The following is a 48,954-nucleotide window of genomic DNA, read 5'->3' as shown; positions in this document are numbered from 1 at the left end:
ACAAAAATAAATCTGCTTGTGGAACAGGCCAGAAAGCCTGTTATTCAAAATAGTCAAGCCTGCTGCTTAATATTACTAATTAGCCATCGTGCGACTGGTGTAAGCATCCATGCTGTAGGCGGGAACGCGAACAGTGTAATCAATTTCTGTTCCAGTCATCGATTTTGCCAGTTGTTCAAAAGATTCATTGCTCCAATTGCGATCGTGAATGGGCTTGGACTGTTCGCCCAGGAAATATGCTTGAGTGCCAATTAAAGATGCTGCGACCCAACCGACGACCAAAAGAGCGATTACAATAGTCATTTTTGCTATTTCCTTAAACTTTTGTTGCTTTATGTAAACAAATGTAACAAAAATTTACAAACAGCGTCAAGGCAGTGTAGTGTCGTGCAAACCGTCCGGTAGGTAGTAAAAACCGTCACTCCGACGGCCGCCGGAGAGGGTTCGAGGGGGAGAGGGGACACGGGGAAAGGATTTATATATAAGTATGTAGGGCGTGCACCGCCAAGCACGGGTCTGTAATACGGCGATCGAGATCCGAATCATGAACTGTATCCGCAATAACAAATAAGATTGTTTAATTTTTTTAGTTAAGAACTTATAAGTTTTGCGTTCATAAATTACGATTAAAACTCTACCACTGGCATGACGAATCGCGATAGAATTATGCGTTATGATTTATCAGTTTGGATTTTTCACTAACAAATCCAAATTACCAAATCCAAATTACCAAATCCAAATTACCATTCTCCCATAAAAATTATGCCAAACTCAATGTTAAATAACGATCCCTTGTGGTTCAAAGACGCCATCATTTACGAAGTACCAATTCGCGCTTTTGCAGACAGCAATGCAGACGGCATCGGCGACTTTCGGGGACTCACAGAAAAACTAGATTACCTGCAAAACTTGGGAGTAACAGCAATTTGGGTACTGCCATTTTTTCCCTCGCCACTCCGAGACGACGGCTACGATACATCTCACTATACCACCGTCAACCCGATTTACGGCACGTTAGACGACTTTAAAGAGCTTTTAGAAGCAGCGCACCAGCGCGGAATTCGAGTTATTATTGAGTTAATTGTCAACCACACTTCCGACCAGCACGCATGGTTTCAGCGAGCGCGGCGCGCCCCGAAAGGCAGTAACGAAAGAGATTTTTATGTGTGGAGCGATACGCCGGAAAAATATCAAGATGCTCGGATTATTTTTCAAGATTTTGAAACTTCTAATTGGGCTTGGGATGCGGTAGCAAAAGCTTATTACTGGCACCGTTTTTATTCTCACCAACCAGATTTAAATTACGACAATCCCGCCGTCCGCCAAGCCATCTTAGATGTGGTAGACTTTTGGTTGGAACTGGGAGTAGATGGACTGCGAATGGATGCCGTGCCTTATCTGTACGAGCGGGAAGGTACTAACTGCGAAAACCTGCCAGAAACTCACGTATTTCTCAAGCATTTGCGGCAGCACGTAGATGAGAAATTCCCGAACCGGATGCTGCTTGCTGAGGCGAATCAGTGGCCGGAGGATGCGGTTGAATATTACTCGGGTGGCGATGAATGTCACATGAATTTTCATTTCCCGCTGATGCCGCGTTTATTTATGGCTTTGCACATGGAAGATAGCTTCCCAATTAGCGATATTCTCCAGCAAACTCCGCAGATTCCTAATAATTGTCAGTGGGCATTGTTTTTGCGGAATCATGATGAATTGACGCTGGAAATGGTGAGCGATGAAGACCGAGATTATATGTATCGGGTTTACGCTCAAGATACTCAGGCGAGAATTAATTTGGGTATCCGCCGCCGCTTGGCTCCGCTGATGGGAAATAACCGCCGCCGCATTGAGTTGATGAATGCTTTGCTGCTGTCTCTTCCTGGTACGCCGGTGCTTTACTACGGCGATGAGATTGGGATGGGTGATAATATCTATTTGGGCGATCGCAACGGGGTGAGAACTCCGATGCAGTGGAGTAGCGATCGCAATGCCGGTTTCAGCCGCGCTAACCCGCAGCGGCTGTACGCGCCACCAATCGTTGACCCTGAATATCACTACGAATCTGTGAACGTGGAAGCGCAGCGGGCGAATCCAAGTTCACTCTGGTGGTGGATGAAACGCTTGATTGCTGTGCGCCAGCGCTTCCAAGCATTCGGCCGCGGCACTTGCGAGTTTCTGTACCCAGAAAACCGCAAAGTTTTAGCTTTTGTTCGCACTTATCAAGACGAACACATCCTCGTAGTCGCTAATTTGTCGCGCTTCGTGCAGACGGCAGAATTAGACCTTTCTCCGTTTAAAGGTGCTGTGCCGGTGGAGATTTTCGGTCGCGCTGAGTTTCCACCTGTTGGCGAATCACCTTACTTTTTGAGTTTGAGTCCTCACACATTTTACTGGTTTACTCTTACTCCTAAACCCGAAGAATTTTCGCTGCACGGTTTTAAGACAAACTTGCCTAGTTTGGCGGTAATCGGCAATTGGAAAACCGCTTTTGTAACAAGTCAATTAAGCGAGATGCTACTCTCTCTTTTGCCAAACTATTTACGCAGCAATCGCTGGTTCATCGGTGCAGATAGGACGATTCAATCGTTGGAAATTAGTGAAATTATTCCTGTAGAATGTCACAATGGTGCGGGAGAAGAATCTACAGTTTACATTCTGTTTGTGCTGTTGAATTATACAGAAGGTATGCCGGAAACTTACGTTTTGCCCGTAGGTTGGGAAGAGATGAAAGGCGATGCGGACGATCGCGCGATCGCACGCCTGCACTTCCCTGAAAGCAACGAAGCCGGGGTGCTATTTGATGCTGCTGGGGACAAAGGCCTGCTGAGCGCGCTGCTGGGGGCGATCGGCAATTCTCGCAGTTACAAAGGTACAGCAGGTCAACTGGTGGGAATTGCCGACATTGCATTCAACTCAGACCAAGATTTATCGCAGCTCGAACCTCACCTGTTCAAAAAAGAACAAAGCAATACATCCGCAGCTTACGGCGATCGCTACGTCCTAAAAATATTGCGAAAAGTCGAAGAAGGAATCAACCCCGAATTAGAAATCGGGCGGTTTTTAACCGATCGCAACCCGATCCAACACTACGCTCCAATTGCCGGAGCCTTGGAATATCACACAGCCGAAAAACAAGTAATTACAGTCGGAATACTGCAAAAACTAATCCCCGACAGCAGGGACGCTTGGTCTTATACATTAGACACGCTGCGCGACTATTTCGAGCAAGTAATGACAGTAGAAGCCAAGCATTTAGGCGATAATTTATCGACAGATCCCGAAAACTATTTACCCAGCGCTTTGACCGCACAAATGCGGCAACCAAACTCTCTAGTAGCCGATTTATCCCTAGAAATTCCGGCCTTAGCTCGCGAACTAATCGGCTCTTACTTAGCATCAGCCGAACTTTTAGGTCAGCGGACAGCGGAACTTCACCTCGCTTTAGCTTCAGACACCGAAAATCCCGCTTTTGCTCCAGAAAACTTCACCTCATTTTACCAGCGTTCCATCTACCAACACATGAGAAATATGGCAGGAAGAACTTTGCTGCTGCTGAAAAAGCGGCTGTCAAAACTGCCGCCAGAAGCGCATAAACTAGCACAAAATCTCCTAAACCGGGAAGAGTTGCTGATGGAACGTTTCAAGTCTATTTTGAACTTGAGAATCACGGCGGATCGAATTCGCTGTCACGGGGACTTCCATTTCGGACAAGTTCTTTATACAGGTAAAGACTTCGTAATTATTGATTTCGGAGGAGAACGGAATCGACCGTTAAGCGAGCGGCGGATGAAAAGATCGCCCCTGCGAGATGTGGCGGGAATGCTACAATCTTTCAATTATGCTGTTACTTTGGCACTGCGAAATGAAGTTGAAAGCGGTATGATCCGCCCTGAAAATCTTCCGGAGATGCAGCAGTGGGCGAATGTTTGGCACCGCTGGGTCAGCCTCACTTTTCTTAACAGCTATTTGGTAACAGCAGCCGATGCCAGTTTCTTGCCAAAATCTATACCAGAACTACAAGTTTTGCTGGATGCTTACATTTTGGAAAAAGGGGTTGCTGAGCTGGCCTACGAACTCAATTACCGCTTGGATTGGGCGGAAATTCCGCTGAAGCGGATTCTGGAATTGTTGAAATTTAATGGCAAGCCGTAGTTGATTTTTAAGTAGTGAGTAGGGTGCTTGTGGCGCACCTGGCATTAACTCGTTTCTGCTGGTATACGAATAATAATTCTCTGAATTTAGTGCTGTCTCGCTCGCGAGCTGTCATCGCGAGCGAGACAGCACTATAATATAATTATGATGTCACGGAATTTGACAGCTCGCGATCGGGACAGCACTATAATATGCACACCTTTGTGGAATCGCTAGCGAGACTCTGACAATATATAATACGCATCTGGCATTACTTAAAATAGAGAGCTGCTTCATATAAAACTTTTTCTTGATGAGTTAACAAAGTGCAGTCAGAAAGCGGGTAAGCGACACAGGTAACAGCGTAGCCAGCTTGCAATTCTGAGGGCTTCAAAAACTTTTGTTCGCTTTGGTCGATTTCACCGCTAAGCAGTTTGGCAACGCAAGCAGAACACTCTCCTTGCTTGCATCCATTCGGCAAGCGGATGCCGGCATCTTCTGCCATATCTAGGATATACTGGTCGTCCGGTACTGCGATCGTGCGATCGAGCGATCGCTCCTCATTCACCAGCCGAACTTGATAAACTGCCATTTTCACCTCTGATATTATTTCCGACTATTAGTGCGGTTGAAACCGATTTTTGTCAAATACAATCGAGACTCGGCGGTTGAAACCGCGTCTACACAAACGAAGTCCGCCTCCGCGGACTAAAGAATAATTGATGTTAGCTTCTTGATATCGGCGATTGAAACCTCTTCTTGTCAAACAAAGTCCGCAGCAGAGGGGGACTGAAGAATAATTGATATTAGCGGAATTATCGACTGCTAGACAAGTGCTTCTTGATAATCGAGATTTTCATCCAGATAAATAGCGCGAATATCCTGCGGCAAATTTGACTCTAAAGTTTGATATCCTTTTTGCAGCAAAGCCCTAACTTGAGCGGGCGAAATAGCTTCACCTTCTGCTTGCAAATAAGCTGCAATTCGAGTTTCGCTCCAGCGGAAAGTCTGGGCCATCAACACGACTAAACGGGGGAGTGGCGCCAACAATTCTAAGGCTTGTCTGACGTAACACCAGAGGGGAGGCGAAGCGGATTGCAAAGAGTAGTGAATAGACTCAACTGGGGGTAATTCGGCTTGATTGATGCAGACAGCGGTGACATTAATCAGCCAATTTTGGAGACTGAGATTGTCGCTATCGGGATCTTGGGTTTCGCGGCGCAAATCGAGGCCTCGGAGCTCGTGATAGATGTGCTGCCAGGTGTGGGCGAACAGGTAATCGCCTTGTACGGGCGATCGCACGGAATGACGGATCAGGGAGTGTACAATTTGAGCGTAGCGGCAAAAAATCGCCGTAAAGAAGCGGCCCTGATCGGGATGGTTTTGAAACAAAGTCAATAATTCCTGATCGCTGTGATGGAACAGGGATTTGACCACAGGGTGGTTGAGTTCGGAAAAAACAGGTGCTTGCACAATTGTTCTGTAAAGGTTTTGGGAATCAATGCTATTGCAGCCTGATTCTACACTACGATCTACATTTGATGCAACTGCTGAAAAACTGTTTATATTTAAGTCAATTTAATTATATAATGGAGTTGTAGGTGATGCTGCATTAATCTAAATTGATACATATAAACTCTATGTATCCAGCGCACCTAAAAAGATAATTAGTTATTTCAAGGATCGAGTGTTTGTATGTCTAGCATTAATACTGGTATAGAATGGTGCGATCGCACATGGAATCCAACAACTGGCTGCGATAAAGTCAGTCCCGGCTGCACCCATTGTTATGCAGAAGCATTAACAAAAAGGTTTCACACTAATTTTCCTAACGGGTTTACTTTAACGGAATACCCAAAACGTTTGAACGAACCTAAGACTTGGCGAAAGCCTAGTCGCATTTTTGTTAACTCAATGAGCGATTTGTTCCACGAAGATGTTTCTATTGAGTTTCTGAAACAAGTTTTTGAGGTAATGCGTGAAACTCCTCACCACATTTATCAAATTCTTACGAAACGACACAAACGTTTACTAGAGTTAGCGCCTGAACTTGATTGGTCTGATAATATTTGGATGGGGGTGTCTGTTGAAAATCAAAACTATGTTAACAGGATTGATTGTTTGCGACAAGTACCTGCAAAGGTCAGATTTCTATCATGCGAACCACTTTTAGGGCCTTTGCAACTCGATCTAAGGGATATTCACTGGGTAATAGTTGGGGGAGAGTCGGGGCAAAAATACCGTCCAATGCAGGAAGAATGGGCGCAAAGTATTCGGGATCAATGTCAGGATGCTGGAGTCGCGTTTTTCTTTAAGCAATGGGGAGGTAGAACACCTAAAGCTGCTGGGAGATTATTGGATGAGAAAATTTGGGATGAGATGCCAGAAGCATGGAAGAAACATCAAAAAAGATGGCTCAAATAACTACCCTTAATCCCTGTTGAGTAAAAAAAATAAATTTTCTTACAGATACTGTTGGATATTCGTATCATTTTTTAAGCCTAAAGTGGCTTTTTAATGTGTAAGGCTTTTTCTGCTTAGAAGGATTTTTGATTTCTATCAGTTGTTCTGTGTACAACCAATCTAAAACATCATTGTTGTAATGAGTTCGCTTTAAACGTCCTATGTCATTCATTTCTAATATTAGATGAGTAATTGCATCCTCAAAAGATATCCAATCATTAAGCTTGCCCAAACTTTTGATAGCTTGAGTTTTTATTTCAGCTAATCTTTTCTGCTGATCTGAATTCCATTCTTTTTCTAAGAATTTTTTAATTCCTGTGTGACTGTCCTTGAAAAATAGCAATCTTTCCTCCTCCCAAACGAAATCGTTCAAGAAACTTCCAAAAGCTTTTTTGGGGTGATTGCTACCTACTACAATACTATATTTTGGTCTGGGATCACTGTAGCTTTCTTTAATTTCAAAACTGGTTGCTCCTCTAAACCCTGCTTCTCTTTTCATTCTTTCCTTAAAATATTCCAGTGCCCATTTTTCAAATTGTTGAGGTTGATCTTTAAGTTCTAGCCACTTTGGTTTCCAATCTTGGTCTGAATTGACACCTAGGAGTTTAGTCAAGTTTTTGATATAAGTTTCAGCAGTTTTTTGCTCTTTTATGCTATCATATGCGGTTTTATGATGCCCCGCATGGCGAGCTACTGCACTGTTGTGAAATAGTATAAATAGCTCTCCTTTATTCTGACGGACATAATTTCCTATTTCATATATATGCTCAAAAGTAACTCCTTTGACAGCAAAAGTGTCAAGAAAAAATAAAGTAGGATAGCTGTTCAAATCATTCATCACCTCTGGAAAAGCCACCTCAAATTTTTGATTTTCATAAACTTTATAAAACAAATCTTTGCCGATATCTCGACAGTTTTCTTGAAGCTGTTGATTAGACGCCGCTTCAGCCTCTACAAAAAAGCATCTTAAGTTTACTCGTTTTTCTTGACCAAAAAGGTTAGCACATTTTAGAGCTATTAAGGGTGAACCATCTGTATTTTCAAAGTTATGTTGATACTTTGTCCAAAAATTAGAATTATTTACAAAATCTTCAATTCCAATTCCTTCTTTATATTTCCCGGTACCGGCAAAACCATCAACATAGTTGATATGATCGGATTGATAGTTTCCATCACCTCCAAGATTATAGCAAAATGCTTGTAGGTATTTAAGCAGTATCCGATGTTTAGATGCTGACCAGTCTCGTTTGCGTTCAAAAAAGTTTTCTGAATTTTCTGGTTCTTCTGAAAATAGAGATAATTGCTTTCCTTCCATTTTTTATATCCCTAGGTAAAATGCTATAATGAACATTAATGTAGCATAAAAGTTACGATATGAAAAGAGTTAGAGCAAAGTTATGTTTTACTCGGACACTCCAAACCCCCCACCTCCGGGGGTTTCGATCGCAAAAACATCACCGCGATCCATCTCAACACTCGCCGTACTTCCCAATTCCTCAACATTTCCATCAAATCTTTCAACATAACTCCGGCCAACTTTCCCCGCTTCACCTCCATGCAAACCACACGGAGAAATCACTCGCCTCCCCGATAAAATTCCCGCCGTCATCGCCTCCAGAAACCGCACTCGCCGCACCACTCCATTACCGCCGCGATGACATCCATTCCCCCCGCTATTAGCCCGGATTGCAAAACTTTCTAACAACACCGGAAACCGCCATTCCAACACCTCTGGATCGGTTAAACGCGAATTAGTCATGTGAGTTTGTACCGCATCTGTGCCGTCGAAATTTGCACCAGCACCCGAACCGCCGCAAATTGTTTCATAATATTGATAGCGTCGATCGCCAAATGTGAAATTATTCATGGTGCCCTGAGAAGATGCGATCGCACCCAGCGCACAATACAAAGCATCCGTAATATTCTGCGATGTCTCCACATTTCCCGCAACCACAGCCGCCGGATAACGCGGATTCAGCATACAGCCAGCGGGATTGATGATTTCGAGAGGCTTCAAACAGCCAGCATTCAGAGGGATATCGTCATCTACCAAGGTGCGGAAAACGTACAACACAGCCGCTTTACACACCGCAGCGGGAGCATTAAAATTGTTGAATTGTTGGGAAGAAGTGCCAGTAAAATCTATTTTTGCACTGCGCGCAGACTTGTTAATTGTAATAGCTACTTTAATTTGTCCGCCGCTATCCATCGGATAAGTAAACTCGCCATCAGTCAAAACCTCAATTACGCGCCGCACAGATTCTTCAGCATTGTCTTGCACAAAACCCATATAAGCTTGTACTGTTTCCAAGCCGTAATGTTCTACCATCTTGACAAGTTCTGCTAAACCGCGATTGTTGGCGGCAATTTGGGCTTGCAAATCTGCGATATTTTGTGCGACATTGCGAACCGGAAAATCCCCGGCTGTCAGAATTTGTAGTAATTCTGTTTCTCGGAATTTACCCTCGCTGACTAGCTGAAAATTGTCAAACAATACGCCTTCTTCAGTGACTATTTTACTATTGGGAGGCATGGAACCGGGAGTGATGCCGCCGATGTCGGCGTGGTGTCCCCGCGACGCAACATAAAATAAAGGAAGCGAGGAATCACGATTAAATACTGGACTAATAACGGTGATATCTGGTAAATGCGTGCCGCCATTGTAGGGATTGTTAGAAACATAAACATCGCCCGGTTTAATAGTATGACTTTGTGCTAGGATTAAAGCTGCAACACTTTCGCTCATGGAACCGAGATGCACGGGAATGTGCGGCGCGTTGGCAACTAATTGCCCGTTTGCATCGAAGATTGCACAGGAAAAGTCCAGGCGTTCTTTGATGTTGACTGAGGAACTTGTATTTTGTAAAGTCACGCCCATTTGTTCGGCGATGGCGCGAAATAAGTTATTAAAAATTTCTAGCAAAACTGGATCTGATTTAACCGCCGATGAATGGGTTTTAACTGCATTCATCGGCGCGGATCTGCGGTTCAAAATTAAGTCATTGTTTTCGGTGATTTCGCCTTCCCAACCCGGTTCTATGATATTAGTTCCAGTTGCTTCGACAATCATCGCCGGGCCCGTAATGCAGTCGCCCGATCGCAAATCGTCTCTCTGATAAACAGGTGTTTCTCGCCACCCGCCAGCAACATACATTTGTACAGGCAAGATGCCTGTGCCACAAGATGGGGAAGTTGTTGATGCTTCAGCCACAGGCAAGATGCCTGTGCCACAAGATGGGGGATTTGTTGATGCTTCAGCCACAGGCAAGATGCCTGTGCCACAAGATGGGGAAGTTGTATAATTATCAGCCACAGGCAAGATGCCTGTGCCACAAGATGGGGGATTTGTATAATTATCAGCCACAGGCAAGATGCCTGTGCCACAAGATGGGGAAGTTGTATAATTATCAGCCACAGGCAAGATGCCTGTGCCACAAGATGGGGAAGTTGTAGAATTATCCAGTACATCCATTGTTTCTACAACTTCTACAGAAACTGCTTCTACAATTAGCGATTTTTCCGGCATAATAAAACTGTAACGCTGTCGGTGTGCTGCTTCAAAATCAGCCTGCATCTCCTCAACACTCCCAGCAAAATTCACCATCAAAACCGAATCGCTTCCCTGATATTTAAGATGCAGCTTCCTCACAACCAAAACCTCTTTCTCTCCCTCTGCGCCCTCTGCGCCTCTGCGGTTCAATTCCCCTTTTCCCTCCGCCTCCAATTGCGCTAAAATATCATGCAAATCCGCAATTAATTCAGCAGTTAATAATTGCTCGATCGCCCTTTCGCGCATAGCCCGCACATCAGCCAAACCCATACCGTAGGCGGATAACACCCCCGCGTAGGGATGAATAAACACCCGTTTCATGCCCAAACAATCGGCGATCGCACAAGCGTGTTGGCCGCCCGCACCGCCAAAACAGCACAACGTATACTCGGAAACGTCGTAACCGCGCTGAAGCGAGATTTTTTTCACCGCATTAGCCATCTTTTCCACCGCGATCGCCAAAAACCCCTCCGCCACCTGTTCCGGTGTCCTCTCGCCCCCAATTTCCCCCGCTAACTGCACGAATTTTTGCTTAACTACGTCAGAGGCGATCGGCAAATCTCCCGTCAATCCAAACACTTTCGGGAAAAAATCAGGCTGAATTTTCCCCAACATCACATTACAATCAGTCACCGTCAAAGGGCCGCCCTTCCGATAGCAAGCAGGGCCTGGATTTGCGCCCGCAGACTCCGGCCCGACACGGTAGCGCGCGCCGTCAAAAAACACGATCGAACCGCCACCGGCTGCTACAGTGTGAATTGCCATCACGGGCGATCGCAATCTCACCCCTGCAATTTCAGTCTCAAATTCGCGTTCGTATTCGCCGTTAAAATGGGCAACATCTGTCGAAGTTCCGCCCATATCAAAGGTGATGATTTTGTCAAAACCAGCCTTTTTACTCGTTTGAACTGCACCGACAATTCCCCCAGCCGGGCCTGATAAAATACTGTTTTTTCCTTGAAATTGGGCGGCATCAACTAAGCCGCCGTTTGATTGCATAAACATTAATTGGGGGAATTGGGCATTGGGAATTGGGCATTGGGAATTGGGCATTAATAATCCCTCATTCCGAGAACCTACCTCAATTAACTCACTGGTTATTTGTTCGACATATCGGCGTAAAATCGGAGATAAATAAGCATCGACAACCGCAGTATCTCCCCGCGAAACTAATTTCATTAAAGGGCTGACTTCGTGAGATACTGATATTTGACTAAAACCAATTTCTCTGGCTATTTGAGCAACTTGTTTTTCGTGTTCCGAATAGCGGTAGCCGTGCATAAAGACGATCGCACAACTGCGAATTCCGTCATCGTAGGCTTGCTGCAAAGCCGGGATAAACTCAGGATTGACAGCAATTAACTCTTCACCTCGGGCGCTGTAACGTTCTGCAACCTCAATAACGCGATCGTACAACATCTCGGGCAGCACAATGTGGCGGGCGAAAATATTCGGGCGATTTTGATAGCCAATTCTCAGCGCATCGCCGAAACCTTTGGTAATTAACAGAATAGTGCGATCGCCCTTACGTTCCAGTAAAGCATTTGTCGCCACCGTCGTCCCCATTTTAATCGCTGCAATCTTGTTCGCCGGTATCGATTCCCCCGCCTCAATCCCCAAAATATCGCGAATTCCTTGCACTGCTGCATCGGTGTAGCGATCGGGATTTTCCGACAGCAGCTTGTGAATAACTAACCTACCATCAGGACTTTGGGCGACAATATCGGTAAAAGTACCACCGCGATCGATCCAAAATTGCCAGCAAGTGCGATCGGGAAAATCAACATTCATATCTTTTTCTATCATCTTCTTTCTTTATTCCTTCGCGTTTTTCGCGTCTTCGCAGTTCATTAAAATAAAATTATAGATATCGAATAGCCTCAACCAAGCCCCCACAAACACCAGCCAAAAAATCCAAATCCAAAGTCTCAATCTTATCACTCGGTTGATGATAGTGCGGATTCCGCATATTAGCCGTATCCGTCACCATAATCGCCGGATAACCATTATCCCAAAAAGGAACATGATCGCTGCGGCGAGTATCCGGCACAATCAAACCTCGATTCGGCACCGGCAACCACTCGCAATCCTGACCGACTTTGCGGATATTTCTGCTCAAAGTAATCATATCGCGCACAGTCCGCAAGTTCCCAATTAAAGCAATAAAATTGCCAATATTCGGATAAAAATATTTTAGTCCCGCCGGATAGCTTTGGGAGTTCGGAGTGCGATCGCAATAACCCAACATTTCCAAAGAAATCATCAACCGAATTGACTGTTGCTGTTGCTTGCATTTAGCTGCATAATGCCTACTTCCCCAACAACCAGCTTCTTCCATATCGAACGCAACTAACTGTACTGGATATTTTAGCGGTTGAAGTGCGATCGCCCTTGCGAGTTCCAGCAACACAGCAACACCCGTAGCATTATCATCAGCCCCAGGCGTCCCCGGCACAGTATCGTAATGCGCGCCTATAATAATCGGCAAATTTTCTTGCTTCCCCCCCTTAGCAAGGGGGGGATTGAGGGGGGGTAAATCCAAGATAAAATTGTGATGAATTCGCCCGCGCACCGCAAAATCGTCAATTTCTACAGTGCCCCACTGTCCCAACTGTTCGCGAATGTATTGCTGCACATAGAAGTGCCCTGCGGATGCCAAGTAAGGATTGCGATCGCGTACAATTTGAATTAGGTGGCTGTGCAGGCGTTCTTTTAGATCCATGCGATCGGAGATACAATGAGTACATTCAGATTATAGGGGATTTAATTATGATTAAAGAAGTCAGAATCAAAAATTACAAGTCTATTCAAAAGCTGAAGCTGGAATTAGGACGAGTCACCGTACTGATTGGCGAAAATGGCTGCGGTAAGAGCAATATCTTGGAGGCGATCGCCCTGGCTTCGGCGGCTGCTAATGATAAACTGGATAACGAGTTTCTTGCTGCACGGGGGATTCGGGTGACAGAACCTCGATTTATGCGATCGGCTTTTGAAAAAGATAATCTTACTAAAGATATCAGCATTGAATTAAGACAGAATGATAAAGAACAATTTAGTTGTATTTTACAAAATGATAATTCTCCCTATTCTCAGTGGATTAGTAAAAAATTTTTTGGTAATTCTGAAATATCTACAGAGAATGCTCTTAAACTTTTTGTTGAGCAATACGGGGGACAAGACAAACTTTTATCAATTTTAAAAGGAGCAACTCAACTAACGGAACAAGAATTATCAATATTCAACAAGGATGTAGACTCATTTATTGAATTATATTATCTAAATAAGTTTATTGTTTACTCCCCTGAAAACCCAGCTTTACGAACCTTTGAAAAAGAAGGGCAAATTCAACCATTAGGCATTAATGGTCAAGGTTTGTTTAAACTTATAAATATCTTGAATGCAGATAACCCAGATAAACTTAATCAAATCAAAGACAAGCTGCAATTGATAGATTGGTTTAAAGATTTTGAAATTCCTCACAATCTATCAGCGATGCAAACTTCTCTCCAAATTACAGATAGGTACTTAGATACAGATTTAAGTTACTTTGACCAAAGAAGCTCGAATGAAGGCTTTTTGTTTTTACTCTTTTACTTTACCTTGTTCATAAGCGAACTCACACCTAAATTTTTTGCAATAGATAACATTGACGCTTCCTTAAATCCTCGATTATGTCGCAGATTAATCGAAGAATTAGTCGAACTAGCAAAAAATAACGATAAACAAGTCATCTTGACAACTCATAACCCCGCTGTTTTGGACGGCTTAGATTTAGATGATGATGAACAGCGGTTGTTTGTGATTTCCCGCAACCAATTAGGTTATACTAAAGCTAGACGTATTCTCAACCCGGAACCTTTGGATGGACAAGAACCTGTAGATTTATCAGAGGCATTTTTGAGGGGCTATATCGGCGGACTTCCTGAAAATTTTTAATATGATTAAGTTTGGATTGATTACAAAGGGACTTACCGAATTTTTATGTCCTATAATAGAGACAAAGCTTAGGAGATTAGTATGCAAGCATACAAACTTAGAGGTAAAATAGATGAGGCTGGGAATTTGGTAGTTTTGGAATCCCTGGATATGCCAGCCGGAGATGTGGAAATCATCGTTTGGCCGGTGGCTGATGCGGTTGTCAGTTCCCCACAGCTAGTAATCCAGTCAGAAGAAGCTAACCTTAAAAGAAAAGTGAAAACTAAAATCAAGGCTTTGCAAGCCTGGTTTGAGAATACTCAGCCTGTCCCGCCTGACTTCGATGCAGAGGAAGCTAGATGGGAAGCTTTGAAGGAGAAACACAAGCTATGAAAATCTTGCTAGATACCAATATCATCTTAGATATCGCCCTTGAACGACAGCAATTTTTTGGTGAAAGCGAACAAGTTTTGTCCTTTGTTGAACAGGCACAAGTAGAAGGTTATATTTCAGCCTCTACTTTTGGCGATATTTACTACATCATACGTAAAGTTAAAGGTCGAGATTCAACGCTTGAGTTTTTGAAATATATAGCCACATTTTGTCAAGTGGCGACTGTGGATAGCTCTGCTATTTCAATGGCATTAATTTCCAACTTCAAGGATTTTGAAGATGCGATTCAGTATAGCACTGCCGTAGTCAATCAAATTGATGCCATTGTCACCCGCAACCCGCGAGATTTTCCGGTGACAACTCCTCGAATTGTCACTCCCAATCAGTTAATTGAAGAGTTAACCAATTCTGTCTAAACCTCCGGCTCCAATTCTGTAGCCCGCACTTGCACGGGAAATTCAACTGCATTCAACTCCGACGACTCTAATAACTGCACTTCCTCCTCAGAATTCGCTGCACCATTCCGGCCTTTCCCCAATTTCTCAGCCAAAGTATCCCGCTGATTAATCAAATAAATACTTACCAAAGTCAGCCCGACTCCCATCGATTGCAGCGGATTCAATACTTCGCCCAACAACAAATTCCCGAACAGCAAAGCAAAAATCGGAGTCAGAAACGTTAGAGAACTTAAACTCGTCAAACTGCCGCTTGAAGCAAAGTAAAAGAATAAACCGTAGGCGATCGCACTTCCGAACACAGTAGAATACCCTAAAGCCATCCAACCCGACAAATCGATATTCACAAACTGCCCCGACTCAGTAGCCGCCGAAATCGCCAACAACGGCAAACCCCCTAAAATCATGTGCCAGCCCGTCGCCACCACCGGGTCAACATAGCGGCACACCCACCGCACCAAAACCGTACCTACAGCCATCGACAAAGCCGCCAACAGCATCAACCATTCCCCGCCCTGAAACACACTTTCGATACCCGCAGAAACCTGCACATTTTCAGGATGAAACAGCCCCAAAATAAAGCCATCCGGCAATCCAATCAAACTGATGCCGATAACGCCAATTACTAAGCCCAACCAGCCCCAAAAACCTATTTTTTCTTGAAACAGCCACAAACACAAAATCGCCACGGCTAGCGGTTGAGAATCAATCATCACTGAACCCAAACCCGCACCGGTTCTCGCCAAACCTTCGGCTAAAAATCCTTGAAACAAAGTGCCGTCAACTAATGCAAACAGCGAAATCCACAGCCAAGCTTTCCAACCGACAGGCTGCTGTTTTCCCATCAATGCCGCCGCCAGCAACACCAACACGCCCGCAGGTATTAAACGCACGACAGCCACAAACAGCGGTGTCGTGTGTGGCATCACCCCTTTCATCGCTACCATCGCGGTTCCCCACAGGAAAAACGGCGCAATGAGTAACAGCGGGGCAAAGGGCAGTTTAGAATCGGTAAGTTTTAGCTGCATGGCGGAGGCTCCAAATAATTGATGAGAGTGGCGCTCTCGGGAATGATGTAGATTTGTTAAGCAATTTTTACAATTATATATCGAAGGTGGGTTAAGTGCGATCGAACGGGCAAGATGCCCGTTCCACAATTTGTGAAATTGGTTGTAGAACAGGCATCTTGCCTGTTGCAGTTCCACAATTTCTGCAATGGTTGTGGAACAGGCATCTTGCCTGTTGCGGTTCGACAATTTGTGAAATTGGTTGTAGAACAGGCATCTTGCCTGTTGCAGTTCCACAATTTCTGCAATGGTTGTGGAACAGGCATTTTGCCTGTTGCAGTTCCAAAATCAGTGAAATGTGTTGTGGAACAGGCATCTTGCCTGTTGCAGTTCCAAAATCAGTGAAATGTGTTGTGGAACAGGCATCTTGCCTGTTGCATTCCAAAATCAGTGAAATTGTTTGTGGAACAGGCATCTTGCCTGTTGCATTCCAAAATCAGTGAAATTGGTTGTGGAACAGGCATCTTGCCTGTTGCGAACACAAGCACAACATCTAACCCAATGAATAAGGCACACTAGAAGTGAGATACAAAATTTCACATTGCCCGAAACTGCCCATGATTTGGCCATTCAAGCCCCGCTACCGCAAACAAATCGCCCGCATCGAAGTCACCGGAGCGATCGCCGGAGAAACCCGCAAACGAGTTCTAGAAGCGCTCAAAACCGTTGAAGAGCGCAAATTTCCCGCCTTGCTGCTGCGGATAGACAGCCCCGGCGGCACTGTCGGCGATTCCCAAGAAATTTACAGCGCCCTCAAGCGTTTGGGCGAAAAAATCAAAATTGTCGCCAGTTTTGGCAATATTTCAGCTTCTGGCGGAGTTTACATCGGCATGGGAGCTCAACATATCGTTGCTAATCCCGGTACAATTACTGGCAGCATCGGCGTGATTATCCGTGGTAACAATCTAGAACGGTTGTTAGAAAAAGTTGGCGTTTCTTTTCAGGTGATTAAATCCGGGCCCTATAAAGATATCTTGGCATTCGATCGACAATTGACCGAGCCCGAACAGCAAATTCTGCAAGACTTGATCGACAGCAGCTACCAGCAATTCGTGGAAACCGTCGCCGAAGCCCGGAAACTCCCCGTTGAAAACGTCAAAACTTTTGCCGACGGTCGCGTTTTTACCGGCCAGCAAGCCTTAGAATTGGGTTTGGTCGATCGACTCGGAACCGAAGAGGACGCTCGCCGCTGGACTGCCGAACTCGCAGGCCTCGACCCGGAAAAAACCGAATGCTGCACGCTAGAAAAACAAAAACCTTTCCTAAATCGCGTTTTGGGGAGTAGTCTGGATACATCCGGGCTTTGGGCTTACAAGAATTTGCTGGAATTCGAGCTGTCTACTAGCGGTTTGCCGCTGTGGCTGTATCGCCCGTGATTAAATAAATTAGTCATTGGTTATTGGTTATTGGTTATTGGTTATTGGTTATTGGTTGTTGGTTGTTGGTTGTTGGTTGTTGGTTGTTGGTTATTGACAAACCAACAAATAACAAGTAACCCTTCGACTCCGCTCATGGCAACGCAAATAACAAATAACAAGTAACAAATAACAAGTAACAAATAACCAATAACCATTGACAACTAGCAACTGACAACTGATAAAAAATGGAGAATATTTGCGTGGATTGGCAAGTGCGGGCGATTCGCGGGGCAACAACTGCCAGCGATAATTCGGTAGAAGCAATTCGAGAAGCGGTGAGAGAACTGTTAGATGAATTAGAAACAAGAAATAATTTAGATCCGGAATTAATAATTAGTGTTACGTTTTCTGTTACCCGCGATTTGGATGCTGTCTTTCCGGCTGCGATCGCCCGCGAACGCCCTCGGTGGTGCAATGTTCCTTTGTTGGACGTGCAGCAAATGTACGTTAAGGGTTCATTAGAACGCTGCATCCGCTTTTTAATTCACGTCAATTGGCCCGCACACACCGAAATTTATCATCCTTATTTGCGCGGAGCTCAAAATTTGCGGCCCGATTGGAATTTAGCCGTCGCGGTTGCTGCGGAAAAATAAGAAAATCACTTTTTGATTGATTCAAGAGTAAACCCACCAGCCATGGTGGGTTGATTTTTAACTGAGGAATGAAAAGATGTAATAACAAAATGAGTGATTACAAAGGATGGGGAGCATCTCAGTTTTGCATTTAATAGTGCTGTCCCCGCTCGCGTATTATACGATACGCGAGCGGGGACGCTCGCACTATAAGAAAAAAATGCTTTTACAAAAATGAGATGCTCCCAAAGGATGTAACTACTGCCAACATTTTAGAGCAGACGGAACTTGTCCGGCTTTCGATCCAGGTCTAATTCCCTTAATAATTGTTGACGCGCAAATTAAACACACTAAGCCTTTGAAAAATCAGAAAAACACAATTGTTTACGAGCCAACTGAAAAACACATAATGTACAGGTATAGTCCTGATTAAGTATTGATGAAGTTGAGCTATTAGCTGCAATTGTTATGGATTGCAACAGTCTGTTGTTAATCCCAGATTTGCCGTAAATTCAAGGTAAATCCCGGCAACACATCTACCGGAACAGTTTGAGGTTCTTGCAATACCTCAACTTCTCGATCGGGGCGATAAATTTCCATTTGTTGCTTTTTGCGGTTAATTAACAAACCCAGACGACAGCCATTGTCGATATACTCTTGCATTTTGTCTTGAGTTTTTTTCAGGCTATCGCTTGGTGAAAGAATTTCAATCACAAAATCGGGACACAGCGGGATGAATTTTTCTCTTTGTTGTGCAGTCAAAGCCTCCCAGCGAGATTTTTCGACCCAAGAGACATCGGGAGATCGATCGGCTTTGTTTGGTAGAGTAAACCCTGTCGATGAGTCGAAAACTTCGCCGAGTTGAGTTTGCTCGTTCCAGATTGCCAGTTGTACAATCAGTTTGACGTTACGTTTTCCGGTTTCTCCTCCTGTCGGCGGCATCACGATTAATTCTCCATTAGGGTTCCTTTCTAGTTTTAAATCTGGGTTTTCTTGACAGAGTAAATAAAACTGTTCTTCGGTAAGTTTGATAATTGGGTTGAGGTCGAGAGTAATTTGGGTCATGGCAGTTAGGATCTGCTGAATTGAAATAGGCTTCTCCAGCAGATAAATTTATTTTAGCTTACCTTTTTCGGTTGGGATTGGCTTAGATAAAAAACATAAAAAAACCGGCTTCTCGAAGAAACCGGATTTTTTGTCAATCAGTGGCTTTCTTGTGATGCAGCCTAATCCCTAAAAAGATGTCATATATAAAACTCCAAAAGTCCTTTTTACCTTCCAATATTCCCAGACTTTGAGGAGAACCCTTTTCATCTAACAGCGGCTTCACAGCTTCATAAGCTGGCTTGTAATTGTACCAAGGAATTGAAGGCCACAAGTGATGGATCAAATGATAGTTCTGTCCCAAAATTAAAATATTCAGAATTGGACTAGGATATACTCTGGCATTTTTCCAGCGATCGCGCTCGTGAAACGGACGGTGTGGCAAATAATCAAAAAATAAGCCCAAGGCTAACCCCACTACCAAAGCAGGAGAAAACCAAAAGTTCAGCACATAGCCTAAATGGTCGTATTGAATTGAGAGATAAACCACTCCGATCACAAACAAACGGCTGAAAAACCATTCCCAAAGTTCGTATTTCCGCCACAGTTTGCGCTTAAAGAAGAAAATCTCGTGGTAAAAAAACCTCGCAGCAATTAGCCACAGAGGCCCACCCGTAGAAACATAATGGTCTGGATCGTTATCTGGGTCGTTAACGTGGGCGTGATGCTGCATATGTACCCGCGTAAATACCGGGAAAGCAAAGCCCAACATCAGCGCGCTACCGTGTCCCAAAATAGCGTTAATTGTACGATCGCGGTGCGCCGCGTTGTGAGACGCATCGTGAATCACCGTTCCAGCCATGTGCAACGCCAGCACGTTCAGCGAAAAACAACACCAATCCGGCCAGTCCCCGTACCAGTAACCCACAAAGGAAATCGCGATAATCGCTAATGCACTCAAAAACAACAGCAGCGTCGGATTCAAGTCACCCGGAGGACTCAGAAACTCTTTCGGCACTGTCAGCGGCCGTCCTGCCTCCGACATTTTTGTTAACACTCCTTAATATTTCACACTTGCGTAGTATAAGATACAAGTCTGCCAATAGTAAAGTTTCGTGAAAAAACAGAGTCCGATCGCCAGACAGTTGCCTCTGCACAAGAAGCCAAGTATTGCTGCTGTGAAACGATCCCAATCCTAGATTAGCCGCATAGCAGAGCAGCTCAAGTCTAATAAATGGGTATATCTGTATTTATGTCAACCCTGGGAGCGGAAATATTTTCTAAAAAAGCCGATCGCCAAGAAAAGATTACCGATCGGTAAAAAGTCAGATATTCTATATATTGGTCAATGCCTGCTGTTTTGACGACTATCAAAATTTTTAAGACTTGAGACTAGCGTCATTGCTTGTACTGAAAGATGAAAAGTTAGCCGAAATTTAAACTAGAAATCCTCCAGCCACCCCATCTCAATTCATGCAACTGCCAAAAGCCCTACGCCGAACTAAAATTGTAGCCACCATTGGCCCAGCAACATCCGACCCAGAAGTGCTCCGCAACCTCATAGAAGCTGGCGCCACAACTTTGCGACTCAACTTTTCCCACGGAACAGAAGATGACCACCAGCGCAGCATTCGCTTAATCAGACAAACGTCCTTTGAACTCAACCAGCCGGTCGCCATCCTCCAAGACCTTCAAGGCCCAAAAATTCGTTTGGGGCGCTTTGAAACAGGCTCTATAGTTGTCAAAAACGGCGATCCTTTCATTTTGACCAGCCGCCCGGTAGCCGGCACAGAGCTGATTTCCTCCGTCACCTACGAACCCCTAGCTTCGGAAGTCCCAGAGGGAGCCGTAATTCTGCTCGACGACGGAAAAGTGGAAATGCGTGTGGAAAAAGTAGACCGCGGCGCGGGAGAATTGTACTGTCGCGTCGTTGTCGGCGGCCCGCTTTCCAACAACAAAGGCGTGAATTTTCCGGGCGTATACCTGTCAATTAAAGCGCTCACGGATAAAGACCGCAAAGATTTAATGTTTGGCCTCGACCAAGGTGTCGATTGGGTAGCCCTCAGCTTCGTGCGGAATCCCCAGGATATGCTCGAAATTAAAGAACTGATTGCCAGTGCGGGCAAGCAAGTACCGGTAATTGCTAAGATCGAAAAGCACGAGGCGATCGAACAAATGGAAGAAATTCTCGCCCTTTGCAACGGCGTGATGGTCGCCCGGGGCGATTTGGGCGTGGAACTGCCCGCCGAAGACGTGCCGATTTTGCAAAAGCGCTTGATTGCGACTTCCAACCGCATGGGGATTCCGGTGATTACCGCTACCCAGATGCTCGACAGCATGGTCAACAATCCCCGTCCCACCCGTGCCGAGATTTCCGACGTAGCTAACGCCATTCTCGACGGAACGGATGCGGTAATGCTTTCCAATGAAACAGCAGTCGGCAGTTTCCCCGTCGAAGCGGTGGCGACGATGGCGAGAATTGCAGTGCGGATGGAGAGGGAAGGAATTAGGGGCAATATTAGAAATGTAGAAGATGTTGGTCGATCGATCACCAACGGCATCAGCCAAGCAGTCAGCCAAATCTCCGAACAGTTAAACGCAGCGGCGATTATGACACTGACCAAAACCGGCGCTACAGCCCGCAACGTCTCGAAATTCCGACCCAAAACACCGATTTTGGCCGTTACTCCCCACGTAGACGTAGCCCGACAACTGCAATTAGTATGGGGAGTCAAACCATTACTGGTGCTGGATTTGCCCTCAACAGGCCAGACATTTCAATCTGCCATTAATGTCGCCCAAGAAAAAGAGTTCCTGTGCGACGGAGATTTAGTAGTGATGACAGCCGGTACTCAGCAAGGGGTTGCCGGCTCGACGGATTTGATCAAAATTGAGGTAGTCACAGCCGTTTTAGGCAAAGGCACCGGTGTCGGTTTAGGATCTGTGAGCGGCATGGCCAGAGTTGCTCGCACTGCTGCGGATGTAGCCAATTTCCACGCAGGAGACATTTTAGTAGTAGAACGCACCAGCGCCGAGTTTGTGGAGATGATTCGCAAAGCCGCTGGTGTGGTAACGGAGGAGGAAAGTTTGACTTCTCACGCCGCGATTATCGGTTTGCGTTTGGGCGTGCCGGTGATGGTGGGTGTGGAGAATGCCATGCGGGTAATTCGGGACGGCACGATGCTGACGCTGGATATGCAGCGTGGCTTGGTTTATTCCGGTGCCCGCGGCGGCTCAACAGACGGAGAACTTGCGGTTTAACAAGTTATGAGTTTTGGGTTGTGGAGTTTTTCATGAAATTCTACAGCTCATTGCTTTTTTGTTGAATTTGTGCTATTATGCATAATCGTCTTGCCGATGTAGCTCAGTGGTAGAGTAATCGATTCGTAATCGATCGGTCGCGGGTTCAAATCCCGCCATCGGCTTTGGGTTTCAGCTATTTCGAGACAGGCAAAGCCACAACTTGGCTCAAATCTGGACTCAAAATAAGCTAAAAACACCCTCAAAAGCACCACAGAGGTCGGCAATGACAGGCATCAATTTGTCTTCATTGCCGGCCTCTCTGTTTTTCCGGCGGTGGTTGGCGAATGTGGTGGATTACAGCGATTGTGTGGTGGCACTGTGGTGGCTGGAACTATTGATGGTGGTGGATGTGGTGGATGTGGTGGGTTTTTAAATTAAAAGTAAATATTTTTTAGATTTTAGATTTTAGATTTTAGATTTTAGATTTTATAAATTTATATTTTTAAATTTCATGGCATTTGCGCGCCACATCCACCACAAATCCCGGAAATGCGTTGATTGTGCCACCACAAATGCAAAAGCAGCCCATAGCTTATGGACTGCTCGTTGCCCCTTTATCAAGGGGGCAAATTTATACTGTGCATCTTTGTCGCTTCAGCCTTCCAAAATCTCTAAAACAAAGTCTAAGTCTGCTAAGTCCGCCTTCGGCTCCTTCCGCTTAGTTTCCGACTTTTTCCACTTAGCTTTCAACTGGTTAAGCAAGTCGGCTGCATCTGGTAAATCTTTGCTGGCAGTGGCTGAATTTTGTTTCAAGTCGGTGAGTTGTGTCTCGACTTCTTCTCGATCGGCGCGCTCGGTCGCAACTTGCGACCGTAATTCTGTGATTTGTTTTTCGCGATCGGCTTTTATGTGGCTACTGGATTCTAGAAGTTTGGCGTAGTCCGCCTTAGCACCCTCTAAATCTTGCTTTAATTTCCACTCACAATCCGCGCCATCTCGGACCAAAAGACCTTGTGTCGCGATAGTTTCCCGCGCTGCTGCCAACTCCTCATTTAGAGATTGATTTTCCAATTCTAATCTCAAAAGAGTTACCTGTAAGTTACCTATAGCAGTCTGTAACTCATTATCTGTAGCCGTAGGCAATTCTTCAAAATTACCCGACTCGAACTTTCTCGGCAGTCCACTCCTCAAAGCTTCAGATTCTTGCAGCGCTTTCACCTGTAATTCTAAAGCCGTCAATCTGTCAGCGTCGCGGTTGTCTGTAACCGTATATGCAACTCCCTGGTTAGATGTATCTGTAACTTTGTCTGTAACCCGTGGTTGTGGGAAAGTATTCAGCGCCTCTGCAACCTCTTCAAGCTTTGCTGTGCTTAGCTCAGAGGTTTTGCCGATGTACTTTTTATGTAACTTGCCCGACATCTTTCTGTAACCATACCAATAGTCGCCCCCTTTGTTCGATTCCTTGCGGACTGTGTAGGGCTTGTTTGCCCCGACTGGCTCAAATCTGAAAGAGCCGATCGACTCCAACCATGTAGAACCTTTTGGAGAATCTAGCTCAATTACCTTGCCGTCCTCTGTCTTGATCGTCCCCTGCCCCTGCACTACCGATGGAATTGCCATAAGTTACCTAACCGTTACCTACAAGACTATGTAACTAATATAAGTAACTTTTAGGTAACTGTCAAGGATTACAGAAAAGTATTTTTAATCCTCCCAGAACCCTTGAAAACGCTGCGGTGCTAGCTGGGTGTAGCGGACTGTGTGGCTAATATTAGCGTGTCCCAGATAATCTTGAATCGCCCCGGTGTCTATCCCCTTGGCCGCCAAATAGTACCCGCAGCCGTGCCTCAACATATTAGTAGTTGATACTGAGTGCTAACAAGGTAGTCGTCTGGCGGTTAACTTTTTGTCACATCGTACCGTGGTGCTCATCGTCCCCTTAATAAGGGTGGTAAGTTTGTGCTGTGCTACCTACGTTTTAGTTTTTTGCGCCATTCTTTTTGTATGTCCACAATATACTGGTTTAGCCTTTCCTCAATTTGATGCCATCCAATAAGCTGAGCGTCGGGGTGTTCGCCGTGCTCATCCTCAAAAGCTTCTCGCAAATTCCTTATTAGCGGCTGGTCGAGCATATCTTCATCCCGCGTCCGCCCGCTGGCAGCTTTTCTAATTTGGCTCCTGATAACATCTGTGAATTCAGCAAGCATTTTTCCTATCCGCCGATCGCCCAGGCAAATTTGGATTTCTTCTGTTGTGAGAAATCCGGCCGGAAACAATAGCGTTGTTTTTTTAAAAAGTCTGCCTGGGCTGAATTTGGACTGGCCTGGGATAAATTTTGATTCTGACTGGATGAAAGAAGCTATCCCCATGCTTCTCCATCCCAGCCTGTCTTCTACAAGGTCGAATTCATCCACAAGATCGCCTACTCTGCACTGAAGATAATAAGTTTCCCCCATCAGATTTTCCCACTGACCAAGAATTTCGTCTCGTGTTTTTGTCATTATGTTTACTCCTTTATGTTGGTCATTAGTCGTTAGTCAACACCTATTGACCAAGATCTAGCTCTTGTTGTTTGGTTTCCATGATTGCCATAAATTTCCGTGCCTGCTCGGCGGTGAATAGATTTTTCGATACCCAGCTAACCTCTCCCCACGTCCAACGGCTTTGCAAGGGCACAAAATCCTTGTGGCAGTTTGCGATCGCCATTGCCTTCAATAATTGATTGCGACAGGCAAGCGCTTTGTTTTTTCGGGTTTCACGTGAATCGGTTGTGGCGCTGGGAAATTTCCCCCAGTCTGGATCTGCTGGTGGTGTAGGAAGTGGTGTAGACACCGGTGTTTCAGGTGTAGACACCGGTGTTTCAGGTGTAGACACCGGTGTTTCAGGTGTAGACACCGGTGTTTCAGGTGTAGACACCGGTATTTCTCCGCTAATTAATCCAAGATTGTCGTCAAATTCCGATCGCAGTTTTAGATTTTCAAAGAAAGCGCATACCCTGTCTTTGGAGTGACGGACATTGAGTTTCAATTGATTTACAAATAGATCATTCGCTAACATTATAAAGCGCTTTAGGCTCAATAAATGTGTACCTGTGGTAGTGCAAAATTCTGCATAAGAAGCATACATCCATGAGGCGACATTAAGGTAGGAATTACTGCTGCCACCGTCTTTATTTTTCTGGGCAACGCCAACCTGCAAGCGTGCCCCTTCTTTGTAAATCAAGTGTTTGTCTGCCCAATCCGCAATCGGATTTGTCTCGATAATTGCTTGCATGGCGATTCGCTTGTATCCAGTAACCATCTTTTCGGTTTTCTTGAGATACTTTTCTGCCGTTTGCTGGTCGGTATTTAATACCCAATTTAATAATCCTGGCAAGTAGCTTACAAACTCTCCTACCATTTCACCGTTAACTTCTTCTATCAAACTTCGTTGATTTTCGACGCCAACCTTATTATCAAACGGTACAGTAATTCGGCGCCGCTCAAGCGCAATATAATCTTGGGCTTGGATTGGTTCATTACAAGCAATTATTACCTTGCATTCCGGGTGAAAACCTTCTTTAGATTGTAAAAATTTTTCTTCGTATGGTATAGAATCGCCCCCGGTTAAGGCTTTCAAGGTTTCAACCGTGCCGCCGTACCTGTCTGAGTCTGTTATTAGTACCAGCCGCTTATCCATTAAAGATGCGGTCTCAAAGTTGCCTTCTAATTTTTTGAGCTTGGTGATGTGTGTATTGCGATCGCCTACAATTGCTGTTGCTAATTTCATGAAAGTAGATTTACCGGAACCGCTGGGGCCGAGTATTTCGAGGTAGCGGTGAATGTCGGTGCGGCCGTGAATAATTGAATATAAAAAACTTCTTAGTAGTTCCAGCAGTGAATTATTTCCTTTGGTGACTTCCAGCAGCCAGTCGGTAATCGGCTTGCAATTGGCTTTAGGTTCGTAGTTGTAAGGAAGTTGCCAGGTTAGTTTGTAGTGCGGTGAGTGTGCCGATAATTTTAGGGTTTTTAGGTCTATCACTCCGTTTTTGGCAGGCAATAAATTTCTAGTTGAATCCCACCCCTTTACGGCTAAGAAAACCTTCATTAGCTTAAGGATTCCTGCTAGGTAAGATGCGCTGTGTTCTAGCCCCCTAGCACTCAGTTCCATGCTGATTAAGCGACTGATAAAATCTTCCTCTTCATTGCTCCAGCAGCCATCCATTTCGGCTCCGTACCGGTACCACCTTTTGTAAGTGGGTCGCCATGCCAGTTTGTTTTGGTAGGCTTCAGCGATCGCCTTTGCGATGATGCTCTGCTTGGGCATCTTCTTTTCTTTGACTTCTGGCTCGTCGGTTTCGCCGGAATTTGCGATCGCCTCTTTGACTTTCTTGGTCGGCTTCAGCCACTCGTCAAAGTCCACCACCGCGGACTGCCGATCAAACTTCTCAACTCCTATGTTTACAATCGCATCATCAATCCCTTTCCCCCATTCCAGGGGCCAAAGCCTTATCTTGACCGTGCAGCCGACTTTCTTCAGCGATTTGCCAAATGCGATCGCCGCAGCCCTGACATTTTTATTTTCAATGATGTCGGAATCGTAAGCTATTTCGATAATTCGCCCCTCTCTGCCAACTGCTGCCATCGTAGGGGTTAGCTGTCCGCTGCGGCCGTAAGTCGCCATATCCACGCCGCTCAGTGCAATTGTGGGCATGGTGGTATGAAGCATAGAAGATGTTGATTTTTTGCCGCCTTCGGCAACCCTCACTGGTATGGAGATATCGTTAACTACTTCCTGCCAATCAATCCCCGGCACAGGCAAGCAGCAAGCATCGTATTTGCCCTTGCCGTCCGCCCCTTTTTGGCTCAGGTATTTAGCTTTGCTCCCATCAGGAAAAGTGATGCCACCGTCGGGCTTGAATTGGCCAATGCCTGTTGATTTGCCTGTGACTGGATCTATCCCTTCGTAGAGCCATCCGGGCGGCCCTTGATAAGCTGGCCACCCCAAAAATGCGGCGATTTCTTTGGGGTCGGAAACTGAGCGAAAAATAGACTCGGCTATTTCTTTAGAAATGCCAGATTTTGCGAATTCTTGTAGATGTTTATCTGTTAACATGATACAATGTAGTTACTTTTTTTTGAAAATTTAAGACCTTTAAAGCAATCGCTCTCCGATTGCTTTTTTTTTGCCACCTAAAACTGCGCCAGTTTGTAGCCACTTCTTGGTCTCAGGATCTAACTCCTTAGCATCAGAGGCAATTTGTCTCTTTAGGGCCTCTAGTCGTTGCTGTGCTTGGCGCAGGGCATCTGTACGCTCTGCAACTTCCGCCTCCCAGAATTTGACTTTAGTTTCGAGATTAGGTTGCGATTCAAGCCATTCAGTTATAGGCTCCCAAAGCTTTTTAGCCCATTTTTGAGGCAAAAAGGTGCAGTGCAAAAGTTCTGCACTGGTGCCAGAAAAATCAAATAGGATGGCTCTTCTCGCTGTTTCTATTTCTTCGACTGTACGAGCCTCAAAAATTATATTTCCGTTCTCGTCCTCGCACATTCGCTTTTTTGATCCAACTCCATCCCATTTGACGAAGGTTTTTTTCAAGAAAAAGCGCCTATCGATTTCCTGGAAAATAAGATATAAGCCGGGTTCCAATTCCTCGCTTTCCGAGATAAACGTACCGACTAAAGAGTAGCCAGTAGATACTGATTTGTCTATCTCCTTGATGGATTTGATCCACTGCTTGCTGACTGATTCGTTGTCCTCTAACTTTTCTACTGCTTCAAGAACCCGATAAAGTATTTCATTGAGTTTCATTTTCTTGGTTGCTTGCTGCTGTTTGACAAAAGCCAAATATTCGTGTTGCTAGTGTGCCGCACTTTCCCTTCAGTCTCAAGCAGTTTGAGCCAGCCCCAGACTGTTCTGATTCCGATCGATTCGGGTTTGAAATGGTGAATTATTTGTGAGATTGTTGCACTCTTGTTTATCTCAAGAAAATTCATAATCTTGGCTCTACGAATGCCATCGCGCAAAATCTTCGCTTCGGTCGCGGCGGACGCGCAGGCATTGCGGGAGCTTGTCCGGTAATCCAGGTCGCGAGGCACTGGGATATCCAGAATTTCCTGGGGGCTCCATTTTTTGTTCGGGTCGGGTCTGGGTTTCATAGTTTTGGCTAATCAAGGCCTAATTCTTCTCTTTCGTATCTATTAGCTCTCTCCAAGCAGGTAATACAGGTCGGCACTACATCTGCTTCCGCCTGGACGATTTTTTGGAGCGTATCCATCTCGTAATTGGGCAAATTCACCGGCATCAGATCGTGCATTGTCTTCCTGTTGCAATTGGGGCAGAAGTAATAGCCGCCTGTCCCTTCTGGATTTGAAGCCGTATCAAGGCCCAGATCGAAATCGTCGGAAATAATGTCGGTTGCAAGCTCGCACAGGGTCTGAGGGGATAAATGTCGCAGCATGGCGATCGCCACCCTTAACTGAGGGGGGTGAGCTCCGTGCCTGGGTAGCACGATGCAGAGTTGGGTGTGAGATCTGTCAATCGCCACCACCGCATTCAGAGCCAATGCCATCTTTTCGTGGTGGTTTAGGCCCGCGATGAGAGGCTCCATCTGAGCGAAAATCTCTGCGTCCTGGGCTGCGATGATTTGTATTTGTTCGTCCAAGTCGTCGTCGTCGAAGTTTGGGAGATCCATGTTTCGGATGGTGAGGTAAGTAAGCGGCGAAGGCGCCGCAGAAAGAAAGATATGGGTTGCGAAGAGTCTGTTTGTTGTTTTTGGATTTACATCTGTGCCTCCTGTTGGGGTTGCCGACCCTCGCCCCTTTTTGGTGGTGGATCGGATTGGAATCCGGTTCCAAGTGTCAGCCAAATAATTGTCGGTAAGAGGGTTTTCATGGATGCCATGGCAGAGGTTGATTGTGGGTAGATGCCCGGGATTCGCGGATTGCCGGAATGCCTGAGAGAATGGGGGTGGCGAAAGGGCTGAGGTTCCAATTCAAAGCCCGATCGCTGGTTGTTACTGAGGGAGTCTAACGGTAAGCGCTTGCGTTTACCGCTAGCTTTTACTATAATATGGTACAGGCAAAAAATCAACAAATTCCTCAATTAACTCCTATGACTTTACGAAAGCGAGCTAATTTAACCCAGCGACAAGTTGCTCAAGCCCTTGACGTTCGGGAATCTACCGTTTCCCAATGGGAACGAAAAATGTCCCCCCCGCATCTTGTCCCGTCTAAGATGAAAAAATTGCTGGAAATTTACCGGTGTACCCTAGATGACTTGATTGAGGCTTTTGAGTCCCCTAGGGTTGAGGTGTCTGAACCTTCTGCTGTTGTGGTAGCTAAGGGAGTTGGTAGGGGTTGATTTTAATCTGATCACAAAAGGCGAGCGCTTTGAGCGCTCGCCTTTTGTGTTGGTGCTGTTTCGACCGTCCCTTAATTGACAGAAACCGACCGTAAACGTTTCTCTGAATCCTTTTGGTAAGACAACAATTTGTATTTCTTGAATAAATTCACTGCTTGCTGAAAATCAGCTTTAGCCTTCTCTTTGTTCCCTACCCTTTGGTAAGCGTCCCCACGATTTAAGTAGGCTATTGCGTCATTGGGTGGGAGTATGCCGATTTTGATTGTTTGATTGAAGCAGTCAATAGCCAGTTCTAATTTTCCAAGTTTTGCGTAGCTGGTGCCGATTTTAAAGTTAGATTCTGCTGATTTTTGTAGCAGCGCGCGGTTCTCTTCGCGAAAGCCCTCAATCCCCTCTCCGCGCCAGTTGTGCCAAATAGCAGAAACTTCCATGTCCTCCGCGCTGCCATCTGCGATCGCCTCGTTGAGCATGGCTGCTGATGCTTCATTGTATTTTCGGATAGCTTCCTTGTATTTTCCTGACATTGCTAGCTTGTCCCCTGCTGTTTCTAGATTTTCAGAATTTTCGGTAATTCTTCGTCCCTCGCTTTCTGTTAGAGCGTCTGCATGGCAGGTTTTCTTGTATTTTTCGTTATTTCCTTCAACCTGTTCGCTGGAAGCGCTTTTTTGGGATGGGGTGGTGTTGGGGCTAGCTTCACTTGGATTTGAAATAGGGATTGGGATTGGAACAGGCACTACTAGGCAGCCGTGGCAGGCTGAAAGTGCGATCGTAAGCATTGCTGCTTTGGTAATGAGGTCTGGCATAGGTGTTTCTGGTGGTGATATCAAAATTTTCTCAGGGTTTGGGTGATGACGCAAAAATAACGATAAACGCAAGCGTTTATCGTTATTTAATGCTATACTGATTTCATCGCCAACAAACACCGCCCAAACCCCTGAGAGATAGCAGCCTCAGATACCTGAAAGATCTGCTACGACGGTGCTTACAAGGCTTTAATCAAACCCTGATTGGGTGACACTCGGAAAGGAACAAGGGCTAGCTTACTGATTGACTGCCTGAATAATTGCCCTAAAAAGTAAGACTTACTGGTTCAATGCCAGTTTTGGTGGGCACCTCACAGCCGAAAAGACGGCGGCCTCTTTTCACTCTTACAAATTTACTAGCGTCGATCTAAATCGCTAAAAAGTCATGTTTAGAAATAGAAAAGTTCACGTAGATCAATCGCAATCCACGATCGGAGTTGACCGTATTACCAATATCAACACAGTCAGGATTGCTGGGAAAGTAGTTAATCACGGCCCTACCAGCGAAATTACAGAAGGTGTAGACCTTTCTGAAGAATCGATCGAATCGATCGGGATTGGCTTCAGCAAAAATGTATGGGTAAACGGTAAGCGTGTCTGTTAACTAACTAACTAATACTGGTGACACCTACCATGTTAAAACTTACTGACAAAAGTGGCGTAACAGCCCGGAGAGACGGGCCTACAATTCCCCTTAGCAAATCAATGCAAGTCACTCTCGAATACAAAACAGCCGTATCAGTAAAGGTAGAAATGTTCAAGCTCAATTTCCCCGACCTCAGACTACCCACTGAAAACGCCGAATCCCTGATCGACGAGCTAATTTCTCGATCGATTTGCGAACTCAAGCGCATGGTAGATTTCCTCGCCAAATCCTTCACCACCTCCCTGTCAGCCCCGAAAAGAAATTCCAAAGTTTCCTTATCTCGTTGGGTGGCTAAAGTTCTTTCCGAAGCAGTTGAGATTGAGCCTGTCGCCGAAGAAATACCGCTTGAATCTGTTCAGCCAGAAATTGTTGAACCCGAGATTTATGATATTTGCCTTTTGAGCGATAAATCGGCCTCTAAGTATCGCACCACTCAAATTCCTCCCTGCTTGATCGACGGCGGTAGCCTGTATCACAAGAGCTTGTTGTCCTCCCATCCCGGAAGAATCATCTACTATCAAGTACCCTCCGAGCACCTTTCTAATATTCAGTGCGTCGGCTGTGATACTACCGAAATTGAATTGCTTTGCGAAGCTTTATCCGTTTCCAGGCACACTATTTGCGGTATCCCACCTAGATATCTAATCACCAAAGAGGGAGGGGTTTATGAGCGAATGCAGCGTGAGTTAATTTCTCGAAATTCTGTTGTTAGATACTTCCAAGTTTTGTCTGAGTATCTGTCGAATATTGCTGTCGTCTAGTCGGTTTCACGCACAAATCTTTCGATCATCCGCATATCCACAAGTCTAAGCAATGCTTGGGCGAGATTTCTGCGGGCAAAATTCACCACCGAACATTGAAAAAGGAATAGAAAAATGAAAAAGTGCAAACCGGAACTTAAAACCATCTGGCACGTACAACTCACTCTTGATTTGCCCCAATTTAGTATTGAATCAGGAGCTAGAGTTCTTGTTTTGGGCGGCCCCGAAAAAACTGGTCGCCTCCGCCCCGTTTATCTCAGCCCTTACCGGGTCTGTTTTCCCGGCGGTGGCTGCAAAATCATCCCCCGTCATTTACTGGTAGAAATTCAATGAAAACAATTTTGGAACTGCAACAAGCCTTGCAAAGCATCGAAAATCAAATTGATGAAATCTTTGTTAGTGAACTTTTTTGTGAGATTGAACAGGACGATCGCTATAATCCTGGAGACCTGACGCTAGGTGATGCTTGGCACGGCGTCAACAGGACTAGGTTGGCTCTTGAATCTTTGGCTCTTGAATCTTTCGATCACTATCCTTGCAATCCTCCTGCTAAGGGCGATAGTGCAACCATCTCATCAGCCGCCACTCTGAGGGCACACATTGCATCAGATCAATTGGCGGCGCTCATTTCTTCTGACCCCATGAACCGCTCTATTCCGCATGATCAGAACATTGCTATGGCTGTCAAATTTGCTGATTTACTGCTGACTGACCTAAAGGCAAAAAAAGATGCAGGAATTTAGCGTTGATAAAAAGTGGAAATACCTACAGTTCATTAGGGACGACTCTCCCGATGGCTGGAGTTTGAACTTTTCCGACGAGCCATCGGGCATTTCAAGAGATCGACTCTTGTCGGCGGGTCAAATTGATGTGGCAATCAAGGCCGATCATACTTTCTTCTTAGTATTTAATGCGATGGCTTCCGATTCGCAGCTCATTGAGTGCTCGGATGGATTGCACCAAGCATTCGAGCTTGTTAATAGATCGTCTAGAGGTTGCTGGAAAATCTTCCCTGCTTTATTTAACCGAAATATGTGGAGGCGACTATCCAGCTATCTCCGGTATCGTAGTAAGCACCACACCCCTGTGATTGAATCGCTGAAGTTTGCTTGGATGAGTAAGTGGCAGCTTGAATTGACACTGACACTAATGACCGAATCCCTAGGGATTACGGACGAATTGGCGATATTGACTATTGAACAATTGATTGAAGATAAGGAGGAAGAATGAGCGTAGAAGTTGAAGTAATGAGTGAATCGATTCACCCTGAAATTGAATCGATTCACTTAAATAGCGAATCGATTGATGAATCGATTCGAGACAAGTGGATCGGGGCAAATGAAGCGCTGAAACGCACAGACCTTACAAAATCGGGTTTCCAGCGCTCAATATCTCACTTGCTAGGAGTTCGAGGTTGCCGGGTCGATTCAATCCGCCGAGGTAGTGCAAAAAATACCCGCTATTCGGAATTGGCGATCGCTTTAATTGCGGCCTGCGAGGCTAAAGATGAAAAGATGATTGATCGGCTAATTCAAATTGCTAATCCTCCCACTCAGCCGGTCACAACGCTCTGTGTGGTTAACCACGTGGCAACACTGGAGGAAAAAATTTCTCTGATGCGACAAAGCGCTACCGTCCGCTCCGAGGAAATTGGAGGTGGTATCCAATCCAAATTAATGCAGATTGCTGCTTGCAACCAAGCCAGCCAGCAGCGAACTAATGCGCTTAGCGACCTTGAGATTCAGGAAGCCGAAAACCGAGGAATCGCTCAAGCACTAGCGATTTTCTCAGCCGAGGAGAAAGCCAAGGAGGATGCCTTGGCTCATCTCCGGGCCCTGAAAATTTCAGGAAATCATCAGTGAGTCGTTGTCGGTCGATCGCGTGCAAAGTTATCGACCGGCATTCAAAAAATCGGAGCTTATTTATTATGGCAAAAATCAAGAAGTCGCTTCATGATCTGAAATCTCAAGCGGCGGACTTGGGCTTGACTCCCTACGCATCTCTCTACGGCGATCGGAGGCAACTGACAACCTGGGAAAAATTGCTCGAAGGTAGCGAGGAGTTAGTACCTCTGCCAAAAAGGGCGATCGAGGTGTCTGACCGTGCCCAAATTAAGTGGAAATTAGCGATCGCCCTTTTTGTCGGGATGGTATCTTTGCTTTGCCTGTTCAGACCTTTGGTTGGCAAGTTACCTGTCAGAATCACAATCGAATTAGGAAGGAAGTAATGGGAGCAATGACAGCCTTATTCGGCGGTGGCGGTAGCGATGCCATCAGCCACAAATCAGAAGCGATTAGCAAACCAACGGATGCCAGCGTCATCACGCCACTAAATCCCGGCAAGTTTACCTCTATCCGTTCCGTGCCAGTATGCGATACCCCGCGCTACTTCACCGCTGAGGAAGCGGACGCCATGAAGGAATTGGCAAAGGAAAAGACCGACGGCGCGCGCCAATCAAAACGCGCTTATGGGGCAATGACCAAGATTGAGGAAGCCGATGCAAAAGTCCACAAGCTGCACCGCGGGTACGAAAAAAGTGTCGCAACCAACGAACTAAAAAAGAAACGTGCTGATGCAGGTCTAGGTAAGCACTTGCAGGGGTTGCGTCCTGGTTATGCCCGATTAGGTTTTGGGCTTGAGAAAGCTGAAACCGATGCTACTGCACGGATAGAAGCCATCAAGACTAAGTTATTGGGCGGGGTGAAAGAATGATAAAGGCGATCGCACTTGGCAACAACTTTCTGCTGACTGCGATTGCCTCCAGCTTCCTCTGCTGGATGGCGTCGCTGCACCCTTCCCTGCTGCTGTTCGTGCAGGCACTCTTTGCTCTCAAACTCATCGTCAGCGCTACTGCTTGGCTGCTGGACGATGCCATTATCGCAATCTTGAAAATAGACCTGCTACAGTTTCGCTTTCGGCTAGTCGCAAGCACAGTCGGGGCTTTAGTCGGGCTGGGGGTGATGTTATGTCGCTCTTAAAAGTTTCGGCTCTATCCATCTCTGGGGTTTGCCTGTGGCTAGCACCGCCTTTCATCTTTTCCCGTAAAATCCCTTTGCACAATTTCATACAGGGTGTTGCCCTGGCGTCTAGTTTTGCTTGCTGCTTTGAAGCACGGCGCTGTGCTTTGAAAGTAGCAAAAGCTGAGGAATTTGAGGCTATGAAAGATGCCGCCGTGGCTGCTGACTTGGTAGATGAAATCAGCACGTCGGTGTATGTTTCCGAGCAGCAACGACGGCAGGAAGCTGAGCTTATTCTAGCTTCCCAGCAAACTTCCCATGCGGAAGTAGCTTCCACGCGAGAAGCGCTGGAAGCCCAATGGAGAGAAGAATTTGAACTTGCTTCCACTTCCGCCGAGCCCATCGAAATCCCTAGCGATTTGCTTCTGTGGCGGGAAGTGGAAGCGGCTACTTCCGAAGGTAAAACCCAAACTTGGATCATTGAGAATATTCTCAAAATGAAGGGACGCAAATTCGCGGATGGCAAGGCAAAACTTGCCGAGCTGACCTTGAAATTTGGTAGCAACTTTTAGTAAGAAATATAGGCTTGTGGAAATGAATCCCGATCGCACATTCATAATTTCAGTCCGCCCAAAATGGGCGGAACTTTTCTTTGATTCCGGTAACAGGAAGAGTGTCGAGCTCAGAAAGGCTGGGTTTAGTCGCCTTCTTCTCCCCGGCGACACAATTATAATTTATGCCACGCTACCAGTTGGGGAAGCAATTGGGGTAGTGGTTGTCAGTAAATGTGAATGCAAGACGCCACAAATTTTGTGGCAATCGACGAATCAAGGCCACTTAGCCAAAGTTACGCCAAGTGAATTTGACGCTTATTACCAGGATGCGAAAGCCGCGATGGCAATTTGGGTAGAAAAACCCAAATTATTTGAGCAGCCGGTTCCGCTCGCTAAACTTCGTCAAAACTGGGGATCTAACTGGCAACCACCGCAACGGATTCAGAAGTTGAGTCCTAAGCAAGTAGCAGATCTATCTGAGATTGAGTACCCACCGCTAACTGTATGCCCACGGTGCGAAGGATGCGGGTGTGATTACTGCGACTTTGATGGATTTTACGACCCCAACGACAAAGACCCCGACGGCACAAACTAGCATTAAGGACGGTTAATGAGGACTTCTAAAAATTCAATTAGAGTTTGCGTTCGGGGGCAAACTCTTTCTTTGGTATTGCCTCGGATTTATTGCAGAAGTGTCAAGAGAATTGCTTTAGGCATTTCCGATAACCCAGAAAATCGAAAATTTGCCGAGTTAAAAGCCAAGCAAATTGAAATTGACTTCTTAAGTGGCTCGTTCGATATCACTCTAGAAAAATATAGGCAAAAATATCCGCCGCCTGCTCCCCAGGCTAAGAATTTGACGCTGCCAGAGATTTACGAAAAATACGTTGACTCTCGCAAAAAAAATGTATCTCCGACCACGTGGAAAGGGTATCAAGGTCATTTAAAGCAACTCATTTCTTGCCCTTATCAGCTTCCCGAAGAAGCCTTAAAAATTAGGGATTGGGCGGTGGAAAACAAGCCCACGGACACCGCGAGGCGACTGCTGGTGCAGGCTAATGCTGCTTGTGAATGGGCGGTGGATCGAGGAATGTTGTTGACAAACCCATTTAAGGGGAGTGCGGTAAAAATCAAATCTAAAAAACCCAAGCCAAAAATCAGTCCATTTACGAATGAGGAGAAAGCGAAGATACTGGAAGCTTTTAGCAAGTCAACCAAATTTGGGTATCTGCTGCCACTTGTCAAATTTCTCTTCCTGACCGGATGTCGCACCAGCGAGGCGATCGCGCTTCAGTGGAAACATACAAAATCAGATTGCAGTTCAATTAGCTTTGAGGAAGCGATCGTGTTTGGCGTTGGCGGTGCTGTAAGGAAAAAAGGTACCAAGCAATCCGAGGCACGAGAGTTTCCCTGTAATTCTCAGCTTAGGGTTTTGTTGCTGTCGATCAAGCCCGAAAATGCGATCGCTAATACCTCTGTCTTTCTTCGTCCAGGTGGCTCACCGATCAGCCGCCAAGACCTGCGTACCGCCTGGTACGGCAAGGGAAAAGATGAGGGAGTGGTCAAACTACTTGTCCGAGATGGTGTACTGGAGACCTATAGACCCCAGTACAACACGAGGCACACTTTCATATCGCAATGCCTCGAAGCGGGAATCGCACCTACCCAAGTAGCTGAGTGGGTGGGAAATTCAGCCGAAATCATTTTCCGCAATTATGCGGGAATAATTAATAAAAAATCAGTTCCCGAATTCTAAAAAAAGGCAGCCAACATGAACAAAACAACGTTTGACAAAATCCGTGAAAATTCTGCTACGCTTCACAAAATTTACGGTAATGGTAAGTACGAAAATTATGAACTTTTTGACGAACCATTCAAGCTCGCAATCGAAGTCCTGACCTGGCAACAGCTAGACAATCAGGTACTCGCCGATAAGATTGGCATCCATGTTCAGACGGTCAAACAAATTAAGACAGCCCTAGGCATTTCATAGATCCACGTAAAAGACAAATATTTGGGAAAAACGATGAAACTCCTACTACTCGACAAAGACGGAACCCTCGTTTCACCGCGCTCTGGCGCTAAATTCGTAAACGATCCTTGGGATCAACAGCCTTTGGCAAATACTGGCGATCGCCTGATAAAATACGCCGCCGCTGAGTGGAAAATGGCAATAATCAGCAACCAAGGAGGGGTGGCGGCTGGACACAAATCTCTTCAAAATTGCATCCTAGAAATGAAATTCTGCTTGCAACTTTTCCCACAAGTTGAAGAAGCATATTTCTGCCCAAATTTTGATGGTGGTAGCGAGTGTTGGAGGCTGTGGGGGCAATGTGCGGAGGAGCGAATTCTCTACAACCAAAATTCTTGTGAGACCTTAGAGTTAGAGATCAAAGACCAATTTCGGAAGCCAAATCCGGGGATGCTCAAGCTAGCCGCCAGTTTTTATGGCTTTGATGAAATTCTCTATGTCGGCGATCGCCCTGAAGATGAAGGGGCTGCGTCTGCTGCAAATATCCCATTTCAATGGGCTGTAGACTTTTTTGGTCAGTAAGCCAGCCTTAAAAAAATCCCGATGGCTTTACCATCGAAGACTAGCCTAGGCGGAAATGTGGTGTACCCAAAACTGCCCATCCGGAATGCAAGTGCGCCGGATCAGATCATAAGAATAGTGCAAATAGGAACCGCTGACAGTTGTGTCGTAACCAGTGGGGAACCATTCGCCATAGGGGTCATGGACGAGAAATCCGTTTTTGTCGTAGCCAGCGGCAACTAAAACGTGACCGAAAGATGTGAAGTAACCGTGAAAGACACACGGATTCCCACTGGCCAAATGCTTCTGACAGCCTTCTATCGTCGCCCACTCAGTAAATCTATCCTGAGATCCGTAATCTCTAACGATCCTCGCTAAATCTTGGGGGCTGTGGCGGCTATAACCGTGGTCAATCGCATATTGATAGAGCTCATCTTCATATTGCCCCGTCTTTTTGCGCCGGGGAACCTTCAAAAAGTCCAGGCACATCGCGATGGAAGTAACGTTACAGGAACCTGTAGGGTTGTAAAAGTTGTCTAGTTGCGATCGATAAGGAATTTCGAGTCTTACGGTCTCTGGCAAATTATCTTGGGCATAGCGGTCTACTACTTTATTTTGGACTTCGCAGTGACCTTCATATACGAAAAATATGCCCGGCCGGTTCGCGGACTGGGGAAATACAATGCGCCAGTGATTGCGATCGCGATCGCAAGAAATTAGCTCATACTCTGTGCCCTGATTAAGCGGAAATTTCTCGCTTGCATCTAAATTTGCAGATTGAAGCGGACGGGATTTCAGCAGCGTAGGATGGGTAATGGTTAGTTTTATCATTTTAAGTATCCATATCGAGAATTTTGACCACCGCTAGACTTGGATTTTCTAGCTGACCCGCATACCCGAAATGGGTTTGGGGAATCCTTATTAGTTGGACGGTAAACTCTTTTTGAAAATCAGGCTGATTATTGCGGTGGGTTTGGATATCGAAATCCACTTGCCGCTCTCCCGGTAGAAATTTGATCTCTTTTTCCAGACGGTCATAATCTACGCCCGCCTTTGCGGTTTTGTTTGAGGTAGAAATTAACACGACCTCAGCCAGCGATGTGTCCCCTTTCCGGAGCACAGCACCACGGACTTTACTGCCCTCGGCTACCAAAAATTCTTTACTGCTTATTATAAAAGCCATGTTTCACCTCTGTAATGGAGATGGTACGCACAGACTTACAAATGAAGTCATAGAATAAATCGAAAGAGAAGAAAGAGAATCAGGTATTTCTTTATGGGCAAGCGCGAGAAATACCAAGGTGATGCTACTAAAAATAAAAATAAAGCCTACGGCAGCAGCAGCAATTTTACCCATTTGCTCTCCGACTTTTACTAATGTCGCAATTTTGATAAAATACGCTGCGGTATTCGCCACTTACCTGAAGTCGCTGGTAGCCCGGTATATTATCTTCCAGATAACAGAACAAGTGATTTTGTTCTGTTACTATTCTGTCGATTTCATGTCGGAATTCCCGGCGGAGGTTTGATTCAATTTGGTTTTTATAGTGACCAAAAAACCACCAAAGTCCTGCGCTTACTGGAGTCGCGAGCCCAATAGCCAACCCTAATATTTCCGTGGTAACAGTCATTGTAGCCATAAGTCATAGTTTAAATAAAATAAAATAACAAGTAAAGGGGCGCGATCGCCCCAATGAACTATGCTACCGGAGGCTCTTCTGCTGGCGCAGGGGGTTGATTAAATGGCGTGCTTGCCATGTTCCGCAAACCGGGAGCAAAATCAGGTAACGCGTCAATAATATTTTGGAATGATACCAAATCCGCAGATGCAGACTCTTGTGCTGTAGCAATTTTATCGGCAATTGCTTGGAATTTTTGCGAGGTTGGGTCATCACCAACTGCTGCCTCTAATTGGCTAGTCACTTCTACAAGTGCCGCAATTAATTCGTAAGCATATGCAACTCTCTCGGCCGAGCGTTTGCATACATTGTAAATTTCGATCTGACCATCCGCTAGTCTGTTCGTTACTTCAGTTAAGTTGCTCATTTTTGTAATTTAGAAGATTGTTTTTTACTTTGGCAAATCTATGGTACAGAAATATCTGGCAAACTGTCAAGCTTATTGATAATCTTTTGAAAATCAATTTCGCTCAATTTCAAGTCGATTTCTGCCTCAGAAATTGGCGTTCCCGGAGGTGGTACAAAAGCTTGCAGAGAAATGTAAAAAACTGGCTCGGCGTAGTTACCTTTCCGGTACCTACGCTCCAATTTGCACTCATACCCCGCCGGAACTAACCCCGCATATTCCAGTGGATCGGGAATTGGCAGGTAGAAGATGATTGAGTGAATTTGGGGGTATATTCGGTGGGCAATTTCAACTTGCTTTTCGCGAAAAGCCCCAAATTGCCATACCCGACGAAACCACAAAATGCTAAATATGTTTTCGGGGTTTCCAGTAGAAACAAATTGAAATCGAAATACACTGGCGCTGCCAGCATCGCTTGGGAAAGGCAACCACAGGTCAAATTGAGGCGTTACTTCCCCTAGCGAAGCCCACATTTGATCACCTAAGAATTAATAGGCATTTCAGCGTCAGTTGGTGCTGGTAGTTTGCGCCAAACATTGTAATTACCTAAAGTATTGCCTTCCTTATCCCTGTATTTTTGGTTGGAGACAATAATTTTGTGAGAAGCGGCTTTGCCCATCGGATCGGGCCAGCCAGCATCATCGCGCCAGACAATCAAATCCTCTAGGTTTACTTCTAGTCCAAAAGCATTCATCACATAATCTTTAGCTTCCTGCTTTTTGGCATCACAAAATGCCTTGAAAATTGGTGTAGCCTCAATCCCTGCCTGAGTTGGCAGGGCTGGCTCACCTGTTTTGGTGTCCGTTTCTTTTAGTATGTCCATTGTGGTTTCCCTTTACTGTTGTCAAAATTTTTGCCTAATTTTTACCTGGAGATTTGAGGGTCGGAATCTCCAGGTCGTTAGCCTTACTTAAGGGGTTAGCGGATCGCCTGGGAATTTCAGCCGCGGCCGAATGATTTTCCACCCAGCCGGTAAATTGTCTTCCTGGGCCTGGCCGCAATAGGTTGTCAGAATATCGGCTCCACCGCCCAAGGGCCCGGTGGTTTTCTTAAATTGCACTTTAGCCGGTCTCGGCAGACTGGCCCCCCACACAAGAGTGTCGATGTCAGCTGCTGTTGCGACTTGGATACCGAGAGCTGTCATCGTGGCATCAGTAATCGACGCCCGGGTCTCGCTCGGCATATTCCAAGCAAATTTAATTCCACGAACAAGTACGTAAACGCTCACAGCGCGGGCAGTTGCCCCAGTCACAATTCCCCGCTTTTTCGGCGTTCCACCAACCTGCCAACCCGCTGTTTTTAATGCTGGAATTACAGTTGTCGGCGTCTCAGCGCAAAATGAAGAATTCCAGCCATCGGCGGTTAGCCGCTTCGCCCTACGCGGCTTAGGGCTATTCCCACCTTTAAAGGCCAGGGCCGGCATTGTAGCGCCAATAACGGTATGCCCTAGAGCGACTCTCTCGTTTGTGTCAACATTGGTCTCAAATACGTAGACTAACCCATTGCCCATGGCAACGGAAACCTCATCCTTGTTTTGATATTTATTGTTGGGCATTTAAGAATATTCCTCCTACTTCTCACCCTAGCGGTCGCCATAAATGCTGTCAATGGCTGTATCGCTTGTTGTCAGGTGGTTTTGGGGGTTGCAGATTGTATAGGATTATTTAAATGTTCCGAAATCGTAATTACCCTTTGTAAGAGCAATTGTAAATTTTTGTTAAGTATTGGAGAAGTGGGGGGTTTGGCGTCCCGATCGGTGTTGGGTGCCGAGCAAAATTGCTTAAAAAACAAAATTATCTCCAGCACGGAGCTAGCCCGTGGGTGCTGAATAAATTTATTTAGCGCGATCGCCCTTGCAAGCATCCAAATTCTGGGAAGATTTTCATAGCCAAACTGTTAGGATTTTTAGTATGCAGCCTGTCAAACGAGCAATATTAGCGATCGCACTTTTATGTGGTGGCTGCACCCTAGTTCCGGTACCAATACCCTCCCAATCCCGATCGACACAAGCCCCACAGAGTCCGCAGCACCCTCATTACCTCCCGATCGAGATGAAGCCAAGCTTAATGAAAAATACAAAAATACCTGCTACGCTGACGGTCTCACTGAAATTGAGGGGCGGGCAATTACTGGCAATTCCGGTGCGCTGGAGGCCGTGGGGGACAAGTTGGCAACAGCAGGGAAGCATCAAGAAGCTATCAGAAAATACAATGAGGCGGGTGCAGCTTTACTGAATGAGTCTGTCAGGGATGGGAGCGCCTTGGACGTGGAGGTTGACGTCCTTTTTCGCAGCAAAGAAGAAATTGAGGAGTTTCGCGAAAAGCACCGCCTGCTGATACAGCGATCGGCAGAATCTAACTTTAAAATTGGTAGGAGTTATGCGGCTCTGGGAAAATATGAAAATGCGATCGACTGTTTTGACAGTGACTTGAAAATTGGCATTCTGCCTCCCAATGACGCCACCACCTATCTCAATTGCGGCGACGCCTACGAAAAAATTGGCAACAAAGCCGAAGCTAAAGCAGACTTCCAGCAGGCAGCTATTTTCTTCAAGAACCACAAACAGTTCACCTACGAGAAGATAGCCAAGCAGCGGTTACAGACAATAGGTAAGTAGTTTAGAATATTTCAAATTGATTTTTTTGGGCTGTATCATCAACGTTATGTTTGCTGATAATCATCCAACTTAGAAGTTTGAATTAATTTAATTGTGTATTCTTTGTAAAGCATTTATTTTAATCTTTCATCGACTTTTGTCCTTGTTTCGCGGGAAACCAGTATAAAGGTTTCTTTAGTCATGGGGAGGATTAATTTTGCCCACCGAAAAGTAACGATGCCAGTTTGCCTCTGATTTGGTAAAGATTTGTCCTCGCCAACCACCTTCTTTTTAGGCTGAGCTATTGGGTACTTCTTAGCTGGGTTCCTGCTGGCCCCTACACCCATATAAATCTCATCAAATGTGTGATTTTGGATTTTCAAAATATCCTTAAACACCCGCTCCGCTTCGGCAGCCGAATTTCCCAGCAACCACAATTTGTATCCCAGTGGCCAATTGTTGTAGGTGTAGCTTCCTCGGCCCCGCTGGATTTGATACGGCTTGTCGGGGGTGGCGTTAAAAGTTCGCTCGATCGTATTTTTGAATCGCTTAATATCTGCGATCGAAATTACAGATTTGCCCGGAATGAGCCCCTCATACTCCACCATATCCATGAGCCTGAAGCTGATTTCGCTCTCTAATTGAGTGCCACCCCTGCTCCCAGCAGAATTTGGTAGCTCCCGAAAATAAAGACTGATATACGGGTGCTTACTCAATTGAGAAATATCGGAAGTGAGCCGAGAAGCAACCCCGCCACTGCCAGCACCGGCCTCTTTTTGATTCCACCAGATGATAATTTGCTGAGATATCTCTCGGTAGGAGCCGGTAAAAATCTTCCACTCTTCTTTCTCACTTCTATTCGGGAAAAATTGTACCAACTTGAAATCAATATCCCCAAGCACATCACTAGGCTTGAGCTCGCGAATCAAGGGTCGATCCTCGCGCTTCACTCCCGGCCAAACTTCTTTATTTTTGCCACCTCGCATCTTTTTTAGCTCGGGGCTGTCGAAGCCCTCAAAACCAACTTCAAACCTCTTAGCCCATTCCCAGAAATTAAAAAAGCCCAAACCGCGAGAAGTAAGCATCTGATCCAAGGCTCTCAGTAGCGAAGCTTGCAGGGCAATTTGAGCATCATTCCCCACAATCACTAGGGGTGGCTCGTCATCTAATCTACCAAAATCCAGCTCGTAAACATCAAAAAAAGAGCGCTCTTCCATATTGATTGGAATAGGCTTGCCCTCCACAAAAGTGGGGGCTTCTCTCTTGTTAATTTCCTCGGTTATCTTCCGCTCAAATCTACCCAAATTAGTAGGATCATTTTGAGGAGAGGAAGAGGGGGATTTAGAGGATTTAGGGGATTTAGGAGCCATTTATTGCTTGGATGGTGGACGATACCCAATCTTGTATTCCTGGGAGATTTTTTTTAATTTCGGGCGGTTTTTCCACGGTTCCCCAAAAGCCTGAGATCCCTTTTTCCCTTTTTGCTGGGAAGTTGACAACTGGGAAGTTCCAGAAAATCCATTATTGAATTCTTCATTAAATACTTCCATGTCGCCCACACCAGTACCCAATCTGATTTGGCGACGAGTATTTACATCAAGAAATGCCGTCATCCGCAATTCATCTTGAAATTCTGTCTCCACCCAATTATCGATATTTTTACTAATTTGCTGGTTGTCCAAAAGCCTGCCTTTCTCGGTTAACTTTGGCCGTCGTTGTATATTTCTTGGTCTCGCCATATTTTTAAGCTATTGGTTGTCTAACCAGATCCGGCAAAAATTCTTGAATCCCCTCTCCAAAACTTTCGGCAGCCGATTCGAGAAAAACTCCAATATTCTTAATGAACGGATCTGAGCTTCCTTGAAGCTTTTCTAGCTTATTTTGGACATACAGTGCCATGCTCCAGGGCTGCCCTCCCGAGCCCCACTTTTTGAAAGTTTCTGCTCCTCCCGGAATAGCTTTTATTAAGGGGTGATTTGGCTGTTTTTTTGCCAATTGCTTCAACATTTTTCTGGTATCTCTATAAAATATTTTTACCATCATTCTGAGGCCAGCAAAAAAGGCAGTTCTGCTAATATTTTTTACTTGGGATATCAACTGAACTCTAGCTTCTTCATTCAGCGATCGATACAAAATAGAAACCCTTGTCATGTTTATTTGAATTCGGGGAATCCTGAATACCCCCCCACTTAGAAAGCTTGCAAGCCCGGTACCAAAAGCATCGCCCGCCATCGAATACAACGAGGTCATTTGCCCTTTCAACTGGTCTTCAATCTGTTGGTCTGTCTCCTTAAGATTTAAGGTGTACCCAATCTGATACAGGCGCAGCATAGCAGTAACAACCTCAGGCCCAGCACCCAGCAAAACCCCACCTCCTATCACGGCAGCAGATATCGCCCCAAAAATAGCGAGCCCCTGCCCCTCCGCAGTATTTAGCTGACCTAATATTTTACCTTTAACGGTCATTATGGAGCTAATTTGTTTTTTGAGAAAATCCTTCCCTTTGCCAAACATATTTTTTATATGCTCCGTAAAGAATCCAGCAATATCCTTGAGGATTTCCCCCCTTAAACCCTTGAGCACTAATTCCTTAATATCGTTTGCTATTTTCCCCGGATCTATTTGTGGGATTTTCACCCAATCAAAAGTACCTTTAATTTTGGAGAGCCAGCTATTATCAGCATCTCCATAGTTGGTCGCAGCACTACTCGTTTGTTTTTCGTCAACTTTTATAATTTTTTCTGGCATTGATTTAATCCCTATTTAGAATTCAATTTTTCAACGTGCGTCAATATCAGTGTTAACATATCCATCATATCTTTGTTGCCGGAAAACCTCTCAATTAAAACTTGATTTTCCCGACATTTCAAGAAATCAGGAAGCAATTCTTCAATCGCCAACTCTGTATTGGCATCAATACTTTTGTCAATCTCCCCTCCTTTATTCTTCCCAAAACCCTGACCTCTAGTATTTTTTTCCTTTACTCCAGCAGCAGTATTAAAAGGTACTGGAAAGGTAGCGGTGTCTACTTCTGTTTCTACTCCAAAAGCTTCGCACAGAGCGTGAACTTTAGCGCTTAACTTCAGTGTCATTTCTGAATTCTGGATACCCATCCAAGCCAATCTATACAGAAAATTGGTACGGGTGTCTCCATCTGCGTTGTCGTCCCACACCTGCTTCATCATCGCCTCAAAGGCAGATGTGGCACTTGGGTACTGAATATCTACAGTCTGGTCGCCCTCTACAGCATTATTATTATCCTGGATGTAGAGTTTGGGGGGATGTATCCCTAAATGATCTATTTCCTGGGCTAACGCTCGCAAGAAATTGGCATAATCTTTGATAACTTCCTCCCCTTGTCCGCCCGGCATCCTTAAGCGCCAAGGGAAAGTACATTTCCCTCGGAGCATTTCTCGTGCAGCGAGAACCTGGTGAACTTCACTTAGCATTGCACAGCAGGCTTTATCCATGGGTTCTGGGGGCGTATTTGGTATCGTTACAATTGGAGTTGGAGCGGGTGGGGGGGGTGGGGGGGGGAAACATTGAGTCCTAACTCTATCCGGGACGGTGTAATAGAGAATAGTTATATCGCTAGTGTCATTGATGTATTGTGTCATTCCACCCAAAGAACTGTAATTTTCTTCGGCGTCTGAAAGGGTATTTATATACTCATCGTTCCATCCAACAATTCCCCCTCCTGTTGGCCTATCAAAAGCATCAACAAACGGTCGATATTTGTAACAGAATCCATGAGTTCTGCTAAAAGACCCATCTCCAGAATCATTGTAATACCCAGTAATACAAAAAGCAGAGCAAGTATTGGAACCCATTCCAGCATCAATCTGCTTAGGGGTAAGAGCCCCTGGGGGAAGGCCGGGGCTAGTGGTTATGGGGGGGGGCTCCTGCGGGGCTTTTTTTTGTTCGCATCTTGGATCTGTCCAGATTTCAGATTCGGTGATGCCAACTCCTGCAATCCACGATTCCCTGGTGATCGTGCATCCGGCCTGAGTAGTTTTTTGTTTGGCAGCACCAAAATCCCATTCTAGGGATTCAAACCCCGAGGCGGAACCGGTGCCGACTCCCACGCTTACAGGCCCAAGTCCAAGCTTGCCGCCAATACTATCAGTTCCGATGGAAATGCCGGCCTTGCCTATTCCAGCAATCTCGAATCCAATCCCAGCCCTTCCTCTCTGTGGATCAATTGTAGGTAAAACCATTAGAAATACTCCGTACCGCTAACTGTGGCAGTAGATCCCTGTGCGATCGCCCACAGGGGAAATCCCAAGGTATTTTTAAGCGAGATAATATCGCCCCGGCCGCCATCAAATGCAAGGCGACCGTTTTCGTAAGTGAGGGCGCCGCCGGGAGAAAGGAAGGCGCAAGCCCCAGCCGGAGCAACACCAGCGGAACTGTTTGCAAAAGAAAACCAGATTTTCCCAGTCGAAGTTAGGTACAAGAGCGATCGCGAATTTCGCAGCGGCAGAACCTGCACAGGAGAGGTAGTCCCCACATTCACAGAAAATCCCTGAGCGCTGGCGAAGGGTTTCGCACCCAAATCCGGCACAAGTGTCGGAATTATTCGGTAAGAGCCATGAATCCTTATGTAATCATTCGCACCCAATCCACCGCTAGCTGGAAATCCTGCGGGAACAATCTGCGCCCCTACTTTTTGATTCGCTCCCCAAAATCCAGAAGCGTCAGAAAGATAAGGCATCTTGAGCTCTTTGAAGCCCTCTTGCCCTACATTCTGAATCCATGTTTCGGATCTATTTTGCCATATTCCATCACCTAGATCGACAGATAATTTAATTGCCTTGCAGGGAGCAAGACGATAATTCTCCTGCATCTTGTTCCTAGTGATTTCGTCGGCTTCATACAATGTTATATCGGGCACTGGAGCCCGCCTAATGCTAGGAAGATTGTAAATCGCCTGCATAAATCTAATCTCAGAGGCTCGCCCCGCAATCGTCCACCCAACAGGCGGCATATAGGCAGCCCAAATTGCAGCCCAATCAATTATGGGCTTAATTGTGGTATCAATTTGGGCGAAATTGGTCTGAAAAATACCAGTAATTTCTGGTCTCGATTCCTGAAACATTATATTAAATTGCCCATTGGAGATGTCGCCGAAATTGTAGGAAATCCACCATTGTTAACGAACATCAGAGGGAGTTCCAAATTGGCACTCCCCACTGCATTTAAGACGCTGTTGGTGCCCGCTCCTTCCATGTTCCAGCTAGCCACTAAGTTCAATCCTAATGGATTCTTTGCCGGCTGGATCTGGAGCCGATGCAGAAGTAAAATGGCATCCCATAAATGCTGACACCAATTGGCAGCAGCAAGGGCAAAGGTTGGCGTCCCGCCGCTGCCGGGAAGAAATCCCGATCCAGTTAGATAATCACTTAAGCCGACGGTCGATCGCCCTGAGTAGGGAAGCGCCACAGTAGCAATGGGCAGCCCGGATACCACAATTACCATTCGCCCAGCATTTGCGACTGGATAAGACTCATATACAAATTCGGGCTCAATGGTAGCACTCACGTAGTCAACCTGGTTGGGATTTTTTATTGAGTCTTTTTCTGCGCCTATCCCAAAATTCCAGGCTAGCTGGAAGATCATCCCCTCTAGAGTTGGAGCGGTCACCGTCCCGGGCGTTGTCGGGAGTACGATATTAGTCATATGTATCGTATAAATTTTGTATACTAGACTTACTATCTATCGTATACAAAGAATGCCGTTTAGTAATCTAAATCCACAAACTCAATCAAGCATCAATATTGCTGAAGACACTCGCAACGCCAAAGTGTGTAACACCATAGGCATACCCGCTGGTCCTACGCCCCCTACCACTCCGCTGATAGCGGCAAACGCTAACCGAGCTACATTTTCTATATATAATTTAGGCCCGAACCCAGTCTTAATGAGAGAAGGTCCGACGGTTTCTACAACCCTCTATGAAGCAATTATTCCCGTCGGCTATTATTGGTATCCGGATCCAGGCGAGCCGCGATATCTGGGAGCCATCAGCCTTATGGGCAGCGGTGGAGCCTCTAGCTGTCAATTTTGCGAAGCGACGTTAGTGTAATGCCATTAGTAAACTTACAGCCCTCCGGGGCCCTGCCCCCAGAGTTAGCCTGGGATTCTGAAGTATCCCAGGCGATCACAAACCACGAAGCCAAAACAGATCCTCACCCGACTTATTTAACGCAGGCAGAAGGAGACGGACGGTATCGGCAAAGCGGTACAGCTTTGACTGACGCGGACATTCCCTCTGCGATCGCCCGCGACACAGAGACCACGGAGGCAATTACCGCGCATGAGGCAAAAACTGACCCGCACCCTAGTCTGTGGCAGAGAATAGTGGCTGGATTCCTCAGTCTGGCTGGAGGGCAGCGGATTTTAAAGAATAATCCGCCAATCACTTACACAA

Annotated in this window: 55 protein-coding genes and 1 tRNA gene; 27 read left to right on the top strand and 29 right to left on the bottom strand. The window is 45.7% G+C overall.

Annotated elements, in window-relative coordinates; translation table 11 throughout:
- Window positions 1-75: 75 nt before the first annotated feature.
- Window positions 76-303: a hypothetical protein gene (locus tag JGK11_RS10965; protein ID WP_293177558.1), complete on the bottom strand. Its 228-nt coding sequence runs from the start codon at window positions 301-303 to the stop codon at window positions 76-78.
- Between the two features lie 471 nt (window positions 304-774).
- Between JGK11_RS10965 and treS the strand changes: the two genes are divergently transcribed.
- The gene (treS, locus tag JGK11_RS10960; protein WP_363319173.1) at window positions 775-4,152 is read left to right on the top strand and encodes a maltose alpha-D-glucosyltransferase; all 3,378 of its coding nucleotides are present in this window, start codon (window positions 775-777) and stop codon (window positions 4,150-4,152) included.
- 250 nt (window positions 4,153-4,402) lie between these two features.
- Here treS and JGK11_RS10955 read toward each other — a convergent pair whose 3' ends face one another.
- Both JGK11_RS10955 and JGK11_RS10950 read right to left on the bottom strand, forming a co-directional pair.
- Entirely contained in the window at window positions 4,403-4,723 is a 321-nt protein-coding gene (locus JGK11_RS10955; RefSeq protein ID WP_293157012.1) for a 2Fe-2S iron-sulfur cluster-binding protein, read from the bottom strand.
- A 233-nt stretch (window positions 4,724-4,956) separates the two neighbouring features.
- Window positions 4,957-5,604: a sigma-70 family RNA polymerase sigma factor gene (locus tag JGK11_RS10950; protein WP_293211640.1), complete on the bottom strand. Its 648-nt coding sequence runs from the start codon at window positions 5,602-5,604 to the stop codon at window positions 4,957-4,959.
- 222 nt (window positions 5,605-5,826) lie between these two features.
- Here JGK11_RS10950 and JGK11_RS10945 point away from each other — a divergent pair, with 222 nt between their 5' ends.
- Complete coding sequence (locus JGK11_RS10945; protein ID WP_293211638.1) at window positions 5,827-6,555, top strand: phage Gp37/Gp68 family protein; 729 nt, start codon at window positions 5,827-5,829, stop codon at window positions 6,553-6,555.
- Between the two features lie 64 nt (window positions 6,556-6,619).
- Here JGK11_RS10945 and tcmP read toward each other — a convergent pair whose 3' ends face one another.
- The 3 genes from tcmP to JGK11_RS10930 all read right to left on the bottom strand — a co-directional run bounded on the left by tcmP (window position 6,620) and on the right by JGK11_RS10930 (window position 12,866).
- Window positions 6,620-7,909 (bottom strand): three-Cys-motif partner protein TcmP, encoded by a 1,290-nt coding sequence (gene tcmP, locus JGK11_RS10940; RefSeq protein ID WP_293211636.1) that lies wholly within the window; start codon window positions 7,907-7,909, stop codon window positions 6,620-6,622.
- Window positions 7,910-7,996: 87 nt separating this feature from the next.
- Window positions 7,997-11,935, bottom strand: a complete 3,939-nt coding sequence (locus JGK11_RS10935; RefSeq protein WP_293211655.1) for a hydantoinase B/oxoprolinase family protein — start codon at window positions 11,933-11,935, stop codon at window positions 7,997-7,999.
- Between the two features lie 70 nt (window positions 11,936-12,005).
- The gene (locus tag JGK11_RS10930; protein ID WP_293211634.1) at window positions 12,006-12,866 is read right to left on the bottom strand and encodes a M20/M25/M40 family metallo-hydrolase; all 861 of its coding nucleotides are present in this window, start codon (window positions 12,864-12,866) and stop codon (window positions 12,006-12,008) included.
- Between the two features lie 47 nt (window positions 12,867-12,913).
- On the opposite strand from JGK11_RS10930, the gene JGK11_RS10925 reads away from it, so the two are divergent.
- The 3 genes from JGK11_RS10925 (at window position 12,914) to JGK11_RS10915 (ending at window position 14,868) form a co-directional block, all read left to right on the top strand.
- Complete coding sequence (locus JGK11_RS10925) at window positions 12,914-14,080, top strand: AAA family ATPase (protein WP_293177579.1); 1,167 nt, start codon at window positions 12,914-12,916, stop codon at window positions 14,078-14,080.
- 81 nt (window positions 14,081-14,161) lie between these two features.
- Window positions 14,162-14,452 carry a hypothetical protein gene (locus JGK11_RS10920; protein ID WP_293177582.1) on the top strand — a complete coding sequence of 97 codons (291 nt, stop codon included), beginning with the start codon at window positions 14,162-14,164 and terminating at the stop codon, window positions 14,450-14,452.
- Window positions 14,449-14,868: a PIN domain-containing protein gene (locus tag JGK11_RS10915; RefSeq protein WP_293177585.1), complete on the top strand. Its 420-nt coding sequence runs from the start codon at window positions 14,449-14,451 to the stop codon at window positions 14,866-14,868. Before JGK11_RS10920 ends, JGK11_RS10915 begins: the two co-directional genes overlap by 4 nt.
- Here the strand turns inward: JGK11_RS10915 and JGK11_RS10910 are convergent.
- Entirely contained in the window at window positions 14,865-15,935 is a 1,071-nt protein-coding gene (locus JGK11_RS10910) for a DMT family transporter (RefSeq protein ID WP_293211653.1), read from the bottom strand. The genes JGK11_RS10915 and JGK11_RS10910 overlap by 4 nt on opposite strands.
- Before the next feature lie 596 nt (window positions 15,936-16,531).
- Between JGK11_RS10910 and sppA the strand changes: the two genes are divergently transcribed.
- Together sppA and aroH are read left to right on the top strand one after the other, a co-directional pair.
- Window positions 16,532-17,350 carry a signal peptide peptidase SppA gene (sppA, locus tag JGK11_RS10905; RefSeq protein ID WP_293211631.1) on the top strand — a complete coding sequence of 273 codons (819 nt, stop codon included), beginning with the start codon at window positions 16,532-16,534 and terminating at the stop codon, window positions 17,348-17,350.
- 227 nt (window positions 17,351-17,577) lie between these two features.
- Complete coding sequence (gene aroH / locus JGK11_RS10900; protein ID WP_293177591.1) at window positions 17,578-17,985, top strand: chorismate mutase; 408 nt, start codon at window positions 17,578-17,580, stop codon at window positions 17,983-17,985.
- A 468-nt stretch (window positions 17,986-18,453) separates the two neighbouring features.
- Here the strand turns inward: aroH and JGK11_RS10895 are convergent, their stop codons facing one another.
- A complete protein-coding gene (locus JGK11_RS10895; RefSeq protein WP_293197554.1) occupies window positions 18,454-19,029 on the bottom strand; it encodes a Uma2 family endonuclease in 576 nt (191 codons plus the stop codon).
- Window positions 19,030-19,162: 133 nt separating this feature from the next.
- Complete coding sequence (gene crtR, locus JGK11_RS10890) at window positions 19,163-20,053, bottom strand: beta-carotene hydroxylase (protein ID WP_293177805.1); 891 nt, start codon at window positions 20,051-20,053, stop codon at window positions 19,163-19,165.
- A gap of 428 nt (window positions 20,054-20,481) precedes the next feature.
- Here crtR and pyk point away from each other — a divergent pair, with 428 nt between their 5' ends.
- From pyk to JGK11_RS10875, 3 genes are all read left to right on the top strand, one after another.
- Complete coding sequence (gene pyk, locus JGK11_RS10885; protein ID WP_293177597.1) at window positions 20,482-22,269, top strand: pyruvate kinase; 1,788 nt, start codon at window positions 20,482-20,484, stop codon at window positions 22,267-22,269.
- A gap of 92 nt (window positions 22,270-22,361) precedes the next feature.
- Window positions 22,362-22,433: transfer RNA gene (locus JGK11_RS10880), tRNA-Thr, on the top strand.
- Window positions 22,434-22,534: 101 nt separating this feature from the next.
- Window positions 22,535-22,684 (top strand): hypothetical protein, encoded by a 150-nt coding sequence (locus JGK11_RS10875; protein ID WP_293211629.1) that lies wholly within the window; start codon window positions 22,535-22,537, stop codon window positions 22,682-22,684.
- Window positions 22,685-22,905: 221 nt separating this feature from the next.
- Here JGK11_RS10875 and JGK11_RS10870 read toward each other — a convergent pair whose 3' ends face one another.
- The 6 genes from JGK11_RS10870 to JGK11_RS10845 form a co-directional block, all read right to left on the bottom strand.
- Window positions 22,906-23,871: a hypothetical protein gene (locus JGK11_RS10870; RefSeq protein ID WP_293211627.1), complete on the bottom strand. Its 966-nt coding sequence runs from the start codon at window positions 23,869-23,871 to the stop codon at window positions 22,906-22,908.
- Window positions 23,872-23,955: 84 nt separating this feature from the next.
- Window positions 23,956-24,105, bottom strand: a complete 150-nt coding sequence (locus JGK11_RS10865) for a tyrosine-type recombinase/integrase (protein ID WP_293211625.1) — start codon at window positions 24,103-24,105, stop codon at window positions 23,956-23,958.
- 113 nt (window positions 24,106-24,218) lie between these two features.
- The gene (locus JGK11_RS10860; protein ID WP_293177609.1) at window positions 24,219-24,752 is read right to left on the bottom strand and encodes a hypothetical protein; all 534 of its coding nucleotides are present in this window, start codon (window positions 24,750-24,752) and stop codon (window positions 24,219-24,221) included.
- A 43-nt stretch (window positions 24,753-24,795) separates the two neighbouring features.
- Window positions 24,796-27,345, bottom strand: a complete 2,550-nt coding sequence (locus JGK11_RS10855; RefSeq protein ID WP_293211622.1) for a phage/plasmid primase, P4 family — start codon at window positions 27,343-27,345, stop codon at window positions 24,796-24,798.
- 39 nt (window positions 27,346-27,384) lie between these two features.
- Entirely contained in the window at window positions 27,385-28,074 is a 690-nt protein-coding gene (locus JGK11_RS10850) for a hypothetical protein (protein WP_293211620.1), read from the bottom strand.
- Between the two features lie 319 nt (window positions 28,075-28,393).
- Entirely contained in the window at window positions 28,394-28,921 is a 528-nt protein-coding gene (locus JGK11_RS10845) for a hypothetical protein (RefSeq protein ID WP_293211618.1), read from the bottom strand.
- A 377-nt stretch (window positions 28,922-29,298) separates the two neighbouring features.
- Here JGK11_RS10845 and JGK11_RS10840 point away from each other — a divergent pair, with 377 nt between their 5' ends.
- Window positions 29,299-29,589 carry a helix-turn-helix transcriptional regulator gene (locus JGK11_RS10840; RefSeq protein WP_293211616.1) on the top strand — a complete coding sequence of 97 codons (291 nt, stop codon included), beginning with the start codon at window positions 29,299-29,301 and terminating at the stop codon, window positions 29,587-29,589.
- A 71-nt stretch (window positions 29,590-29,660) separates the two neighbouring features.
- Here the strand turns inward: JGK11_RS10840 and JGK11_RS10835 are convergent, their stop codons facing one another.
- On the bottom strand, window positions 29,661-30,392 hold the full coding sequence (locus tag JGK11_RS10835; RefSeq protein WP_293211614.1) for a tetratricopeptide repeat protein: 732 nt from the start codon (window positions 30,390-30,392) through the stop codon (window positions 29,661-29,663).
- 385 nt (window positions 30,393-30,777) lie between these two features.
- Between JGK11_RS10835 and JGK11_RS10830 the strand changes: the two genes are divergently transcribed.
- The 14 genes from JGK11_RS10830 to JGK11_RS10765 all read left to right on the top strand — a co-directional run bounded on the left by JGK11_RS10830 (window position 30,778) and on the right by JGK11_RS10765 (window position 37,864).
- Window positions 30,778-30,996 carry a hypothetical protein gene (locus tag JGK11_RS10830; protein WP_293177629.1) on the top strand — a complete coding sequence of 73 codons (219 nt, stop codon included), beginning with the start codon at window positions 30,778-30,780 and terminating at the stop codon, window positions 30,994-30,996.
- Window positions 30,997-31,025: 29 nt separating this feature from the next.
- Window positions 31,026-31,799 (top strand): hypothetical protein, encoded by a 774-nt coding sequence (locus JGK11_RS10825; RefSeq protein ID WP_293211612.1) that lies wholly within the window; start codon window positions 31,026-31,028, stop codon window positions 31,797-31,799.
- A gap of 114 nt (window positions 31,800-31,913) precedes the next feature.
- Complete coding sequence (locus tag JGK11_RS10820) at window positions 31,914-32,132, top strand: hypothetical protein (protein ID WP_293211610.1); 219 nt, start codon at window positions 31,914-31,916, stop codon at window positions 32,130-32,132.
- Entirely contained in the window at window positions 32,129-32,542 is a 414-nt protein-coding gene (locus JGK11_RS10815) for a hypothetical protein (RefSeq protein ID WP_293177636.1), read from the top strand. The genes JGK11_RS10820 and JGK11_RS10815 overlap by 4 nt, the downstream gene beginning before the upstream one ends.
- On the top strand, window positions 32,529-33,029 hold the full coding sequence (locus JGK11_RS10810; RefSeq protein WP_293211607.1) for a hypothetical protein: 501 nt from the start codon (window positions 32,529-32,531) through the stop codon (window positions 33,027-33,029). The genes JGK11_RS10815 and JGK11_RS10810 overlap by 14 nt, the downstream gene beginning before the upstream one ends.
- Entirely contained in the window at window positions 33,026-33,661 is a 636-nt protein-coding gene (locus JGK11_RS10805; protein WP_293211605.1) for a hypothetical protein, read from the top strand. The genes JGK11_RS10810 and JGK11_RS10805 overlap by 4 nt, the downstream gene beginning before the upstream one ends.
- A gap of 65 nt (window positions 33,662-33,726) precedes the next feature.
- Window positions 33,727-34,026 (top strand): hypothetical protein, encoded by a 300-nt coding sequence (locus JGK11_RS10800; RefSeq protein ID WP_293177645.1) that lies wholly within the window; start codon window positions 33,727-33,729, stop codon window positions 34,024-34,026.
- The gene (locus JGK11_RS10795; protein ID WP_293211603.1) at window positions 33,960-34,511 is read left to right on the top strand and encodes a hypothetical protein; all 552 of its coding nucleotides are present in this window, start codon (window positions 33,960-33,962) and stop codon (window positions 34,509-34,511) included. The genes JGK11_RS10800 and JGK11_RS10795 overlap by 67 nt, the downstream gene beginning before the upstream one ends.
- Complete coding sequence (locus JGK11_RS10790; protein WP_293177651.1) at window positions 34,508-34,777, top strand: hypothetical protein; 270 nt, start codon at window positions 34,508-34,510, stop codon at window positions 34,775-34,777. The genes JGK11_RS10795 and JGK11_RS10790 overlap by 4 nt, the downstream gene beginning before the upstream one ends.
- The gene (locus tag JGK11_RS10785) at window positions 34,765-35,328 is read left to right on the top strand and encodes a hypothetical protein (RefSeq protein ID WP_293211600.1); all 564 of its coding nucleotides are present in this window, start codon (window positions 34,765-34,767) and stop codon (window positions 35,326-35,328) included. The genes JGK11_RS10790 and JGK11_RS10785 overlap by 13 nt, the downstream gene beginning before the upstream one ends.
- A gap of 16 nt (window positions 35,329-35,344) precedes the next feature.
- Window positions 35,345-35,905: a hypothetical protein gene (locus JGK11_RS10780; RefSeq protein ID WP_293211598.1), complete on the top strand. Its 561-nt coding sequence runs from the start codon at window positions 35,345-35,347 to the stop codon at window positions 35,903-35,905.
- Window positions 35,906-35,920: 15 nt separating this feature from the next.
- On the top strand, window positions 35,921-37,066 hold the full coding sequence (locus tag JGK11_RS10775; protein ID WP_293211596.1) for a tyrosine-type recombinase/integrase: 1,146 nt from the start codon (window positions 35,921-35,923) through the stop codon (window positions 37,064-37,066).
- Window positions 37,067-37,081: 15 nt separating this feature from the next.
- Window positions 37,082-37,303, top strand: a complete 222-nt coding sequence (locus JGK11_RS10770; protein WP_293211594.1) for a hypothetical protein — start codon at window positions 37,082-37,084, stop codon at window positions 37,301-37,303.
- A gap of 33 nt (window positions 37,304-37,336) precedes the next feature.
- The gene (locus JGK11_RS10765; RefSeq protein ID WP_293211592.1) at window positions 37,337-37,864 is read left to right on the top strand and encodes a polynucleotide kinase; all 528 of its coding nucleotides are present in this window, start codon (window positions 37,337-37,339) and stop codon (window positions 37,862-37,864) included.
- A 45-nt stretch (window positions 37,865-37,909) separates the two neighbouring features.
- On the opposite strand, the gene JGK11_RS10760 is transcribed toward JGK11_RS10765, so the two are convergent.
- The 7 genes from JGK11_RS10760 to JGK11_RS10730 form a co-directional block, all read right to left on the bottom strand.
- On the bottom strand, window positions 37,910-38,674 hold the full coding sequence (locus JGK11_RS10760; RefSeq protein WP_293211590.1) for a C39 family peptidase: 765 nt from the start codon (window positions 38,672-38,674) through the stop codon (window positions 37,910-37,912).
- Window position 38,675: 1 nt separating this feature from the next.
- On the bottom strand, window positions 38,676-39,026 hold the full coding sequence (locus tag JGK11_RS10755) for a Calx-beta domain-containing protein (RefSeq protein ID WP_293211588.1): 351 nt from the start codon (window positions 39,024-39,026) through the stop codon (window positions 38,676-38,678).
- 3 nt (window positions 39,027-39,029) lie between these two features.
- Window positions 39,030-39,260 carry a hypothetical protein gene (locus tag JGK11_RS10750; RefSeq protein ID WP_293211586.1) on the bottom strand — a complete coding sequence of 77 codons (231 nt, stop codon included), beginning with the start codon at window positions 39,258-39,260 and terminating at the stop codon, window positions 39,030-39,032.
- A 281-nt stretch (window positions 39,261-39,541) separates the two neighbouring features.
- On the bottom strand, window positions 39,542-39,889 hold the full coding sequence (locus tag JGK11_RS10745) for a hypothetical protein (protein ID WP_293211583.1): 348 nt from the start codon (window positions 39,887-39,889) through the stop codon (window positions 39,542-39,544).
- Window positions 39,890-39,927: 38 nt separating this feature from the next.
- Window positions 39,928-40,401 carry a hypothetical protein gene (locus JGK11_RS10740; RefSeq protein WP_293211581.1) on the bottom strand — a complete coding sequence of 158 codons (474 nt, stop codon included), beginning with the start codon at window positions 40,399-40,401 and terminating at the stop codon, window positions 39,928-39,930.
- A gap of 8 nt (window positions 40,402-40,409) precedes the next feature.
- Entirely contained in the window at window positions 40,410-40,751 is a 342-nt protein-coding gene (locus JGK11_RS10735) for a hypothetical protein (RefSeq protein WP_293211579.1), read from the bottom strand.
- 87 nt (window positions 40,752-40,838) lie between these two features.
- Window positions 40,839-41,483, bottom strand: coding sequence for a hypothetical protein (locus tag JGK11_RS10730; protein ID WP_293211577.1), 645 nt, complete (start codon window positions 41,481-41,483; stop codon window positions 40,839-40,841).
- Window positions 41,484-41,879: 396 nt separating this feature from the next.
- Here JGK11_RS10730 and JGK11_RS10725 point away from each other — a divergent pair, with 396 nt between their 5' ends.
- Window positions 41,880-42,545, top strand: coding sequence for a tetratricopeptide repeat protein (locus JGK11_RS10725; RefSeq protein WP_293211574.1), 666 nt, complete (start codon window positions 41,880-41,882; stop codon window positions 42,543-42,545).
- A 113-nt stretch (window positions 42,546-42,658) separates the two neighbouring features.
- Here the strand turns inward: JGK11_RS10725 and JGK11_RS10720 are convergent, their stop codons facing one another.
- From JGK11_RS10720 to JGK11_RS10695, 6 genes are all read right to left on the bottom strand, one after another.
- Window positions 42,659-43,741, bottom strand: a complete 1,083-nt coding sequence (locus JGK11_RS10720; protein WP_293211572.1) for a hypothetical protein — start codon at window positions 43,739-43,741, stop codon at window positions 42,659-42,661.
- A gap of 153 nt (window positions 43,742-43,894) precedes the next feature.
- Window positions 43,895-44,206, bottom strand: coding sequence for a hypothetical protein (locus JGK11_RS10715; protein ID WP_293211569.1), 312 nt, complete (start codon window positions 44,204-44,206; stop codon window positions 43,895-43,897).
- 61 nt (window positions 44,207-44,267) lie between these two features.
- Window positions 44,268-45,272 (bottom strand): hypothetical protein, encoded by a 1,005-nt coding sequence (locus tag JGK11_RS10710; RefSeq protein WP_293211566.1) that lies wholly within the window; start codon window positions 45,270-45,272, stop codon window positions 44,268-44,270.
- Between the two features lie 11 nt (window positions 45,273-45,283).
- Window positions 45,284-46,741, bottom strand: coding sequence for a hypothetical protein (locus tag JGK11_RS10705; protein ID WP_293211563.1), 1,458 nt, complete (start codon window positions 46,739-46,741; stop codon window positions 45,284-45,286).
- Window positions 46,741-47,622 (bottom strand): hypothetical protein, encoded by an 882-nt coding sequence (locus JGK11_RS10700; RefSeq protein ID WP_293211560.1) that lies wholly within the window; start codon window positions 47,620-47,622, stop codon window positions 46,741-46,743. Before JGK11_RS10700 ends, JGK11_RS10705 begins: the two co-directional genes overlap by 1 nt.
- The gene (locus JGK11_RS10695; protein WP_293211558.1) at window positions 47,622-48,203 is read right to left on the bottom strand and encodes a hypothetical protein; all 582 of its coding nucleotides are present in this window, start codon (window positions 48,201-48,203) and stop codon (window positions 47,622-47,624) included. Before JGK11_RS10695 ends, JGK11_RS10700 begins: the two co-directional genes overlap by 1 nt.
- Window positions 48,204-48,608: 405 nt before the next feature.
- Here JGK11_RS10695 and JGK11_RS10690 point away from each other — a divergent pair.
- Window positions 48,609-48,954 (top strand): hypothetical protein (locus JGK11_RS10690; RefSeq protein WP_293211556.1); only part of this gene is annotated, 346 nt, incomplete at its 3' end.

It is taken from the genome of Microcoleus sp. PH2017_34_RAT_O_A, assembly GCF_020737885.1.
Classification (GTDB): domain Bacteria; phylum Cyanobacteriota; class Cyanobacteriia; order Cyanobacteriales; family Microcoleaceae; genus Microcoleus.
This window is presented reverse-complemented; position numbering and strand designations above follow the sequence as displayed.

Bases quoted from the DNA above. Each gene is read 5' to 3' on its own strand.
- JGK11_RS10965 (WP_293177558.1), bottom strand. From the start codon at position 303: ATGACTATTGTAATCGCTCTTTTGGTCGTCGGTTGGGTCGCAGCATCT.
- treS (WP_363319173.1), top strand. From the start codon at position 775: ATGTTAAATAACGATCCCTTGTGGTTCAAAGACGCCATCATTTACGAA.
- JGK11_RS10955 (WP_293157012.1), bottom strand. From the start codon at position 4,723: ATGGCAGTTTATCAAGTTCGGCTGGTGAATGAGGAGCGATCGCTCGAT.
- JGK11_RS10945 (WP_293211638.1), top strand. From the start codon at position 5,827: ATGTCTAGCATTAATACTGGTATAGAATGGTGCGATCGCACATGGAAT.
- tcmP (WP_293211636.1), bottom strand. From the start codon at position 7,909: ATGGAAGGAAAGCAATTATCTCTATTTTCAGAAGAACCAGAAAATTCA.
- JGK11_RS10935 (WP_293211655.1), bottom strand. From the start codon at position 11,935: ATGAATGTTGATTTTCCCGATCGCACTTGCTGGCAATTTTGGATCGAT.
- JGK11_RS10930 (WP_293211634.1), bottom strand. From the start codon at position 12,866: ATGGATCTAAAAGAACGCCTGCACAGCCACCTAATTCAAATTGTACGC.
- JGK11_RS10925 (WP_293177579.1), top strand. From the start codon at position 12,914: ATGATTAAAGAAGTCAGAATCAAAAATTACAAGTCTATTCAAAAGCTG.
- JGK11_RS10920 (WP_293177582.1), top strand. From the start codon at position 14,162: ATGCAAGCATACAAACTTAGAGGTAAAATAGATGAGGCTGGGAATTTG.
- JGK11_RS10915 (WP_293177585.1), top strand. From the start codon at position 14,449: ATGAAAATCTTGCTAGATACCAATATCATCTTAGATATCGCCCTTGAA.
- JGK11_RS10910 (WP_293211653.1), bottom strand. From the start codon at position 15,935: ATGCAGCTAAAACTTACCGATTCTAAACTGCCCTTTGCCCCGCTGTTA.
- sppA (WP_293211631.1), top strand. From the start codon at position 16,532: ATGATTTGGCCATTCAAGCCCCGCTACCGCAAACAAATCGCCCGCATC.
- aroH (WP_293177591.1), top strand. From the start codon at position 17,578: ATGGAGAATATTTGCGTGGATTGGCAAGTGCGGGCGATTCGCGGGGCA.
- JGK11_RS10895 (WP_293197554.1), bottom strand. From the start codon at position 19,029: ATGACCCAAATTACTCTCGACCTCAACCCAATTATCAAACTTACCGAA.
- crtR (WP_293177805.1), bottom strand. From the start codon at position 20,053: ATGTCGGAGGCAGGACGGCCGCTGACAGTGCCGAAAGAGTTTCTGAGT.
- pyk (WP_293177597.1), top strand. From the start codon at position 20,482: ATGCAACTGCCAAAAGCCCTACGCCGAACTAAAATTGTAGCCACCATT.
- JGK11_RS10875 (WP_293211629.1), top strand. From the start codon at position 22,535: ATGACAGGCATCAATTTGTCTTCATTGCCGGCCTCTCTGTTTTTCCGG.
- JGK11_RS10870 (WP_293211627.1), bottom strand. From the start codon at position 23,871: ATGGCAATTCCATCGGTAGTGCAGGGGCAGGGGACGATCAAGACAGAG.
- JGK11_RS10865 (WP_293211625.1), bottom strand. From the start codon at position 24,105: ATGTTGAGGCACGGCTGCGGGTACTATTTGGCGGCCAAGGGGATAGAC.
- JGK11_RS10860 (WP_293177609.1), bottom strand. From the start codon at position 24,752: ATGACAAAAACACGAGACGAAATTCTTGGTCAGTGGGAAAATCTGATG.
- JGK11_RS10855 (WP_293211622.1), bottom strand. From the start codon at position 27,345: ATGTTAACAGATAAACATCTACAAGAATTCGCAAAATCTGGCATTTCT.
- JGK11_RS10845 (WP_293211618.1), bottom strand. From the start codon at position 28,921: ATGGATCTCCCAAACTTCGACGACGACGACTTGGACGAACAAATACAA.
- JGK11_RS10840 (WP_293211616.1), top strand. From the start codon at position 29,299: ATGGTACAGGCAAAAAATCAACAAATTCCTCAATTAACTCCTATGACT.
- JGK11_RS10835 (WP_293211614.1), bottom strand. From the start codon at position 30,392: ATGCCAGACCTCATTACCAAAGCAGCAATGCTTACGATCGCACTTTCA.
- JGK11_RS10830 (WP_293177629.1), top strand. From the start codon at position 30,778: ATGTTTAGAAATAGAAAAGTTCACGTAGATCAATCGCAATCCACGATC.
- JGK11_RS10825 (WP_293211612.1), top strand. From the start codon at position 31,026: ATGTTAAAACTTACTGACAAAAGTGGCGTAACAGCCCGGAGAGACGGG.
- JGK11_RS10820 (WP_293211610.1), top strand. From the start codon at position 31,914: ATGAAAAAGTGCAAACCGGAACTTAAAACCATCTGGCACGTACAACTC.
- JGK11_RS10815 (WP_293177636.1), top strand. From the start codon at position 32,129: ATGAAAACAATTTTGGAACTGCAACAAGCCTTGCAAAGCATCGAAAAT.
- JGK11_RS10810 (WP_293211607.1), top strand. From the start codon at position 32,529: ATGCAGGAATTTAGCGTTGATAAAAAGTGGAAATACCTACAGTTCATT.
- JGK11_RS10805 (WP_293211605.1), top strand. From the start codon at position 33,026: ATGAGCGTAGAAGTTGAAGTAATGAGTGAATCGATTCACCCTGAAATT.
- JGK11_RS10800 (WP_293177645.1), top strand. From the start codon at position 33,727: ATGGCAAAAATCAAGAAGTCGCTTCATGATCTGAAATCTCAAGCGGCG.
- JGK11_RS10790 (WP_293177651.1), top strand. From the start codon at position 34,508: ATGATAAAGGCGATCGCACTTGGCAACAACTTTCTGCTGACTGCGATT.
- JGK11_RS10785 (WP_293211600.1), top strand. From the start codon at position 34,765: ATGTCGCTCTTAAAAGTTTCGGCTCTATCCATCTCTGGGGTTTGCCTG.
- JGK11_RS10775 (WP_293211596.1), top strand. From the start codon at position 35,921: ATGAGGACTTCTAAAAATTCAATTAGAGTTTGCGTTCGGGGGCAAACT.
- JGK11_RS10770 (WP_293211594.1), top strand. From the start codon at position 37,082: ATGAACAAAACAACGTTTGACAAAATCCGTGAAAATTCTGCTACGCTT.
- JGK11_RS10765 (WP_293211592.1), top strand. From the start codon at position 37,337: ATGAAACTCCTACTACTCGACAAAGACGGAACCCTCGTTTCACCGCGC.
- JGK11_RS10760 (WP_293211590.1), bottom strand. From the start codon at position 38,674: ATGATAAAACTAACCATTACCCATCCTACGCTGCTGAAATCCCGTCCG.
- JGK11_RS10755 (WP_293211588.1), bottom strand. From the start codon at position 39,026: ATGGCTTTTATAATAAGCAGTAAAGAATTTTTGGTAGCCGAGGGCAGT.
- JGK11_RS10745 (WP_293211583.1), bottom strand. From the start codon at position 39,889: ATGAGCAACTTAACTGAAGTAACGAACAGACTAGCGGATGGTCAGATC.
- JGK11_RS10740 (WP_293211581.1), bottom strand. From the start codon at position 40,401: ATGTGGGCTTCGCTAGGGGAAGTAACGCCTCAATTTGACCTGTGGTTG.
- JGK11_RS10735 (WP_293211579.1), bottom strand. From the start codon at position 40,751: ATGGACATACTAAAAGAAACGGACACCAAAACAGGTGAGCCAGCCCTG.
- JGK11_RS10730 (WP_293211577.1), bottom strand. From the start codon at position 41,483: ATGCCCAACAATAAATATCAAAACAAGGATGAGGTTTCCGTTGCCATG.
- JGK11_RS10725 (WP_293211574.1), top strand. From the start codon at position 41,880: ATGTGGTGGCTGCACCCTAGTTCCGGTACCAATACCCTCCCAATCCCG.
- JGK11_RS10720 (WP_293211572.1), bottom strand. From the start codon at position 43,741: ATGGAAGAGCGCTCTTTTTTTGATGTTTACGAGCTGGATTTTGGTAGA.
- JGK11_RS10710 (WP_293211566.1), bottom strand. From the start codon at position 45,272: ATGCCAGAAAAAATTATAAAAGTTGACGAAAAACAAACGAGTAGTGCT.
- JGK11_RS10705 (WP_293211563.1), bottom strand. From the start codon at position 46,741: ATGGTTTTACCTACAATTGATCCACAGAGAGGAAGGGCTGGGATTGGA.
- JGK11_RS10700 (WP_293211560.1), bottom strand. From the start codon at position 47,622: ATGTTTCAGGAATCGAGACCAGAAATTACTGGTATTTTTCAGACCAAT.
- JGK11_RS10695 (WP_293211558.1), bottom strand. From the start codon at position 48,203: ATGACTAATATCGTACTCCCGACAACGCCCGGGACGGTGACCGCTCCA.